At 42.6% G+C, this 51,045-nt stretch carries 36 protein-coding genes and 8 pseudogenes (1 of these 44 cut by a window edge); 19 read left to right on the top strand and 25 right to left on the bottom strand.

Features of this window, described 5'->3' with window-relative positions; genetic code table 11:
- Nucleotides 1-48, top strand: a pseudogene (locus AB4503_RS14220) (type II secretion system protein) (its annotated part extends 153 nt beyond the left edge of the window); the annotation flags it as partial.
- Between the two features lie 11 nt (nt 49-59).
- Here the strand turns inward: AB4503_RS14220 and AB4503_RS14225 are convergent.
- Entirely contained in the window at nt 60-515 is a 456-nt protein-coding gene (locus tag AB4503_RS14225) for an Lrp/AsnC family transcriptional regulator (RefSeq protein ID WP_050634531.1), read from the bottom strand.
- Nucleotides 516-657: 142 nt separating this feature from the next.
- Between AB4503_RS14225 and AB4503_RS14230 the strand changes: the two genes are divergently transcribed.
- Nucleotides 658-2,469 carry a PLP-dependent transferase gene (locus AB4503_RS14230; protein WP_372115174.1) on the top strand — a complete coding sequence of 604 codons (1,812 nt, stop codon included), beginning with the start codon at nt 658-660 and terminating at the stop codon, nt 2,467-2,469.
- Between the two features lie 300 nt (nt 2,470-2,769).
- On the opposite strand, the gene AB4503_RS14235 is transcribed toward AB4503_RS14230, so the two are convergent.
- The 7 genes and pseudogenes from AB4503_RS14235 to AB4503_RS14265 form a co-directional block, all read right to left on the bottom strand.
- Nucleotides 2,770-3,333: a LysR substrate-binding domain-containing protein gene (locus AB4503_RS14235; protein WP_372115176.1), complete on the bottom strand. Its 564-nt coding sequence runs from the start codon at nt 3,331-3,333 to the stop codon at nt 2,770-2,772.
- A 98-nt stretch (nt 3,334-3,431) separates the two neighbouring features.
- Nucleotides 3,432-6,559 (bottom strand): annotated as a pseudogene (locus tag AB4503_RS14240) (HD domain-containing phosphohydrolase).
- 755 nt (nt 6,560-7,314) lie between these two features.
- Nucleotides 7,315-7,809: a YcxB family protein gene (locus AB4503_RS14245; protein WP_372115178.1), complete on the bottom strand. Its 495-nt coding sequence runs from the start codon at nt 7,807-7,809 to the stop codon at nt 7,315-7,317.
- Nucleotides 7,810-8,264: 455 nt separating this feature from the next.
- Nucleotides 8,265-10,259: a choice-of-anchor X domain-containing protein gene (locus AB4503_RS14250; RefSeq protein WP_050645342.1), complete on the bottom strand. Its 1,995-nt coding sequence runs from the start codon at nt 10,257-10,259 to the stop codon at nt 8,265-8,267.
- A 12-nt stretch (nt 10,260-10,271) separates the two neighbouring features.
- On the bottom strand, nt 10,272-11,789 hold the full coding sequence (locus tag AB4503_RS14255) for an esterase/lipase family protein (RefSeq protein ID WP_372115180.1): 1,518 nt from the start codon (nt 11,787-11,789) through the stop codon (nt 10,272-10,274).
- A gap of 489 nt (nt 11,790-12,278) precedes the next feature.
- A complete protein-coding gene (locus AB4503_RS14260) occupies nt 12,279-13,376 on the bottom strand; it encodes a nickel/cobalt transporter (RefSeq protein ID WP_017059100.1) in 1,098 nt (365 codons plus the stop codon).
- Between the two features lie 94 nt (nt 13,377-13,470).
- Entirely contained in the window at nt 13,471-14,193 is a 723-nt protein-coding gene (locus tag AB4503_RS14265) for a DUF1007 family protein (protein WP_029235926.1), read from the bottom strand.
- Nucleotides 14,194-14,668: 475 nt separating this feature from the next.
- Here AB4503_RS14265 and AB4503_RS14270 point away from each other — a divergent pair, with 475 nt between their 5' ends.
- On the top strand, nt 14,669-15,115 hold the full coding sequence (locus AB4503_RS14270; protein ID WP_017059102.1) for a NifB/NifX family molybdenum-iron cluster-binding protein: 447 nt from the start codon (nt 14,669-14,671) through the stop codon (nt 15,113-15,115).
- Complete coding sequence (gene nqrM / locus AB4503_RS14275; RefSeq protein ID WP_017059103.1) at nt 15,112-15,309, top strand: (Na+)-NQR maturation NqrM; 198 nt, start codon at nt 15,112-15,114, stop codon at nt 15,307-15,309. The genes AB4503_RS14270 and nqrM overlap by 4 nt, the downstream gene beginning before the upstream one ends.
- A gap of 63 nt (nt 15,310-15,372) precedes the next feature.
- On the opposite strand, the gene AB4503_RS14280 is transcribed toward nqrM, so the two are convergent.
- The gene (locus AB4503_RS14280) at nt 15,373-15,651 is read right to left on the bottom strand and encodes a DUF134 domain-containing protein (RefSeq protein ID WP_029235478.1); all 279 of its coding nucleotides are present in this window, start codon (nt 15,649-15,651) and stop codon (nt 15,373-15,375) included.
- A gap of 34 nt (nt 15,652-15,685) precedes the next feature.
- On the opposite strand from AB4503_RS14280, the gene AB4503_RS14285 reads away from it, so the two are divergent.
- On the top strand, nt 15,686-16,123 hold the full coding sequence (locus AB4503_RS14285; RefSeq protein WP_372115182.1) for a PaaI family thioesterase: 438 nt from the start codon (nt 15,686-15,688) through the stop codon (nt 16,121-16,123).
- Between the two features lie 221 nt (nt 16,124-16,344).
- A pseudogene (locus AB4503_RS14290) lies at nt 16,345-17,435 on the top strand (transporter substrate-binding domain-containing protein).
- Nucleotides 17,436-17,477: 42 nt separating this feature from the next.
- On the opposite strand, the gene AB4503_RS14295 reads toward AB4503_RS14290, so the two are convergent.
- Nucleotides 17,478-17,681: a hypothetical protein gene (locus AB4503_RS14295; protein WP_017065471.1), complete on the bottom strand. Its 204-nt coding sequence runs from the start codon at nt 17,679-17,681 to the stop codon at nt 17,478-17,480.
- A 1,247-nt stretch (nt 17,682-18,928) separates the two neighbouring features.
- On the opposite strand from AB4503_RS14295, the gene AB4503_RS14300 reads away from it, so the two are divergent.
- The 4 genes from AB4503_RS14300 (at nt 18,929) to AB4503_RS14315 (ending at nt 23,032) form a co-directional block, all read left to right on the top strand.
- Nucleotides 18,929-20,479, top strand: coding sequence for a PAS domain-containing methyl-accepting chemotaxis protein (locus AB4503_RS14300; RefSeq protein WP_372115184.1), 1,551 nt, complete (start codon nt 18,929-18,931; stop codon nt 20,477-20,479).
- 275 nt (nt 20,480-20,754) lie between these two features.
- A complete protein-coding gene (gene pnuC / locus AB4503_RS14305) occupies nt 20,755-21,489 on the top strand; it encodes a nicotinamide riboside transporter PnuC (RefSeq protein WP_017065475.1) in 735 nt (244 codons plus the stop codon).
- Nucleotides 21,490-21,497: 8 nt separating this feature from the next.
- On the top strand, nt 21,498-22,226 hold the full coding sequence (locus AB4503_RS14310; protein WP_372115186.1) for a nucleoside phosphorylase: 729 nt from the start codon (nt 21,498-21,500) through the stop codon (nt 22,224-22,226).
- A gap of 125 nt (nt 22,227-22,351) precedes the next feature.
- Nucleotides 22,352-23,032 (top strand): Crp/Fnr family transcriptional regulator, encoded by a 681-nt coding sequence (locus tag AB4503_RS14315; protein WP_372115188.1) that lies wholly within the window; start codon nt 22,352-22,354, stop codon nt 23,030-23,032.
- Between the two features lie 152 nt (nt 23,033-23,184).
- Here the strand turns inward: AB4503_RS14315 and AB4503_RS14320 are convergent, their stop codons facing one another.
- The 4 genes from AB4503_RS14320 to AB4503_RS14335 all read right to left on the bottom strand — a co-directional run bounded on the left by AB4503_RS14320 (nt 23,185) and on the right by AB4503_RS14335 (nt 30,085).
- Nucleotides 23,185-24,888, bottom strand: coding sequence for an FAD-dependent oxidoreductase (locus tag AB4503_RS14320; RefSeq protein ID WP_371722122.1), 1,704 nt, complete (start codon nt 24,886-24,888; stop codon nt 23,185-23,187).
- A gap of 268 nt (nt 24,889-25,156) precedes the next feature.
- Nucleotides 25,157-26,059, bottom strand: coding sequence for a VirK/YbjX family protein (locus AB4503_RS14325; RefSeq protein WP_229647246.1), 903 nt, complete (start codon nt 26,057-26,059; stop codon nt 25,157-25,159).
- A 1,294-nt stretch (nt 26,060-27,353) separates the two neighbouring features.
- A complete protein-coding gene (locus AB4503_RS14330) occupies nt 27,354-28,322 on the bottom strand; it encodes a glycosyltransferase family 2 protein (protein WP_017065481.1) in 969 nt (322 codons plus the stop codon).
- A gap of 29 nt (nt 28,323-28,351) precedes the next feature.
- Nucleotides 28,352-30,085 (bottom strand): ArnT family glycosyltransferase, encoded by a 1,734-nt coding sequence (locus AB4503_RS14335; RefSeq protein WP_372115191.1) that lies wholly within the window; start codon nt 30,083-30,085, stop codon nt 28,352-28,354.
- 193 nt (nt 30,086-30,278) lie between these two features.
- On the opposite strand from AB4503_RS14335, the gene AB4503_RS14340 reads away from it, so the two are divergent.
- Complete coding sequence (locus AB4503_RS14340) at nt 30,279-31,373, top strand: UDP-N-acetylglucosamine 2-epimerase (RefSeq protein ID WP_017065483.1); 1,095 nt, start codon at nt 30,279-30,281, stop codon at nt 31,371-31,373.
- 203 nt (nt 31,374-31,576) lie between these two features.
- Here the strand turns inward: AB4503_RS14340 and AB4503_RS14345 are convergent, their stop codons facing one another.
- The 4 genes from AB4503_RS14345 to AB4503_RS14360 form a co-directional block, all read right to left on the bottom strand.
- Complete coding sequence (locus AB4503_RS14345; protein ID WP_017059112.1) at nt 31,577-31,720, bottom strand: hypothetical protein; 144 nt, start codon at nt 31,718-31,720, stop codon at nt 31,577-31,579.
- A 25-nt stretch (nt 31,721-31,745) separates the two neighbouring features.
- A complete protein-coding gene (locus AB4503_RS14350; protein ID WP_017059113.1) occupies nt 31,746-32,021 on the bottom strand; it encodes an HU family DNA-binding protein in 276 nt (91 codons plus the stop codon).
- Nucleotides 32,022-32,377: 356 nt separating this feature from the next.
- On the bottom strand, nt 32,378-33,073 hold the full coding sequence (locus AB4503_RS14355) for a VC0807 family protein (RefSeq protein WP_372115193.1): 696 nt from the start codon (nt 33,071-33,073) through the stop codon (nt 32,378-32,380).
- A gap of 321 nt (nt 33,074-33,394) precedes the next feature.
- Complete coding sequence (locus AB4503_RS14360) at nt 33,395-33,967, bottom strand: YceI family protein (protein ID WP_372115195.1); 573 nt, start codon at nt 33,965-33,967, stop codon at nt 33,395-33,397.
- Between the two features lie 276 nt (nt 33,968-34,243).
- Between AB4503_RS14360 and AB4503_RS14365 the strand changes: the two genes are divergently transcribed.
- Both AB4503_RS14365 and AB4503_RS14370 read left to right on the top strand, forming a co-directional pair.
- The gene (locus AB4503_RS14365) at nt 34,244-34,960 is read left to right on the top strand and encodes a DUF1826 domain-containing protein (protein ID WP_017070813.1); all 717 of its coding nucleotides are present in this window, start codon (nt 34,244-34,246) and stop codon (nt 34,958-34,960) included.
- A gap of 344 nt (nt 34,961-35,304) precedes the next feature.
- A complete protein-coding gene (locus tag AB4503_RS14370; protein ID WP_372115197.1) occupies nt 35,305-37,191 on the top strand; it encodes a methyl-accepting chemotaxis protein in 1,887 nt (628 codons plus the stop codon).
- 106 nt (nt 37,192-37,297) lie between these two features.
- Here AB4503_RS14370 and AB4503_RS14375 read toward each other — a convergent pair.
- Together AB4503_RS14375 and AB4503_RS14380 are read right to left on the bottom strand one after the other, a co-directional pair.
- Nucleotides 37,298-37,700, bottom strand: a pseudogene (locus tag AB4503_RS14375) (ACT domain-containing protein).
- Nucleotides 37,701-37,845: 145 nt separating this feature from the next.
- Nucleotides 37,846-38,739: a LysR family transcriptional regulator gene (locus AB4503_RS14380; RefSeq protein WP_017066262.1), complete on the bottom strand. Its 894-nt coding sequence runs from the start codon at nt 38,737-38,739 to the stop codon at nt 37,846-37,848.
- A gap of 160 nt (nt 38,740-38,899) precedes the next feature.
- On the opposite strand from AB4503_RS14380, the gene AB4503_RS14385 reads away from it, so the two are divergent.
- From AB4503_RS14385 to AB4503_RS14395, 3 genes are all read left to right on the top strand, one after another.
- Entirely contained in the window at nt 38,900-39,799 is a 900-nt protein-coding gene (locus AB4503_RS14385) for a Vmh family MBL fold metallo-hydrolase (protein ID WP_017066263.1), read from the top strand.
- 310 nt (nt 39,800-40,109) lie between these two features.
- Complete coding sequence (locus AB4503_RS14390; RefSeq protein ID WP_017059123.1) at nt 40,110-40,925, top strand: TauD/TfdA family dioxygenase; 816 nt, start codon at nt 40,110-40,112, stop codon at nt 40,923-40,925.
- A gap of 256 nt (nt 40,926-41,181) precedes the next feature.
- Nucleotides 41,182-43,230, top strand: coding sequence for a response regulator (locus AB4503_RS14395; RefSeq protein ID WP_372115200.1), 2,049 nt, complete (start codon nt 41,182-41,184; stop codon nt 43,228-43,230).
- Nucleotides 43,231-43,380: 150 nt separating this feature from the next.
- Here the strand turns inward: AB4503_RS14395 and cqsA are convergent, their stop codons facing one another.
- Together cqsA and AB4503_RS14405 are read right to left on the bottom strand one after the other, a co-directional pair.
- The gene (cqsA, locus tag AB4503_RS14400; protein WP_371714807.1) at nt 43,381-44,562 is read right to left on the bottom strand and encodes an alpha-hydroxyketone-type quorum-sensing autoinducer synthase; all 1,182 of its coding nucleotides are present in this window, start codon (nt 44,560-44,562) and stop codon (nt 43,381-43,383) included.
- Between the two features lie 289 nt (nt 44,563-44,851).
- A pseudogene (locus tag AB4503_RS14405) lies at nt 44,852-46,138 on the bottom strand (PLP-dependent aminotransferase family protein); the annotation flags it as partial.
- On the opposite strand from AB4503_RS14405, the pseudogene AB4503_RS14410 reads away from it, so the two are divergent.
- Nucleotides 46,129-46,851 (top strand): annotated as a pseudogene (locus tag AB4503_RS14410) (DMT family transporter); the annotation flags it as partial. The pseudogenes AB4503_RS14405 and AB4503_RS14410 overlap by 10 nt on opposite strands.
- A gap of 117 nt (nt 46,852-46,968) precedes the next feature.
- Here the strand turns inward: AB4503_RS14410 and AB4503_RS14415 are convergent.
- Nucleotides 46,969-47,106: pseudogene (locus AB4503_RS14415) on the bottom strand (GTP-binding protein); the annotation flags it as partial.
- A gap of 449 nt (nt 47,107-47,555) precedes the next feature.
- Between AB4503_RS14415 and ihfA the strand changes: the two are divergent.
- On the top strand, nt 47,556-47,852 hold the full coding sequence (ihfA, locus tag AB4503_RS14420) for an integration host factor subunit alpha (protein ID WP_004734853.1): 297 nt from the start codon (nt 47,556-47,558) through the stop codon (nt 47,850-47,852).
- Between the two features lie 172 nt (nt 47,853-48,024).
- On the opposite strand, the pseudogene AB4503_RS14425 reads toward ihfA, so the two are convergent.
- Both AB4503_RS14425 and AB4503_RS14430 read right to left on the bottom strand, forming a co-directional pair.
- Nucleotides 48,025-49,019, bottom strand: a pseudogene (locus AB4503_RS14425) (ABC transporter substrate-binding protein).
- A 193-nt stretch (nt 49,020-49,212) separates the two neighbouring features.
- Nucleotides 49,213-49,989 carry a RelA/SpoT domain-containing protein gene (locus AB4503_RS14430; protein WP_017059130.1) on the bottom strand — a complete coding sequence of 259 codons (777 nt, stop codon included), beginning with the start codon at nt 49,987-49,989 and terminating at the stop codon, nt 49,213-49,215.
- A 324-nt stretch (nt 49,990-50,313) separates the two neighbouring features.
- On the opposite strand from AB4503_RS14430, the gene AB4503_RS14435 reads away from it, so the two are divergent.
- The gene (locus tag AB4503_RS14435) at nt 50,314-50,967 is read left to right on the top strand and encodes a thiopurine S-methyltransferase (RefSeq protein ID WP_372115202.1); all 654 of its coding nucleotides are present in this window, start codon (nt 50,314-50,316) and stop codon (nt 50,965-50,967) included.
- Nucleotides 50,968-51,045 lie beyond the last annotated feature (78 nt).

Raw genomic sequence — 51,045 nt, forward strand, 5'->3', positions numbered from 1 at the left:
TGTATGATTGGAGATGACTATCCAATGCCTTCTGCACAGTTCAACTAAGTCGTTTCTAATTATCTCACTGGCAACTTGGTCTTAGTTTTTACTTGACCAAAGGCGAAGCTCGATTCTATAGAAGCGATATTGGGTAGGCGAGTTAATTGCTTACGGATGAACTGCTCGTAGCTTTTGAGTGATTCACTGACTACATGCAATAGGTAGTCGTGATTGCCCGTCATTAGAAAGCACTCTAACACCTCGTCAATCACTTCGATGTGCTGCTCAAAGTCTCGCATATTCTCTTCAGTTGGCTTTTCAAGTTTCACCAACACAAACACATTCACAGGCAAGCCGCATGCTTCTTGGTCGACACTGGCGTGATAGCCGCGAATAATCCCTTGTTTCTCTAGTGCTCGAACTCGGCGTAAGCAAGGAGAGGGCGACAGTGCCACTCGATCGGCCAACTCTTGATTAGTCAGTCGTGCGTTGTTTTGCAGTTCAGCCAGTATTTTCTTGTCGATCTCATCCATTAGCATATTCCATCAATATTGAGTTTAGTTTGGCAATATTATTGCTCAAAGTGTATGTCTTACTTCGCAAATAGCAATTTTTAACATCTGCCCAAAACTAAAATTAAAGGAGGAACAACAAGCATGGAATGACTTAGGAATTATGAATACTTCAACTCAACTTAGCCCGCTGCGTAAAACCACCAAACACGAACAAGCAGAAGCCCTTGCGATTGAGCAAGCAAAACATTTTGGTATCGAACCAAACAGTGATTACGGCGTCACGCTTATCGAACTGGCGACGACGCTGTACAAAGCCAATACCAAGACACACGACCTTTGGGCACTGACGGTTGATGGACTTTCAGAACTCGACAAGAGTGACCGAATCGCTTGGTTTAACGCCAAACGCTTCTTGTCATTCCAGATAGCTAAGATCCTCGACAATCTGCAAAACCCAATGCGCGCCACTTACCAGTCTATTGCCACCAATAATGGTAATTTTGCATCCAAAGGTGCGTATCCTATCTTCGATAATGTGGCTGCTATTTTCTCTGCCAGCTCTGTCATTACACGCACCGCGACCTATTTGTTTGCGTGTACAGAATGGATTGAAGATGCGTTTAACGGTAAAGAGCCGCTGCACGATATTTACTCTCGACTGCTTAACCCAACCTCGATTTCACTGGCTAACCATATGGTTGATATTGAGGCAGGCTCTAGAGCCAACGAGTACCTTGCGTGGAACTTTAATTCGGGGATGGCGGCTATTGATGGGTTGTTGAGCCATTTGCTCGGGCATGAAGATATAGTCTTAGCTTCACGCAATATCTACGGCGGTTCTTACCAGTTGTTGGAAGATTGGTTTGGGAAACCGTCTAACCTAAATGTCGCGGTGGAGTGGGTGGATGGTTACTCAGGTGATGAGTTTGCGACTCGCCTAGATGAGGTTGCCGATAAATACGCAGATCGCATCGCTGCGGGTAAGAAAATCTACGTTTACCTAGAGTCACCGTGTAACCCGCATGGATACGTGTTGGATGTTGCTAGTATCAGCAAAGCTGGTCACGTTCGTGGTTGGGATGTGATTGTTGACTCCACAGTAGGCACGCCATTGCTGCATCCAGTACTAAAACGTGATGATGTGATGGAAAGACCAGATTATGTAATTCACTCCTACACCAAAGAACTGGCGGGTTCTGGCACCACAACCGCTGGGGTTGTGATTGGTCGTAATGAGACTATGTTTGTGCCAAAAGGAGATGAGGTGATTTTCACCAAACCCAATGGCGATGAGGTCACCATTCCATGGAACGAAACGCTGTTTTGGAATGTGTACTACATTAAGGGCGCATTCCTAGACGCAGACAAAGCGTTTGAAGTGCTTAATGGTATGAAAACGTATGAGATGCGAGTGGTGCAAAAAACGATTAATACACTGACTCTCGCGAAGATCTTTGATGCTCACCCTGACATCAATGTATCGTGTCCTGCTTTGCCAGACAGTGACAACTATGAACACTGCCAGAACAACATGTACTTGGGTTTGCCAGCGGCGCTTTTCACAATCGATATGGAAGGTAACGGCGATCGTGCGCCAATCAATCGAGATGGATTCAAACAGTTCTTCGACATGCTTGAGCCAGCAATCGGCATGCAAGTGAGCTTAGGGCAAACCAACACCGTGGCGCTGTGCCCAGCCCTGACTACGCATTCAGAACTCAGTGATGAAGCGCTTAATGAAACAGGCATCAAACCGACCACAATGCGTATCTCTATTGGCTTGGAAGATCCGAGAATGTTCATCGCTCATATTGTCGAGGCCGCTAAATTGTCTATCGACCGCAACCACGTAGATTTCTCATCCAGCTTCCCGAGTAGTGACAATATCGATGAAATCTATATGCAAACTTATATGGATGTACACCAGAGGTTTGTGAAAAGCTTGCCGAAGTTCAGTGAGCTGAGTCAGTAACTTAGGTCAGTAAGGAAAGCTAACAAGAGAAGTCAGCGAAGTAGGTTAGCTGTAAACGTTAAATGAAAAACGTAAGGCCTCGCATGTACGAGGCCTTTTGGTTTTCGAGTAATAACATAAACCAATCTAGAATAAATCTTAGAAAAATGCATCGATGAATCACCTAATAGCCTTTAACTCGTAGAATATGGGTAATTCATTTCTTATAACATAAGGCAAATATGAGTGGAAAAAGTAGTTTTTTGGACAACACTGATGTTGAGCACTTTTTCCACTCAATGAAGCTGCAATTAACGTTGGCTAGGGTCCTTTAATTAAAGACGCTATCGCCCCAAAACTCAGCGCACTAGACACGATTTTTCTCTTCACTCCTCGTTTTTTAAGTACTGTGTCTATCTCGGTTTGGTGAGAATGCTCAAAAGACATGATGGCGTGAGGTTTGGAGCAATATTGCTCTATCGTTGTTGGCGGTGTTTGCTTTTGAGGATTGTAAAAACAGACCTCTTGGTCAGAAAACAACTTAGTTTGAATTAAATCCGACTCGTTACTCATTAGTTCAGGTGACAAAACAAAATCTACATCGCCAGACCGAAGTAATGAAGCCCACTGAAGTTGAGTTCTGGCTGGAGCTATGTGCAGCGAACTCATCGGTGCTGCTTTCTGGAAATCATGAAACATAGGTTTTATAACGGTTTCTATTTCATAGTCGTTAGCCGCGATGGAAAAAACTTTATCATCTATTAGTGGGTTGTATTGTTGTGAGCTTGCGAAGGCTTGCATCGCTATTACGATTTCTCTGGCTTTTTCAATAAGTTCTCCCGCCTTTGGCGTAGGCGCGATGCCTCTTCCTGAAGTGACAAACAATTCATTTTTTATGGATCAGGTCGCTGCTTTAAGTATTGCGCTGATTATACATTGAATTGGGTAGCTAAATTTACTATGCCACTAGACACCTTTTCGGTTTAGTCAGATCGATATTTTTGAATGTCGACCTCGTCAACATGTGCTTCCGGCATAAATTTCTTCGCGTAGTCGAGGTACACTCCGCTCTCCAAGAACAGTAAGAATAAGTCCATATCCAAATGCTCATCCACTGCCATTTGATACATTATATCGATAGCGATACTCACAGGCTTCGCTTTCTTGTATGGCCGGTCTCCTGCGGTTAACGCTTCAAATATGTCTGCAATCACCAATATACGTTCTGGTATCGATAAATCCTCGGCATTCAATTTCCGTGGATAACCGTTACCTTTGAGTGTTTCATGGTGCGTGGAAGCATAGCGCGGTACATTGCTCAGTTCAGGTGGAAATGGCAAAGCTTCAAGCATTCTTATCCCACTAATCATATGCTCATTGATTTTGAAACGATCCTCAGGTGTCAAAGTCCCACGTGAAATCGTTAGATTGTATACCTCACCCATGTTGTATTGATGCTCAGGAACTTGCATTTGGATGCCATGCTCAGGTTCGAATTCGACGGGTCGCACACGTCTAATGATGTGCTCAGGTTTATCTTCTAGCAGTTTTTCCATGACTGGTAGAGACGAATCCTGTTCGGGTTTGTTCATTTCTTCAAATGGCGACAAACCCAAGCGATCGTCAAAGTAACGTAACCATGTTTTCTCAGCAATTTGCTTAATTCGAGCAACTTTATCTTCACTCATGAATTCACCACCGATGTTAGCCTTGGCAAGGAACTCAAAGTCATCGTTCAACTGGCGTACTTTTTCTTTAAACTCGGCATTTGCTTTATCCTTACTTACCTCACTGTGCAATAACACGTTTAAGTAATCGATTTCTGCATCTCTCCGTAGGACTTCAAACCGAGTTCGAATTTCATTGATTCGGTTGTAGTTCGCTTCAAGTTTAGTGCCCTTATCAACAATATGTTCTGGCGTCGTAATTTTTCCGCAGTCATGCAACCAGGCAGCAATACGAAACTCTCTTCGTTCGGCATCATTTTGGAAAGCAAAGTCTTTGAACTTACCGCTTTGGCATTTCTCAGCTGCACTTGCCAGCATCATGCCAATTTCTGGAACGCGATTACAGTGTCCTGCTGTGTACGGTGACTTATCATCGATCGCTTGAGCAATAAGGCGAATAAACGCTTCGATGAATTCTTCTTGTTGTTTTTCGTGCAATTGAATCTCAGCCATCATTTCCATCATGGCTTCGGAAAGTTCATCAATTTCTTTGACTCTGGTTGTCATTGGCCAAACTTGATCAAAGTTGCGTGCACGAATCTTCTTAGTTCTTGCTTTAAGTGCATAGATTGATCGAGTCATCGGTTTACCCAGTCGCCACGCGAGAGGAAAAAGACCTAACATCAACAATGTACTAATGAATAAAGAGTTGAACAAACGTTTGTTGACGGCACTGGTTATGATTTTTTCTGGGATAATGACGGAAAAGTAATCGTCACTACCGACTGAGCTCGATATAGGTGTTATGTAAGCAAAATAGTTTTTCCCTTCAATACTTTGTCTCACAATAGTATTGTAGTTGGACGTATCTTTCACCAGCTGAAGCACTTCTGGGTAGGGTAGGAATGTGCCACGCCAGTGATTAGGTTCTAGCCATTTTTGTTCTAAAGCATCTCGTTGAACAGGCGTAATAGACTCTATGGCAAGATTGAGTACATCTAATAATCCAGCATATTTTTGGTTTATGTACATGTGATAAGAAGCCGGGGGAGCATCCAACTTTCTTACCGTTATTGCTGATGTGTTGTCTAAACTATTAAGCTCATCTAGCGTTAGGAATGAATCGACCAAGTATGGCACTTCGCCTTTCTCTAACGCATCTTTTGCGTCGCTTAAGCTTTTGAATTCAACAATGTTCAAGCCTGAATAATTAGCTTGCAACCACTCTTTCATACCAAACCCGAAAACTACTCCCACTTTGGCTGTAACGTTTTCCAGTGAAACAGGCATGGAACGGTGTTTTTACCTGCAATCGCTAATTTCGTTGAGTACATTGGTGCACTTCGCTCGCCATATAGCGGCACTTCACCAGACACCGAGTGCAAAACATCGATAGTGCCTCTTAAGTATCTTTCGGACAGCGAGTTCGATTCAAAACCATTAATAAAATCGAATTTTAAACCAGTTTTTTGCGACAAAATTTCAATTAAATCAATAGCAAAACCTTGCGGTTCACCAGCTTGAGAAAAATCGTAAGGTCCCCAGTCATTTTGGTTAGAAACCAATAAGGCTGGAGTGTTCATTACTAGCGCACGTTGTGGTTCGGTAAGAGTTAACGGTGCAGATTCAGGAATTTCAATATCGCGCTCTAGGTAAATATTTGACGCAACCACTTCACCTTTATGATTGAAAATAAACGATTCAACACCACTCTCTAAACTCATTCCTAATGCGGTTGCTGCGATTTTCTCATTGAGTGTCGAAAGCTCAACATCAATTCCGATAACATCCTCGCCGCTACGAATCGAATAACTTTGGCCTGTCACCTTCATATTCTTGAACAGGTAAGGTTCCGTTTTATTAACGTGGGTTTCAACTGCTTCGACAAACCATGGTCTTCGAGTAGGGTAAAAGGACGTTTTGCTTACTACCGTTCGATTAACCTTAAAGTCGCTATCAACATAGGAAACGAGCATCTGTCGATCAGTGCCGGTGCCTTTCGCTTCTGCGATAGCCCAACGGTCATTGCTATCCGCACTCATTTTGTTTCGGATGGTGACTGAATTTTTGAGGTTAATGATCTGAAAGAAGTCTTCGTTCTCACTGCCTACATACAAGCTTTGGATAAAAGGGTTTTCACTCAAAACCTGCGCAAACAACTGTAGAATTTCTTTCTCTGAAAAGTCATGATCAGACATAGAAAGGAAGCTCTTCAGCATTTTTGTACTACTGATCGCATTGCTGTCGACTTGGTGAATATATTCACTCACATCTGCTGTTGCTACGCTTAACCTTGAGATGACGTGCTCCTGGGACATTTTCTGCCCAAAATAATGCATCATAATCATGGCAAAAATCGCTGTAAGCGCAGTTACTAACATGAACATGCTGCTCACTATAAACTTGATTGAATATGTGCTTTTTAGCGAAGCGCTACGTTTCATTTTTATGCCCCAGCGTGGTCATCTACTATCAAATTGTATATTACCATCTTCTAAATAAGGCGGCTTTATGTGCCCCCTAAAAGGGGACGTTGGTTCAGTCTCGCACTAGTTGTTACTGCTTTACGCATTGTTACTTGTATTTATGGTGGACATAACGTCGCATGATGTCTTCGTTTAGTCATACGAGATCAACAAAATTACTTCGCTGCCAAAAAGCGGTTGTTAGATGGGCGACTCTCGTTACCAAGTGACGCCTCCCAGGGAGCTGATCTTCAAACTTTCAATTCACTAGGATCAAGTTTAGACAAAGGTATCGTTCAATACCCAGCAACTTATAAAGCAGCTTGAGTAGTTTCGTTCCCTGAGTTACTAGCTAGCCTTTTGGTTTCCCTTGGCCAAATATTCTTGGTTTGAGAATTAGATAGTGTGCATTTCAGGTTTTCACGCTAGACATCATTTATGCGTGGAGTGACCTCAAATTCTTTGATGTATTATTCATCAATAAACCTTCAGCAACTCCCTCTTAATATAGTGCTCTAGTTTATATTAGTCTCAACAGGGGGGATGCACATGAACAAGGGTTTTCATGAATAGGGGCAATCGATGGAAGGGGCAATTTCGAGAAGGAAATTGCCCCTAGTTAAAGTGTAACCTGCATGCATATCGGCAAATATGCGCTCACATACGCTATATAACAATATTCCGTATTTAGCTTTCTCGATTATGCCTGCTAAATCAGCAGGTATTTATTGGTGTTATTTCGCTTTTGATGCGGCGTGGTGTTCAATCATGAAGGCAATAGCTTCATCGTTTAAACAAGATTTACTCACATATTGGCGCTGTTTACCGATATGCAGGATAAAACCAAGATCGGTCTGCTCAAGTTGGTCGATGTCACTCCACGCGATGGTGTTGGTCGCTTTGTGGTTTTTGTAACTTACTCCGTTAGCGTCACCTTGAAAGACGATTTTGCTGCCTGCGCCTGAGCTGATTTTTTGTCGCCATAACCACCAGGTTCTTTTGCAGTACACACTGAATGCTTCAATCACACTCAAAACAATAAAGAACCAGCCAACATAGCCGTTAGGTAATAGTTCAAATTCCAGTAGAACCACACCAAAAATAAGAAACAGTATTCCTTTTAAGTAGGCTTTTGGAAATTGAGTCGTAAGGCTAGTTTGATCATAACACTCCGCGAAAAACGTCTTGTCGAGTTTGTATTCTGTAGTGAAACCGGGTTCTTTAGACATGTGAGGCTACTTTATGGTTCTCTGTGAATGGGCTGTCAGTGGGCAGGTGTCCCACGCTGCAATTTTGCAACTTGATTATTGTATCGCTTCTCACTGTTTTTATTTAGATATTTTGGCTCTGTTTTGTAAATCGATGATACTTAACGGGTCTATTCTAACTTTAGCTATCAGACTAGTGTAGGGGCATCTTTAAAGTCACCTAAAAAATTGGTGATGGGATGGATAGATCTGTGGAGTCACCCGGTTGTTGGGACTACTGGCATTTTTGGATAAAACTTCGATCTCATTTTGTTGGTTGATGGAGTCTATAGTGATTAGTGTGCTTTATCACTGCTGTTGAGGGTGCTCTAACAGAATAAATATATGAAGCTTGCAAAGTTCATCACCGTTCACTCTGAGAGGCCATACCCAAAGCGATACCTTGGGCATGGCCTTATTCTATTTCAGTTTTAGGATCAGTACTCGATGAATAATGACACCTGCTTAACGTTAATGAAGAAACTTCTTTCATAGGGAGAAGAGGTAAGAGCAATATCTAGTTTGTTCAACCCAGACACTCTCTTCTCATTTAATGCTTCTAATAGTTTAGAGTTGGTAAACCTAAGCGTTTGACCTGCTTCTACGTTGTTGAATGTAGTAAGTGGATTACTCCATGCTGCACATATTGTAAAAGACTCACAGAACGTGTCGTAATCCAGTGTGTTTGGAGACCAAGTTTGATTAACGATATGCGCAGTTACATTGTTGAATGGAAATTGAAGAGTTGAATCTCCGAAGTCAACAATAAGCGTAGCCTGTTTGATTTTCCCTCGAACCTCACTTAAGTCAAAACTCGCTAGTGTTTCGTAGTCGTATGGGATTGAAGCCCCCGCTCTCAAGTAACCACCGACACGATGTTGCGTGACTTGTGTTGCCGGGGTTGCTTGCCAGTTTTCTCTTTCCAAACCGAATAGGTTAGAGGGGAGGGTCACATTCACTGGCGGACTGAAATCAGAGGCTTGGTATGGTGGAGTTTGACCGAGAACTCCTTGTCGATAGGAGTCAACGCCACTGTAGATTAGCAGTGCGTTCAGTTCATAAGGACCATCGGCTTGCTTAAACGTGTCACCAGGAACGGTAAACTTGATGGTGTTTTCGCCAGCCTCAAGCGGTTCTTGGAAACTCACTAGCTCTAAATACTCTCCGGCTGCACCAACGATATTTACCGAACCTGTGTAAGTTCCACTGCGCGTAACATGGATAGGAAACTCAAAACTCAGCGAATCAATGTAGGTTCCATCTTGCGACATAGTCGGTGTGGTGACTAAACTCCCCGTGACTTCAATCGGTTCGCGGCAACGCTCAAAAGATGCTAAATCAATAAATTCTTCAAACTGAATTCGAGGGGCTGAAATTCGTATGTCATCTTGAGTGATTGCGTAGATGATCGTCGGGTTGGAGGTCAAAGTAGACGCTGAATCAAACGCGCCAAAAATATCTTCAGTTGAGTACTGTAGAGTGACGATTTGCTTCGCAGGTTTGAGTTGCAGACGTTTGCTTGTGTTCAGCTCGTCAATTCCATCGGTGAGGTAACCATGAATGGCAAAATCCCCCGCGGATTTAACATCAAGTTCCAAGCGCTGCTCTAAGGCAATAACACAGCCTTCAGAGGAAAACAGTGGAGCGAGTGAGAGGCTGACAAATTCAATGTCAGAGGGTAGTACGTGGATTTTTTTACTTGTCTGGCGAGTGATAGTTGTTCCATATTCTTCAAAAGACGTTATGCCTTCAATTAGATAATCCCCTTCAGCGGGTGGAACGAAAATATTGCTGTAGACACCATCTTTAGCAATAGCATCGAAATTGACACCCTCATCTTTAAGCGTCAGGCGTGTTTTTATTCCAGCTTCATCAATGATCACTGCGCTGGTTTGGGCACCTGTGATTGGATTCCCTTTGTTTGTCAGTAATGCAGAAACGGGAACTGGTTCACCGACCACAAATTGGTTTGCAGCTATCGCCATGCCAAACGCAATAGGGGATTGGATCGCAACCTGAGCAATAATTACTGTGTTGTAACTTGGGTTTGGAAAATCAACGACGATCTTCCATTCGCCAGGTTCAGGGTTAGTTACTTCAGGCAAAAATAAATAGCTGCCCGGTAGCGGCGGACTTTGTGTGTCACCTGAAAGTATGTTCGCTTGCACATCATTGGATGATGTTGCGACTTGCCCGTTAGGCTTGACTAAATATACGGTTGCATCATCCAACGGCACGATGATTTCTGCTTTTAGGGCTTCCGCTTTGTCGATGGTAAATAGCATTGTGACTTCGTTATCGTTACTAGTCACTGGTTGAGATAGTGTCGTGCTTGTACTCATCCCAACGGGTATTGCATTACTGGCGATAGCCGGTGTGATGAAGGTACAGAAAAGACTGAACACCATCACTAATTGCTTGATGAATTTCATTGTGGCCACTCCTTAGCGCATTGAAATAATTTGTTGTAGAAAACGTTCAACGTTTTGTCCCGTTTTCATTGTTGAGTGGTTAGCCAATACGTTACCCAATGCATTGGTATAACTTGGGTTAGCGCTTGCCAAGGTCACAACAACATCATTTTCTTGCGGTACTGTTTGAATGGCTTGGTAACTGACTATGGTGATTGGATGAGCTTGTGGTCCATGCACACTTGGCATTGTGACCGGTTGAGTTTGAGTATCGAGGTAGGCCGCAGAACTAAAGCTTCTTAGCGCCTGCCAAGCGGTAACGCCTGCCCAACGCGATCCCCATGGGAATAGGCCAACGATATCAGGATCTTTCTCAATAACACCGTCTTGGTTGAGATCGGCATTTGCCCCAATAGAAAATGTATTTGCAATATTGCCGCGAGTACGCATTTGGATCGCGTTTGATGCTGTATCCGTTGTTAGATCACGGATACCAGGCATTTTAGGACCCGCAAACGGAATATTTGGGAGTTGCATGTACTTGCCAGCGTAATTATTTGGATCGGTACTGACGTTACTGTAGATATCGGCGTAGTGGTCCATTTTTATCACCGACAAATCTGCTGCGACGCTACCAAGGTGAGGTGTGGAGAAAGTAGAAAGGGAGGTTATCTCAAAGGAAGGGCTAAGTGCTTTGAGGTTTTGGGTATCTAGCCCGCCTTTACTGTGTGCAATGACGTGAACTTTGTCGGATTTCAACTCATCGAGAAAACCCTGAATTTTGTTGTTCAAGATATTAGCGTTAGTCGCTGTGGTTCCATTTTTGTCAGCAGAGAAACGAGTATAACGAATGCCATAGTCATCAAGTGTAGAAAGCACGCCTGGAGCCGTATCATCATCCCAAGTGTCTGATTGTGCAGCAATGCCATGAGCAAGAATCACAGGAATGGCAACATCAAACTCGATTGAGACCCAATCGACAGACATACACCAGTTGTCTCCCGTATTGCCAGTATCAATATCGACGCGAATCTCATTGTTTTGGCCGAACTTGACATCACTGATATCGACTTGAAGGTTAGTATCCGTCCAACGGTTATCAGCGCCTTGCAGCGTACCTAAAGACTTTCCGTTAAAAGATACGATATCTATTTCTGGAGCAATATTACTGACGTTGGCATTGGAGTCTATGTCGAAGACCGGCATGCTGATCCTTGCGTTAGAACCGATAACGCCTTTTTGCTGCATATCGCCCAGTTTACTCGGAGCAATTCTCCCGTCACTTTGTAAAACGTTGGGGCTGACGACCATAGGAACAGGTAAAGAGATAAGTAGAGGTCCGCCAGAAGCATAGGTACAACCGGTATCCAGACCAGGACCAGAATTGACAACATAAACGCCGAGTACTTCTTGCGGTGGGGCTATCCCAGAGCTTTGTGAACGCATCGAGAAATTACGCAATTCGTGTGAATCAGGTATATCTTCGGCACTCGCGAAACTCGGAGAAAGTAACAAAACACTGAGCGTGGCGCTCGGAATGTATAGTTTCATTTGTTTACCTTTGAGTATAGGTTATCCAAGAATTTGGTTGAAGAAAGCTCTATCTGTAGTTGTAAGGTAAAGGCTTGGAGTTTGATGTGAAATTTATTGGGTATAATTTCGGCTTATTACTCAATTGATAAAACTGCTGCTCTATTTTTTTTCAAAATAGGAAGAGTGCGATCGCAGTTTCTGGATTGCGGAAGTTATGTCCTTATTTTCAAAAGGAGGGGGATAGTGCTCTAATATTGTTAGAACAATCTAAGTTAGTTTATGAAAGAGTAGCTAAGAATAGGAAAATCAAAGTTGGATGTAGGTTTGTTACAGAACTACATAGAGCGCGCTGTTCTGAATGGCTGACTACTAACCTAACTGGCTGTGCAAAGTTAGGTTAGTAGAAATTATGTGGCTGTTAATTCAGATTTGAGAGATAAGGGCTAGTGTTTTTTAGTAAAAATGGTAAAGGTCGCAATAAACTGAGGTTTGTTATTACATCGTTCGCTACATAGTGAAAACAGGCGACATACCGCTGTCTTGTCCACTCATTAGCAACAAGCCAATTAAGACAAGTAAAACACCACCGAATAGCTGTAAATAATGACCTGCGGCTTTTAGTGAAGCACTGTTATTCTTGTTACCTGCTGCCAAATAGCGTTTTACCAAGTTCTTGCCTGTTAGTGTCATTATAGCAATCGTCGAGGTTGTGAAAGCAGTACCAATCGCCATGGAAAAAGCACTGACAACACCCATCCAATATAGGCCAACCATGTTTGCGAAAAGCAGTACCATGATGGCTCCGGTGCACGGTCTTACGCCAATCGTCACTATAATTCCAGCATATTCTCGGAGCGTTGAGGCTTTGTTGATTGCGTCTGCATCGGCTACATGCTGGTGGCCGCACCCACAGTCGGCATGAGAATGATCTGCATGAGTGTTAGCTGCGGCTTGCATTGTGCTAGTAGCGTCGATTATCGGAGAAGGGGCTGATATTGATGAACGAAGTGCCATTGGCGAACGCGCTGAAATTGTCGCAGCTGTGTCTGTTGCGAGTGTAGTGATGGCTTTCACTTTCAGCTTAGGCTTACGCATAGCGGTGTAGATGTTTTTCAAAGCCTTCCAACATATAAGTGCGCCGACGACCGCGACTAAGGCAAAGCTTAATGAAACAAACATATTCGCTTTGTCATTCACTACTCGCATGGAAGCACTAAAGCCCCACAGCAACACGCTTACTAGTAAGATTGCGACCAATGCTTGTAAAAAAGCGGAGACGACCGTAAGCACTAAACTCGCCTTGGCTTTGGTTGGGTGAGTCGCTAAGTAAGTCGACACGATAACTTTGCCGTGCCCAGGCCCCAAAGAATGAAGCATGCCATAGATAAAGCTGAACCCGATAAGGTAACTGCCTGCGCCCCAAGGGTTGGATTTAGCTTCATAGAGCAGGTCTGCAAGTTCTGAATTGACTTCTCTTTGCCATTGAATGCTAGAGATAACTAACGATGGCCACATGGACCACAGTTGATACGCACCAATAGCAATAAGCACGAACGCGCCAGCACCAATGAGGTAGTGATTGATTTTGGATTGATTTTTCTTCATTTAACAAGAACCTATATCTGAAATCTTTCTGTTAATTAGTTGCCATGCTTAATCAGCTAGACGCTGACTTAAAGGCTGAAACGAATCACTGCGACTAAGAAGCGGGAACCGCCGCACAATGAAGCTCAACCGATTGTGTAAACAGTTGGCCTAGCGTGTTATCTGGATCTGCATCGACAGGTAAAGACATTGCATAACTCATTTGCTCTGGCGTCGGGTTAGGCTCGATTAATTCTAAATGGCATTGTCTTGCTAGTTCAGGTGACAATGTCACGTCGCTGTTGGATAGCCACGACATGTCGACAAAGTAACTAGGGTCAAAAATCAATACGCGAAGCGAGTTTCGTGTCACAGGCTTAGGTTTAGAAAGTGGTAGGTCAAATGTTAGAACCATCTTGGCTTTATCACGCTCAAACTTTGCGTTCTCAACCACCTGATATTTGATGGGCTCTTCACCATCATAAAAGTACGTGAAGTAGTGCTCGTACATCATGTTTTCGATTACAGACGCAGCGAGCTTTTTGAATGTTTCAGTTTCTGTATCGGCAGAGACGTCTTCTCCATCCAACATGTACATCGAGGTCATTGCATCAAAAGACCACTCCATAGAGAGACCGGTGATCATGCCATTCTCTCCCTCAATATGAGTTTTCATCTCTATCCAAGAGTGAGGGTGGGCATATAGATTTGGCGCAAAACACAATAATGCTAGGCCAACAGTCAAGCCCTTGAGAGAGCGAAAGCATGTCGAGAAACGGCTTACATAGCGTGTGGAGAGGCGATTGATGACATCGATTAGAATAAATGGCTGTTTCATGAGAAATGATGGTAATTTAGTGTGATGTTATATTATAACAACCCGATGCGTTGTTCACTTCAAATTATAAGCTTGTTTACATTGAAGCCGACTGCAATTCTTGATTTTCAATCCAACCTATTTTTCCTATAAACATCTTTGATTGGTCCCTAATTCGACATTATTCAGACTAGTGTGTGACGTTGAATAGTCGATTAAGCTCTCGGTTGTGCGAGGCCTTTTTGTAATGGGTTTGAGCTTGGCTCTTGATAACAGGCATTAACAACGCAAAAAATACCCCCAGTAAAAATACTACCCCCTAGCATATATGGTTATTTGAAAGGTAACTGAGATAGGCTGAAGATGACGGTAAGTTTGGGTGCTTGTGATCTTAGTTATCGATCCAGTAAATCTTATTTTTCACATGATAGTTATTGGCATATGCCAGTAATGGGGCGTATGCTGAACTCCTGATCATCAATAACAGGAAGTTACTATGTTATACGCAGTACCTTGTCGCGACCTTCATGTTGGCAACCACTTTGCTCGTTCCCCACAGATCGCGATTGTCGATGAACAACGACAGATAAAACAGATTGTTCCTTTGATTGACTCCGACACCTCTTGCAATAAAAAGAAGCAATGGATTTCGGTTCTCCGTTCTTACGATGTGAAATCTGTGGTGGTTCGTTATATTGGTAAGAAGATGCTGGCGCACTTGTTCAATAACGATATTCGAGTCTTGGCATCGACAGGTAAGGCAGAAATCGGGGCTTTGGATTTCGACAATCTACGGGAAGTGACCGATCTCGATTATGGTCGCGAGCCGAGAAATAGTGGGTGTGGCAATAAAACGTGCGGCGAAAACGGGCACAAAAAACAAGCTTCGATTCTAATGGTACAGCCTAATCAGCTAGGTGCTATTCGAGGGTTCCGACAATGACCTTTTTGTTGACGCTATTGGGGTTTGTCGGAGTCGTTACATTGATGGCGATAGGCGTGATTTTTTCGCGCAAGCCAATCAAAGGCAGCTGTGGAGGATTGGCGCAGTTAGATATTGAGCGTGAATGCAATTGCAAGGATGTGTGTGAAGGGCAAAGCAAAAAGCTGTATCAGATTACTGAGCCATCAAGCTAAGTATCGAAGTAAGCATCAGAGTTCTCGCTCACTGAGTTAAATAACTTCTGGCTAACACGTTAATTAACTACTTTGAATCACCAACGCGTGACCATTGACGATGCACTTGGCGACTTTAGCTCGTGCACGCTTGATAATGTTGCCGAACGTTTGGCGAGACACCTGCATTTGTTCAGCGGCTTCAAGCTGGCTCAGGCCTTCTTGATCAGCCAAGCGCAAGGCTTCGAGCTCTTCCAATAGCAATTCTTCTTTATGAAGCTCGTCCATAGGAACACCATTGGGCTTAAAACAAGAGTAAGCCGTACGGGTACACAACTGGCGATGTTTTTTTGGTCGAGCCATATCAATCTCTAGCAATCTATGGGTAAAGGTAAGTATGAAGGTTTTCATTCCACACAATCATCGGCGTTGCCAAGTGTGCAGCCAAGGTTTTTTCAACGACAGCGCCATTTGTTTTGAAGCTATTGGCGAGCATGACTCTTTAACTAAGCATGAGGCAGTAGCTAAATATAAAACCAGAGCCAAGATTGTACCAACAGATAAAGCTGAGGGCTACGATGGCATGATGCAGGGCGGCATTGTCACCACACTGCATGACAGCGCGATGCTACATTGTCTATTTCAGAATGATATCAAGGCGATGACGGTGAGTTTAACCTCTCGTTTTCACCATCCGATTTTGATTGGTCAAGAACTGGAAGTTCGTGCCCAGTGGGTGAAAAGTAGACGTAATATCTACTTCCTAGAAAGCCAAATTACTCAGTGCGGAAAGTTATGTTCGTCGGCACAAAGCCAGTTCATGTCATCACGCTAGTTATCGAGCGACAGCTTGGATGGTGCTCGTTTGTTGATTCCGTTCTTTTGCACAATAAATAGAGGTTTTCTATAGTTAACGTAATAACGAATAAAACTAGTAGGGCAGTATTGAATTCATTATCCACCTTTTAGCTCCTGAGCACGCTTGAATCCGTTCATTAGAGCGAGTTTCCCCGCACTCTATTCAATTCATCACTGCCTTTTCTCGGAGGGCTGCTGATGCCAAAATTCTTCAAATCGACATTTCAATATTGTGCTCTATCAATCGTCTTACTTTTTCCATTCTTCAGTAGTTATGCTTCTTCCGACCCACTTAAAGTCGGTGTTTATCCATGTCCTCCTTTGTCATCAGCTCTATGGAAGGTGAGTGGAGTGGTCTGAGTGTCGAGCTCTGGGAGCAGATCGCCAAAGAGATGAGCGTTGAGTACACTCTAGAGACCCACCGCTTAGATGACTTACTCAATTCGATTGAAACCGAGCAAATTGATGTCGGTGTATCTTGTATTTCAATCACCCCAGAGCGAGAGTTATTTGCCGACTTTTCTCATTCTTTTTACGAAACTCATCTCGCTATTGCCGTTAAAAAGCAGGGCTACCTCCAAACCTTGCATGCCATTTTCTTCAATCCCGCGCTGTGGTTGATCATTGGTGCCGTCGTCTTTGTCTCTGGTGTAATTGGCGCGTTTTTCTACTTATTGGAGCATGGAGAGAATGAAAAGCTCTACTCGATGAAAAGCCGAACGGGACGTTTGTTGGAAAGCTTTATCATGGGCTTACTTTTTATCACGCGAGGCCCTTTCAATTACTTTGAATTTAAGAGCTTAACTGGACGAATTGCCACGGTGTTCATTGGTGTGTTTAGTATGCTTTTCATCGCCAGTATTACCGCTGTTTTAGCCAGCAAGTTGACTCTCAGCCAAGGCTCTTCCCATATTGAAGGTGTGAATGATCTTGCGAATGTGGAGGTAGGAGCAAAGGTTGCCACTACGTCTTCTTTGATGCTCACAAGCTTCGGAATTCGACACAAGAGTTATGTCGATATGCCAAGGCTTCTAGCGGCTTTAGAGGACGGTGAAGTCGAAGCGATTGTCGCTGATGATGTGGTGCTCAAATATATGATTGGTAATGGCAGAATAAGCGGGCAGTTTGAAGATCTGGAAGTGTTGCCGTATCAGTTAGAAAAGCAGAATTATGGCTTTATCATCACTGAAAATAACGTGTACGAAGAAGAGATTAACCGAGCACTGTTGAAGATTCGCGAGTCACGAAGGTGGCGTAAAATCTTGGTCGATTATTTCGCAGATCAGTAATCGAAATTAGAAGCATATTCAAAAGCTTTTGGACTGTCGCCGTTACAGTTGATCTGAACCGGAAGCCTTGGTCTTTTTGAAGTATTTGAATGCACTCCAAACCGCGTAAGCCGCAACACCCACAATCAATGCCGAGCGAAGGAGAATGGGCGCATCATGCTCAAGCTGACCAACATGCGGCACAATACTGGCGAACAAGCGACTGGTAAAAAGCAGCCCCATTACTAACATAATAATCTTATTCATGTGACCTGCCATTCAATTGAGTACGTTGCACAGAACGAGTTATGGGGCGATTACACGGCTAACACGCTAGACAACTATTCTGCTCGAAATAAAATCATGCGCTTCTCAAACGTAACCGTCAACGTGATATCGGAGTTAAGCTAGTAAGCTAAAATTTCGTTTTTGGAAGGGGGTTGTTCTGTCAGGTGTAGCTAGAACTCGGAACAGGTAAGGGCGTTAAGGAATCTAAAATATTTACGTCAATGTATTGGTTTATGAATAACGTATCCAAAGCGGTACGTTGAATATCGGTAAAGTTATTATCTTTGAAATTTACAACTCATTTAGAATTATCAACTTCAAAGATAATATTGCTTAACGAGATCAGATTGTTGGGGTCTTATCTTGTCGAATATATCTTTTCGACCACAGATAAGTCCATGCAAAAGTTAAGGTTATGTTCAAGGCAGGTATACTTAATACCAACTTCTCCCGTGTTGAAATCAACGGATTTTGCGACATCTTCTTGAAAGTTATCAATGACTAACTGTAATAAGCAATCCTTGTCTAATACATTCATAAGTTTTCCTAAATATAATATGGTTGCAGATGCATATTAAAGGACAGGTTCCGATCATTATCAAGGAAAGCGAAAGAATATTTTCTCGTATAAATTACGTATCTTTATAACCCTTAATCATAATCAAACCTGAGAACATACCATATTGTAATTTATATTTTATCTATCTTAGAAACCTTCAATTACTAGCAAAATACGAACCAATTATTGTGAAGGTATGAAGAACTTTTTTCTCTGAATCTGAAAGGCGATTGGTTAGAGAATGTGATAATTGAGAGCTTACTTACAAAGGAATATTTTTATTTTAACAAAATATTAGGACTTAATTATATATGTATATTAGTTTTTGGTTATAAACTTTGATTGTGAAGGTGTTCTTGGATAAATGCGCTATAACCCTGTTTATTGTAATGACTACTGCTCCCATTTTACTTTTCATAAGCTAGTCTTACTAAATGTTGATATGAAATTTGCTGCATTTATGTTTTTGGCGTGATCTTGGATTTGTTTAGTCAACCACATGGTAGATCTGATGTACATTTTACTTAAGTGAAAATCTCTTTGAATCAATGGCTAACGTTTGATTTTGGAATGAGATAAGGATCAAGTGTCTTCGTTTTCATCATGGTGTGGCATGGATGATCCACACAACAAGTTGATTGTTATTTAGTTTAAATAGGGAAATATTATGGCAGAGCAAGAGTATGATTATCCGGAATCGTACAATCTAATTTCAGTTACAGACCCTTCCAGTAAAATCAAGTATGCAAGCCCCCATTTTAATGAAGTAGCAGGCTATCAAGAAGGAGAACTAGTAGGTGAGTATCACAATGTAGTTCGTCACAGGGATATGCCTAAAGCCGCGTTTAAGGACCTATGGGGCCATATTCAGTCAGGTAGTAACTGGATGGGTATGGTGAAAAACCAACGGAAAGGTGGTGGCTATTACTGGGTTGATGCTTTTGCTTCTCCGTTAAAAGAAGATAATGAGATTGTTGAGTACCAATCTGTAAGGTTTAAGCCTAAAAGAGAATATGTTGAACGTGCAGAAAAAGCGTATGGAACTTTAAATAACGGAAAAACACCATTCAAGCTCATGTTACCGAAAACGAGACTTTGGCAACGTCAGACACTCATTTCAATATTGCTAATCGGGTTAGCCTACGCGCTTCACCTTAATCAATTCGTAACGGCACCGCAAATGTTCTTATTACTCTTTATGGGTAGTTCGGTATCGATTTATATTTTGACTCGTCGCTTGGAGAATATTTGTAAAATAGCAAAAGAAGAGTTCAACAACCCTTTAATGGAACATATTTACTTTGGCAAGGTGGACGATCTCTCCGAAATTGCGCTGGGAATGAAGGTTCGGAAACAGTATGCAAAAGCATTATTAGGCAGAATTCGAATTTCGGTGAGTGATTCATGTGAAATGACCCTGAAACAGGCGAATAAAACTGCTGAATCGAACGCCACGGTGTCTGAAAACCTTGAAAATCAGAAAACAGAAATTGATATGGCTGCGACTGCCATCAACGAGATGCAAGCGGCTTCAAGTGAAATTTCTCAAAATGCGCAAGGAACCCTCGATTCTACCTTTAGCACCCAGCAAGAGCTCTTATCTTGTCAAAACGAGCTAAACCAAGTCGAAGAAAACTTTGTCGAGCTCACCAATGAATTAGATAACATATCGACAATATCGCTGTCTGTAGAGAGGGAGACGCAACAAATAAGCTCCGTCATCGAGATGATCAACGCGATTGCTGACCAAACTAACCTATTAGCACTGAATGCTGCGATAGAAGCCGCACGAGCTGGTGATTCAGGAAGAGGGTTCTCGGTCGTGGCAGATGAAGTAAGGGTGCTTGCTCAGAAAACACAAGAAGCAACAACAGAGATTCAAGCGGTTATTGAAAAGCTATGCACAGGCAGTGGTCAGTCAGTAACGGCTGTTAACAACGGGACGGAAAAAGCGAAACGCACTCAAACGACGATTCAATCGACTCTAGAAAGCCTCACATTATTGAGTGAAAAGGTTCAAGGAGTGGTTGATAGGAATAACCAAATCGCGGTCGCTATTGAAGAACAAGTTAATGTCTCTGAAGAGATTAACCAGAATATTCTTTCTATACACAGTAAAGCTGAAGCTTCTCACGATCTCATGGAAGACAGTAAAAAACAGTATGAACAAAGTGTACTCAGCTTGAATGAGCTAAGAAAAGGAGTGGCTCGATTTTAAATCGCAATAGAGCAAGTAGTTAGCGGGTTCTGACTCGGCATTCTCAAGCCTAGAGTTTGTAGTTAGAGTTGCTTTTTGAAGATGGTCATTTAAATGAATAACTACAGAAATAGACAGCTAAAGGGGGCGATCTAGATGATTAGAGATTTATTTTTCTTCGTTTAATATTCTGATTTATGATCGCATGCAATCTAAGGGGGACAAATGTCCTCCTTTTTATTTGGAGAGGCGCAATAAAATAGGTGCCACTAAAACAAATAATAAAGGACACATCTATGGACCTATTCGCCCTACTTGATATCAATAATACCTTAGTCAATATCCCAATAGGGGATGGCTACGCGATGAGCTGGATTGAAGCATTCGGCACCGTATTTGGGTTGCTGTGTATTTGGTTTGCAAGCCAAGAAAAAACCATTAATTACCTGTTCGGGTTACTGAATGTCACCTTATTTGCGGTTATCTTTTTCCAAATTCAGTTATACGGACTGTTACTGCTTCAACTCTTTTTCTTCTGCGCCAACATTTACGGCTGGTACGCATGGACACGCCCTAATGAGCAAGGTGAAACGCTAGAAGTTCGCTGGTTGAGCCAAAATAAGCTGGTGGCAACGGCTGCAGCCTGTGCGATTTCGATTGCACTGCTCACAATGTATATCGACCCATTCTTCTTTGCGTTGGCAAACATCGCGGTAGATAGCCTGAATCTATTTGGTGCGGATTTAGCGGAGCCAGTGCTTGAACCGGATGCGTTCCCATTCTGGGATGCAACGATGACCATTCTATCTATTGTTGCTCAAGTTCTTATGACACGTAAGTATGTTGAAAACTGGATACTGTGGATTGTGATTAACATTATCAGCGTTGGTATTTATGCGACGCAGGGTGTGTACGCAATGTCTGTTCAATACGCAATCTTAATGTTTATTGCGGCAAACGGTACTCGTGAGTGGGCACGCACAGCTAAACGAAACAGTGATAAATCGTTAACTCAAGCAACGGCTTCTTAGGAGTGAAGATGGCAAAGCAACCTCATATCTGCGTTGATGAAACGCAAATTGCTCCGTTAGTTATTGTTTGTGGTGAGCCAGATAGAGCGAATCGAATCGCGAGCTTGCTTGAAGATGCCGAGATGGTTTCTGAGAACCGAGAGTATCGAATCTTCACTGGTCAATATCAAGGTAAAGCGATATCGGTTTGCAGCACGGGCATTGGTGCACCTTCAATGATCATTGCGGTAGAAGAGCTTAAGTTTTGTGGTGTGACTCATATCGTCAGAGTAGGGTCTGCAGGTGCGATGCAGTCACATATCGGGCTTGGTGAGCTAATTATTGCAGAGGGCGCGGTTCGCGATGAGGGTGGTTCTACCGCTTACGTTAAGCAGTCGTATCCCGCCTATGCAAGCTTCTCTCTGCTTAAAGAGCTAGACAAGTTCTTGCAGCAGCAAACAACACCTTACTATTTGGGCACGGTACGCTCACACGACAGTTTTTATACCGATGACGAGCAGGCGCTTTGTCAGTACTGGAATGGCAAAGGCATTTTAGGTGCAGACATGGAAACATCCGCGCTGTTTACCGTGGGACGCTTGAGAGGGCTTAATGTAGCTTCTATCTTGAACAATGTTGTCTTGTACGAACAAGATGTAAAGGAGGGCGTTGGGCAATATGTCGATGAGGCAGAGGCAATGATGCAAGGAGAGCGGCTAGCATCATTAGCGGCACTGGAAGCATTAATTACTCAATAAGAGCCTGAATAAATGCAAGACGAAAGCGATGGGAGACCGTCGCTTTTTTATTGGGTTCTCTCCTGTGGTTTAAGTGGTTACAATCGTTTGAATATAAACAGCAGTAATGCAATGAGAGAGTAAGTATGAAGATTGCACCATACTCAAGCGGACGCTTTAAAAATTACTTAGAACAAAAAAGCTCTGAATTTAGAGATCTCATCTACCAACACCAAGTTAACTCTCGTTACTTCAATCAAAACGATGAAATCCTACGTCAAGGTGAGCAGCTTCAGTATCTTTATGTAGTGCCCGCAGGGAGAGTCTCTATGAGTATTTCGGCGGCTAATGGGCGACGCTTTCAATTGGGCGAAGTGAATTGTGATTATCATATCTTCGGTGAGATGGAGTTTTTCACGCAGACCCCTTGTCAGTGGAACGTAGTGGCTGATGAACACATGCAAGTTGATGTTATTTGTATCCAGAAACTATCAGAAGCGCTACATGAAAATCCGGAGATGATGTTCTTTTTCGCCTCTGCATTAGCGGAAGATTATCAAGACTCTATGGGCATTTACACTAATCGTCTTTTACACTCAATTACCTACAACATTGCGTATGATTTATTGGTTCAAAGCGAGACTAACACTGTGTTAGGCGGTTTCGATAAAGTGAATCAAGAAGCGGAACGTTTTGGCACATCGAGCAGAGTGTATCGAAGAGCGGTTAAAGACCTATTAGACAAAGGTTTCATCAGAAAAGGAGATCAAGGGTTAGAAATTGTCGATCAGCGAGCACTGCAAGCTTTTATTGACTCCTACGAATAATAAAAGAGCTTGGCACTTACTTAAATGCCAAGCTCGGTTTTTCAATGTTTACTATTAACTACTCGCATCTATTTATGAGCGACTTTCTCTCAGCAACTAGCAACTAGCCCGTAAGTGTCCGCGCACCATTACCGGCGACTAAGTATTAATCCTTAAGCTTTTGCATACATGAGTGTTCTATAACCACCGATTAAGTTGCGTGCTTTAAAGCCGTTGTTGACGAGTTGGCGATAAGCCACGTTACCACGTAACCCGACTTGGCAGTAGATTACAATCTCTTTGTCTGCTGGGAGCTCACTCATTCGATCACGCAGTTGGTCGACAGGAATGTTGATTGCGCCTTCAATAAAGCCACCATTTTCTAGTTCGCCAGGGTTACGAACATCGAGTAGGAGTTGGTTGTCGCTTAATGTTGCAATCTCATCGAAATGAATAGGTGTCGCGTCACCTTTAATAATATTGTTGGCAACAAATGCGGCTTGGTTAATCACGTCTTTGGCACTCCCGTAAGGTGGTGCATAGGTTAATTCAAGGTGTTGAAGCTGATCAACGGTCATACCTGCACGTTGAGCTACTGCCATAACATCAATGCGTTTATCAACGCCATCTTTACCGACGGCTTGCGCACCTAGTATTTTCCCTGTCTTAGGGGCGAATAACATCTTGAACGAGACAATCTCAGCGCCAGGATAGTAGCTAGCGTGGCTTGCGGTATGCACATAGACTTTTTCATAGTCGACGCCTTCACGCTTCAACTGTTTTTCGTTTTTCCCTGTTGAGGCAACGGCTAGGTCAAAAATCTTACAGATAGCTGTGCCCTGTGTACCTTGATAGATTTCATTGCGTCCGAGCATGTTGTCGGCAGCCATACGACCTTGACGGTTAGCAGGGCCAGCAAGCGGAACTAGAGTTTGTGCACCTGTGACAAAGTCTTTTTCTTCGACCACATCACCCACAGCGTAGATGCTAGGATCGCTAGTCTGCATCATTTCATTGGTGTAGATACCACCTAGTTCGCCAATTTGAAGTCCTGCTTCTTTTGCTAACTTAGTCTCAGGACGCACACCGATAGCCATGATTAAGATATCAGTAGTTAATGACTCGCCATTATTAAGTGTTAATTCTAATTCACCCTCTATGTGTTGGTGCTTCTCGCTCTCGCCTGAATCAAAACTTGCGATGTGTTCGTTAGGTATATATTTCACAGACTCAAGCGCGACGCCGAGTTTTAGGTCGATGCCTTTGTCACGAATCTCCGCATGGGCAAAGCCGGCCATTTCCCGGTCTACTGGCGTCATTACTTGGTCAGCCATCTCAATCAACGAAGTCTTGATCCCAAGCTGATGAAACGCTTCCATCATTTCCAAGCCGATAAAGCCACCGCCAACAACTGTCGCGTGCTCAGGTTTATTCATTTGGATTGTTTCGATGATGCGATCCATATCTGGAATATTGCGTAGTGAATGGGTGAGGGGGTTATCGATTCCTGAGATGGGAGGAACGACGGCACCGGCTCCAGGGCTGAGTAATAAGAAGTCGTAACTCTCGCTGTAGTGATTACCATCAACAAGATTTTTGACTGTAACGGTTTTATTGGTGCGATCAATAGAGGTAACTTCGTTCATCACTCGTGCGTCAACGTTGAAGCGAGCTAAGAAGCTTTCAGGTGTTTGTAACAGAAGCTTGCTTCTATCCTCGATATCGCCACCTATGTGGTATGGCAATCCACAGTTGGCAAAAGAGACGAATGGTCCTCGTTCAAACATTATGATTTCGGCTTCTTCACTAAGACGACGAGCGCGTGCAGCAGCTGAAGCACCTCCAGCTACGCCACCGATGATTACAATTTTAGTCATACGTTTACCTATTACTGTCTCTAAGTTTAACTATACAAATTGCCGAGCATAGAGCTTGTATCTTCTTAATGATCAGTACTGGCTGGTCGCCGGCGATTGAGTAGTTTTCGAAATACCTAGATACTATAAAGATGTAAATTAGCATTGTCTAATATTTATTTTAAAGCTATCACCTCGGGATTGAGCGTTTGGTCCAAGGGCTGTGATTAGACTAAAGCACGCTAGTAAAGGTAATACGCGTTAGCGAGTCGAGTACAGGTTAGCCAAATTAACTGTCATGAGCATAATGAACAGGATCATGGATGTGCTGACTGATTACGTTCTTCAGATCTTGTTCATACAGATCTAGCCAGGCATAACGCTCGCGATACAACTTACGCTTTTGACGTTTTAGAGCTTCAAGATCTTTCCTGTTCGGGTTTGTCGGGAGACGATAGAAATAGTTATCATGCACCTGTCCATCGTGCTCTTCCCACAGACTGTCGTATTTAAGGCTGATGTCTTTGTTTTTCTTACCGTAGCGTAATGAGTTCGAGACATGACCAGACTCTTTTACCGCATAGATATTGTCGATACCCAAGTTAATAGCGAGCAGTCGTAGTGTTTCTACCATGAAGGATTTAGGTCTTAAACCGTAAAAAGCTTTGGTGAATGTGCGGCTAAATCCATTGTCATTGGCGCCACCCTGTATACCGCCGATGTAGATGTTGTTGTCGAAAACAGTAAACGAAATGGTATACATTTTTTCGAGTTGAGAGTTGGTCAATGAAATTGTCAGTTCACCTTCTTTTCTCGCGTTTCTTTCGAAGCTGAGATTAACCAGATAAACGTTGTCATCTATCTCAAGTTTTAAAAGATTGAGCCTTTCGTTATAGATTTGGTGTCTAGCTTCTGTTGCGAAGGTGTTTTCAAACCAGTCGTAGTGTTTGGATAAGATATCGATCTTTTCTTTATTGCTAAAGCCAGTACATAAGTAGGGAGTCACAAATTTAGAAAGGAAGTTGGGTTGCTTGATAAATAATAACTTTCTCTCTTCAGAGTTGAAACTATTACTCATTTTTCGAGTAGCTGAATAATAAAACAGGGCTCGAATAGTAAACTTAACTATCGCTTTGTACTTACCCTTATTTTTATGGGTATTTGCTTCAATCCCCATGCGAACGACATTCATAATCACCTCAAAGAAGAAGGATTGCTCGAACATAGTCGTGTCGTGAACCCTTCCAATAATCTCACCAATAACAAGAAAATGATGATAGTGAAAAAGGTGATTTGGGTAAGTATGGATATGTATAGCTATGTAACCTAATCAGTTACTTAGTGAGTGGTTCTTGTTCGATTATGCCTTGTTATGTGGAAGGGAACTGGATTGATGACTATAAAAGAGTCGTTTATAGGAACAATGTTGCACCTTTTACGGGTTACGTGCTTTTAGAGTTGCAAGCCGAAAAGTATTTGGTCTATCGAATCTGGTGGAGGTTAGCTTCGGTTTTAGGGTTCTGTATAAGACTTTGACCACATAAAAGCACCGATAACCCAGGCTGTAACATCTCCGCTTATAGTGGTTAGACGCAATATCATGGTTATCGCTAAAGAAACCTCTGAACCGTAAATTGGGTTAAGTAGGCTAACCAGAACAAGTTCTCTAACTCCGATCCCAGCAGGGGACCCGGGGGTGAAGAATCCAACAATCCAGGCGACCGCGAAAATGCTCCCTAGTGTCAATATATCGAGTTCCCAAAGGTCAAACAGTGCTCCTCCAACTAAAGATATTACCGCGCCCAATAGTAAATAGTTAAATAAATATGTTACTAAACTCACCATCACAATTGGTAACGTAGGGAGTTTAAGTTCGTCTATTTGTGCCACGTCTTGTTTTGATAGAAACCAAGCATACAGGCGAACAAACGAATGCCGAAAGATCTTCGGTCCAAAGACAATAGTGGTAATAGTCAAACTAAGTATAAGTACGTGTGTTTGTATGGATGATTCGTGAATGAAGTCATTCCCTTGATGGATCCCATGATATAGGGTCAAGATAACCACAACTCCAACTACCCAAATGGTTTCGATAAGCATACTCAAGAGAATTTTACTTCGCTTCATTCTTAACTTTTCAGATAACACAACGCGCCCTATATGGTGTGCTATGTTTCCGGGTAAGTACTTTGCCAATTGAGCTACAAGGTTTATTGAAACGACCTGAGTTATGTTACCTCTACTTTCTCCTACGGATTTTAGTAGGTAGTAGCTAACTAAACCACCGTTTATTAACGTCCAGCTATAAAGAGCAATACTTCCGACTAGGACTAATATTAGATCGTAGCTCCAATTAATCGTGTACCAAATTGATAATTGAATTGATGACTGATAACAAAACCATATAATTAGCGATATAGATATAAGCCAACCTAGTTTCTCTACCTGTATTCGTATATTAGACACCAAGCGAAACCCTTAGACGGTTACTTTGATATTTTTGATTTTTCATTCGCTAACCTATCCTCTAGTTTCTCGATTCGGTACAGCAGTTTTTCCATTAACTTGCGATTGAAGCTTACTAGGTCTGCGACAAATCCTACAATCATAGTGAGAAACCCAAGTATTAATAATGTGCTGCCGAGTAATAAGGACTGAATATGGCCATCGCCACCCCCATCCATGAAAAAGTATAGGAAACGAATGATGGGTAATACACCAACGGCAACCATTATGGCACCTAAAATAAAGAACACACGCAAGGGTTTGTACATTGTGTAGATACGAATTAATGTGGAAATAGACATCCTTAAAAAGTGAGGAATACTTGAAAATAGCCTAGACTCTCTAGTCTTCTCGTTAGTGTGGATTGGAACGGAGATTACACCGAGCTTTTTCGCACTAGCTTGAATAAGCATCTCAATCGTGTAACTGAACTCTGATACTATATTTATTTGTTGTGCTGCTGATCTTGATATTGCTCTGAAACCACTGACTGAGTCTTTTATGTCTAAGCCGGTCGCTTTGGACACGATATAACTACCTAACACTTGAAGGGTTCGCTTGAAAAATGAGAAATGTTTATTGTTATAACCACCTCGGTTTCCGACGACAATATCAGCTCTCTTATTCAGTATGGGTTCGACTAACTTAGAGATTTCAGAGCCATTGTATTGGTTGTCACCATCAGTATTAACAATGATATCAGCTTTCTTATCTATGCAGGTTTCTAACCCTAGGTGAAACGCGTGGGCTAAACCCTTATTTCTCGTGCTCTCTACTATGTAGTCCACGCCTAACTGTTGCGCTATAGCAACCGTATCATCTGTAGAACCATCGTCTATAACAAGTATCTCGATTTTATCTATACCTTTGATCTCTTCCGGTATACCTCGGATTACTGATTTGAGGTTACTTCCTTCGTTATAGCAAGGGATTTGAACAATTAGTTTCAATTTTGCCACCTCTATTTATTCTGGTTTGTTTAAAATCCGCTAAACATACGAGATTCTCGATTGCTCTCTTTAGGCCTATATAAATTCTCCCCCCAACGAAGTGTATATGTACCTGTATCTTCGAAAATTTTAATAGTATTTTTTCCTTTTGATAAAGCGACGATTTCTTGTGGGTGGATAACTTTGTTATTTATGATTACTTTTGAATCTGATTCCAAAGTGTAATTACCAGAGATATTTAAGGTAAACGTCACGGCGTTATCCTCTTGAGTTAACAGCAACTCTTTACCTGCAACATAGAGTTCATTCCAGTGACTTATATAATTGTTTTTAATAGCTTTCCTATCTTCTTCTAAAAGAGCCAAATAGATTGATCCCACACTGCTCTCGCTGTGAATGAACTCAAGGTATTCTGAATTCACGATCAAAAATTTAGGTTCGTGATCTTCAATAGCAAGCTTAAGTATAGGCTGTCCTGCTATTAAGTAGTTATCCATCCCCCAAGAGCTCATGAAAAAGCCTTTCTGAGGGTATGATGAGATCATAGAGCACCTATCTATGTAGGCGACAGGTTCAGGAAATATCTTCTGAACAACATTAATAAAATGATACTGATAATCTAAGTTCCGGGAATATTTCAAATAAATACTTTGAAATATTAGGTTAAAAACAAACAAAAAAACAACCCCACGGCTTATTCTCATGTATCGCTTACGAGTTTTTCTTTGATTCCATACCTCCCAAGCTAGGCCGAAATAAATTGCTGAAGGAGCTAATATAAATGAATAAAAGTAGGGGAATGCGTTACGATAAATAAGAATAGATAATAAAGGAAGTATCAAAGTCATGAGCTTTAAGTAATCTAATTTTATTTCAATATTATTATTTTTAATTGTTGAAGATAGGCAGAAGTAAACGCCACAAACTAAAGTAAACCAAAAGCCTAAGTCTGTTCCTAATGTATATATAAAGTAATTAGCTCGAGGGAAAAATAAATTATGGTTTAGTGTTTTGTTTGCCCCACTTAGCATTGATATAGCATCGTTCTCGGTTGTTGATGTAATGCTTTGTGAGTGCCAAAAGTATAGAGATAAAAACAGTAACGTGACTAAAATAAAATATCGCGAAAGGATAATGCTAGTTCTACGTTTTTGGGAAGATTGTACAATGGATAAAAGTGAAATTAGGATAATAGTAGGAAGATAAAATACAGACTTTAGTGTTATAAGGAATGCTATGGCAGTAAGCAATGCAGTAATCAATGTTCGTTTGAAAGAATACTCTAGTTTTAGCAGATAATCTAAACTAGCCATTAAGCAAAAAGTTGCAATAGGGTCTGTCCGAAAACTAGCTCCCATCCTAATTACAAATGAAAATGAAAAGTAAGCTAAAACCGCAAATAGAGAAGCGGATCTACCAAGGTGTCTACGACAAATTCTAAATATAAAAAATCCTGTAGCAATTTGAAGACACAGCATAACATTACGAGCAACAATGATTTGGTTAACCTCATTATCGGATACCCAGCTTAACCAAGTGAAAACATGCACATGGAATGTTTGAAAGCTACTTATCGATTCTCCAGCTAAAAACTGATGAACAAAAGACAGATAGTAGAATTCATCCCAATTAACCTCATAATTGAACGCGGTGTATACTCGAAGAACTATAGCTAGAAATACCAAGGTAAGCATAATGGAACTTCTGCTTACCTTGATATCTCTATTTAATATATTAGGCTTACTATTTGTTTTTTCAAACATTTTCCTTCTACCCTAAACTTCCAAAGACTTTGTTATTTCATCTAAAAGCTCAGTTGCTTTTTCTAACTATAGTACCTTTGGATTTTCTTGTTTTTAGTGAGTTAGAACTTGATTACTTAGACGATTAGCTAACGGTTTGTCGTCTGTTGGGCTAAGATAAAAGTATGAAATAAGCTGTTTTATGGAACTATTTATGATACATATTTTGATTGGTACTCGCGCTCAGCTCATAAAAATGATTCCCATTATGAAAAATCTTCAAGATAGAAATGTTGAATACAATTTTATATTTATGGCACAGCATAGAGAAACTATATTAGAAATATTATTTGAATTTGGAATCAAAGAGCCAGATTATGTTTTATGTGACGATAATAGAGATATCGTTAGCAGTATACAGATGGTTGCATGGTCTATTAAGGTTTTACTTGTCGGTATTTATAATAAACGGGAGTTATTCAGAGGAGATAAGGACGGGATCGTAATGATTCATGGTGATGCCCCCCCATTGTTATTAGGTGCTATTTTGGCTAAAAGCCAGAAATTAAGGGTCGCCTCGGTCGAAGCTGGCTTACGTTCTTTTAATTTACTCAAGCCTTTTCCTGAGGAAATAACTCGTGTTGTTACAGCTAAATTGGGATTAATTGATGTTTTTTATTGTCAGGATCAACTCTCTGCAGAGAACGTAAGTAAATATAATAAACAAGTTGTCAACACTAATGGGAATACTATTGTTGATACTATACAACTTGCTAGCTCTATAAATAAATTATCGACCAATTCTATCTCTGATAAACAAGAACGCTACGCTACTGTCTCACTCCATAGATTCGAAACGATATCAAATATAAGTGGTTTGAAGAAAATAGTGGAACTAATAGAAAAACTCACTAATGTTATTCAAGTTAAGTTTATATTACACCCTCCAACAAGAGAAGCACTTAAGAAGAATGGGCTTTATAGAACTTTGGAAAACAACATCAATCTAGACTTAATTCCTCGTATGACATTTTTGAACTTTAATAAACTCATATCGAAATCTGAGTTTATGGTTACTGATGGCGGTAGTAATCAGGAAGAATGCGCATTTCTCGGAATTCCATGTTTAGTTATTAGAAATGAAACAGAGAGAAAAGATGGACTTGGTGATAATGCAGTTCTTTCATATTTTGACTATAACGTGATTGATAGTTTCATTGAAAACTATTCTGAATATCGTCGCCCGAGTAAAGTTCTCAAGAGAAGCCCCAGTGAAATCATTATCGACAACGTAACTAAGTCATTGTGATAAAACCAGTTTTGATCATCTACTTGGGTGGGTGTTAAGAGTTAGCGATACGTAACCATAACGAACAAACTCATTGTAGTTGCTGACGTCATAGATCACTAAGACAAGCCTATAACCAAAAATGCCACTACAAATCTGCAGTGGCATTAGAACGATAAAAAACTATCACCTTGCTTAAACCTAAACTTTAGTTCTTATATAAACTAAAGTTCTAACAGTTTAGCCAGTTCACGCTCTTCGAGAAGCTCTTCAATGCGTTGACGAGTCTTAGGCGTTTCGGCTTGCGCTTTAGTCGACTTGCCTGCTTTTTTGCTTCGGCTCGTTTTCGCTTTTTCCTTAGTCGTCATCGTAATCTTCCTTGTGTTTTTTGTGTTACAGGTTGCACGTCTCTTTTAGTGCCTTGCCCGCTTTAAATGCTGGCGTCTTTGATGCGGCAATCTGAATCTCTTCTCCGGTTCGCGGGTTACGACCAGTGCGAGCAGCTCGAGAGTTAACTTTAAAGCTACCAAATCCAAGGATCGATACGTCATCACCGTTCGCAAGCGAAGTAGAGATACCTTCAACTAGCGCATTTAGTGCTGTGCCTGCTTGGTCTTTTGAGATGTCTGCAGAAGTCGCGATATGTTCAACTAATTGAGATTTGTTCATAATCTATATTCCTTATTGAGTACGGCTGGCGTCTACCTTTAGCACCTAGCTTATGCGATCTTATCAACAGCAATTGGAATAATGTCAGTGAGCGGGTAGAGCTTTGTAAAGTAACCAACAGAATTGACTATAAAAGCATCTGTCGGTTCAATCAATGCAATTCATTGATTATTATTGGTTTATAGACATGTTGCCCAAATTTACTTGAGAAAAGAGCATTAGGGTTGCCCGTTCGATTCATAATCCAAATCGAAGCTGTCATCTATCACGTTGATAACGAAAGAGTAAAAACAAAGAAGCCCAGCTTAATTGCTGGGCTTCATGTTGTGCTGTCAGAGCGATTTGTTAATTCAGAACTATTTAGTAATAAAAATTTGTTCTGTTTCTAGTGATGTCATCGTGCGAACTTGACGCCAAATGTAGTAGAAAATACCTAACATCATCAGCATGCTTGGGATGGCGATTGCTGGGTAGCTGTAAAGTGTCAGCTTGCCAAGTTCTTCATTAAAGGCAGCGGTGCCAGCAGGGCTAGTCACAATCCAAGTCGCTAGGAAGTAGTTCATAGCTGAAGAAAATGCGAAAGTACTCGCGAATAGGTAGTTGGATGTCATTAGACAACGATCAAACTTTGCTTGGTTACCGAACTGTCTTAAACGCTCTTCAATAAGAGAGATGTTTAACAGAGCTGGTGTAAAGATAACTTTTTGGATAAACGGGTAGCGAGTGAAGGTCGATCCAAGAACCGCTAAACCAATTAGGCCGGGGATTAATGCTTCTTTTAGCGCTAACCAACGAGTGTCTAGTTCGAAGAAACCAATACCGCCCGTTAATAGCACGCTGACGAAGCCAAGCGCCGCGATGAAGTTGAACTTCTTGTTGCGGATTAACTCCATGCCACCATAAGCAATAGGGAAGGCAAGGGCAACAAGCAAAGCTAAGCCTGTTCCGAGATGCTCATCTCCACTGAACTTCATTAAAATGAATGAAGGAAGAAAGACGTTAAACACGACTTCGAAAAGAGGACTCGATTTTTTGTTTTCTGTGTTACTCATAATTTCTAAATACATTATGTTATGGATTTATTCTCAGGGATTGTTGTTTACCTCGCCCAAGATGTAAAGCCTTAAGGCGTCATGCTGTGTAACGACATGTGACATCAACGACATCTCTGAGCCTATATAACGCTCAATTTAATACTTTGTGAGGGATGTTTATCTGGCCGACTTGGGGAAATCGAGTGGAAATTTTGGTTTAGTTTATTCAAACCTAATTCAGTTTATTGCGTTGTCGCGTACTCTCACTCACATTCACCGTTCTTAAACGATTGATGAATGTGAAATGAGGCAGAACAGAAAGGAAGAGTTATAAGCCCATTATTCGTCGAAAAGTAGGTTAAAGCTCAAAGGGATTTGGTCGGAAATCGCTAATCTACCCACGGTCGCTGAAAGTTTGTTTAGATTCTCTGTAGATATCCCAAAATCAGCGCCATTGACGATGATTGTCGAAGCTGAGCTAACCATGACAAACCCTGAGGATGGAACCACCACAACTGGGAAGTCGATCGTTTTGGTTACGCCGTGTAAAGTAACTTCCGCTGCTACTGTTGTTCTTTTTGGATCACCAGATAGCATCGACGGTTCAACCTTCCCAGAGATCTTCACTTCAGGAAAAGTCATCGATTCAAAGTAGAGTTCATTCAGTCTCTGGTCACGAATAGCGACTCCGGTGCTCACGCTTTTCAAGTCCAATACTATTGAAAACTGGCCCTCTTCGGTAAGTCCTCCAGACATAGGTTTGATGGATGCGGGCTCGACAACAAACTGCTTTTTAATGGTCGCGAATGTGATGTTCGATAACTTCGGATCTAATGTGTAGCCCGACTCCGCGAAAGATTGAGCGGAGATAACGGTGCATAGGAGGCCGAATGTAGAGATTAGTTTTTTCATAAGTTGTCACCAGATTGATGAATTCACAGGTTTACGTTCTTGAGTCGTACGTTTTTAAAATGACTTTTTGGAAAGAGTGATTGAGAGAAGCTTAGTTCAGCATTCGAAAAATTACCGCAGGAAAAGAAGAGCGTCGCTATATTACTGGAATCATGATCGACGAAGTGACTTGTTTATTTTTAGTTATGTTATAACATAGCTAAAATCACTCTTGCCAAGAATAATTATTCTGTTGGTAAAAGGGAAGCGATGAGCATGTATCAAGGAGACGACGTAATGAATGCCGTGTTAACCAAGCCTTTGGCTACCAATAGCAGCCAGCCACTCAACATTAGTTCAGCTGTGAGTATTCAGGATAAGGCAAATCACAAGCCAAGCTCGAGTGCTTCTGAGCAGCCAACGGTATTAGCGGATATCTACCAAAGTGATATTAATATAGCGGTATGGCAGCGACAGTTTGATGAAGGCTTAACGACGGCAATTAGTGAATTTATCGCCTTGAATCCAAACTTTAGTAAGTCTGTTAGCGTGTCACCTGAAAATGCTTTCGATAAGTTGGAATTTGCCACCGATGGCACCGCCTCTAAAGCGCTGTTAGAAAACATGGCAGAGCTGGTGGATATGTTCTGTTGTTTGTTTGAGCTTGAAGAAGTCGGGTTACGTTTAGCCGTTCTGAATAAAGCGATGTGCCCACGTTTCCATTTTGATCAAGTGCCTTGCCGCTTGGTGACAACTTATCATGGTGTTGCGACTCAATGGTTGCCAAACGACTTAGTCGACCGTTCTAAGCTAGGGCTAGGGGCTAACGGAAAGCCTGATTCTGTTTCAGGCCTGTACAACGACGAATCTGACATCCAGAAAATGGCCAGTGGTGATGTTGCGTTATTAAAAGGGGAGCGTTGGAGTGGCAATGAGAATAGAGGCCTTGTTCACCGTTCACCAGTCACTTCATCTGACGAAACACGATTGCTGTTAACGTTGGACTTTGGTTGATCAACTTTTGACTACTTTGTCCGCAACCTGTTTCTATTCAGACGTTCAACACGTTTAAATACCTTCCTAATGATCTAACGGTATAGCGCGATCTGTGCCGTTATTACTCTCAAACAGAGACACTCATCAGCTGACCATGTTTAACTCATTAATTCAAAATTTATAGTTTACCATTCTCTAAATCAATGGGTTACGATGCGTGCTCTTACTCACACATATGAATAATTCAACCGGTTAGCTGGTTTCTTAATTTATTTTAAAGCGTAAAATATATCCCGCTTGCAAACCGCTTTGGCAATCAATTTGTTCGCCACGGTTTATTACTTCCAAATTATAGGTTTCCTATGTTCAAGAAACTCTCGCTTAAAAATAAACTGGCGATTTCAGCCAGTATGGCCATTATCCTGGGGGGGATCTTGGTCGAGGCATTGTCTTTTCGTGCTTCATTGCAAAGGTTGGATACAGAAGTTGAACAGCGTTTAGAAGGCGCATCGGCTTCTTACAATCAATATGTATCGGATTGGATCTTATCCAAAGAGCGTGCGCTTACTTCTCTTTCGAAAGAGTCCAAACAAGAAAGCTTGGTGACTCATCTAAAACAGGTTCGTGACTCAGCCTCTTTTGATAATGTCTTCTTGGCATTTCCTGATGGTTCGCAAAAGAACGCGAACGGTGTTGTGTTGCCACCGGGCAATGATGATCCACGCGTATGGGGTTGGTACACCAATGCGGTTGCGAACCCAAGCAAGGTGTTCATGGATAACCCAACGGTTGCTGCAGCAACTGGGGCGAACGTTGTTTCATTAGGAACAGCAATGCAACTGCATGGGCAACAGGTTGTGTTGGGTGCTGATGTAGAAATTACAGACATCTTAAACAGTCTAGAGCAGGTGATTCTTCCAGGTGAAGGTTACATGTTCATCGCGACCAATAAGGGCACGGTTTATACGCACCCTGACACTAAGTTACTGAACAAAAACATCAGCTCACTTGGGTTAGATTTTGCGGACGTACAAAAGGCGCTGACTAGCGGTAAAGACACTTCTATCGAGTTGAATGGCAGCGACTATGTTCTGTACGCACGTGCGATTGATGGAACGAGCCTGATTACTGTGAGCGTTGTTAACCATGACTCTCTGGTTGCGCCACTATTTGATGCAGTGATTGGTCAAGTGTTGGTGACGCTACTTGTGGTGATCGTATGTACCATACTGTTTAACCTGTTGTGTACGATTCTATTCCGCCCGTTGAACCACGTTTCTCAAGCACTGGCGCAAATCGCGAATGGTAGTGGTGATTTAACTCAACGCATTCATGTTGAAAACCAAGATGAAGTGGGCGAGTTGGCTCATAACTTCAATACCTTTGTTGGAAGCTTACAGCAGTTGATTGGCCATATCCGTGGGCAGTCAGAACAGCTAAACAGCCAGTCAGAGCAAAGTGCTCAGCGTGCGAACCGTTCGGTGGATGAGCTTAATCATCAGCAGCAAGAAATCACTATGGTCGCGACGGCCGTAACTGAAATGGCGAGCGCCACGCAAGAGATAGCATCGCATGCCGAGCAAACAGCAAAAGCGGCGCAAGATTCAGCGACAAGCACTAACAGTGGTCACGCTCTGGTTGTGGATACCAAAGGTTCAATCAATAACCTAGCCAATGAAGTCAACGAAGCGGGTAACGTGATCAGCGAACTTAACAAGCACGCTCAAGAGATCTCGACAGTACTCGCCACGATTCAAGGTATTGCTGAGCAAACCAACTTGCTTGCTTTGAATGCGGCGATTGAAGCGGCTCGTGCTGGTGAACAAGGTCGTGGATTTGCTGTGGTAGCGGATGAAGTACGTGTGCTTTCGCAGCGTACCCACTCTTCAACGGAAGAGATCAAATCAACAATTGATATCCTGCAGCGTACAACGGCGCAAGCGGTTGAGCTGATGGAGAGCAGTTCTAAGTTGGCAATACATTCAGTAGAAGATGCCGATCGAGCTTCGCATGCGCTTGAAGAGATCAATACTGCAGTTGCTTTGATCAGCGATATGGCGACTCAAATCGCGACGGCTGCTGAAGAGCAAACACACGTGACGGGTGAAATTACCCAAAATATTACGACCATTAAAGATGTTACTGACCACCTAGTTGTGGGCGCACAGGACAGCTTAACTGAGTCAAACGAACTTAAAAGCCAAGCCGCGGGTTTAAGCGACAAAGTGGCCACTTTTAAGCTTGCTTAACTGTTTCACTCGCTGATGCCTGATCAGTGAGTGCGCGGTAAGCAATAAGTCAAAGCGACGTAGATTACGTCGCTTTTTTTGTATTTGTGAGTCATCGAAGTCTTAATTAATCAGTTTCTGAAAACTCTTTTAGCGCGCTCATTGCAGCTTCTGCTTTGTCTTTTTGAACGAAGATATGGTCGTGATAGTAGCCCGCAACAACGTTAGCGCTAATGCCGTAAGAGCCAAGCTTTGTCGCAAACGCCGCCGTTAATCCAACCGCTTCAAGGCTCGAATGTACCGATAAAGTGATCAGGCTAAACACAGCGTCGAAGTCTAGCTGAGCTTTGGTCGCAACGTCTTCTTCCAGAACCAGCGTTAAACCTTCTTTTTCACGAAAAGTCGAGATTGGATTGAGCTGAACATAGTCTGCTAGCGCTCCGTCGACAGTGCAAAAAAACATAGTTACCGTCGATTAATTCTGGTGACATGGATTTCAGTAGGAGGTCTAGGTCGGTAATGGCAGTCATAGTCAGTTTCCCTGCGTTAATAAGCTAATTGATGATGTATGCAGTCACGATAGAAGCAACTGACAGTTAAGTAAAATTAATGATTTTAATTCTGCATCAGTTTTACTAATGGCAAGTTTTCCTCCTTAGTGATGGCATCGTACTTCTACCAACTTGTCGATTGTTCCATCTCGTCAGATAAATGGTCGATAAAGGCTCTTAACAGCGGTGTGACTTGTTTACGCGTTCCATAAATAGCATGAACACCGAGCGTTTTAGGTTGCCATTCAGAAAGCAGTGGCACTAATAGACCATCACGCATCAAGGTTTCCACTGAAGGGAAGGGCAGTAAACAGATACCGTTGCCTTTGAGTGTGGCAGAAAGCAGAACCTCTGAGGTGTTTGCACTGATATTCCCTTTAATCGGAACCGATTCGAGCCCATTGGGGCCATTGAACGTCCAAGCGGTTTTGCCAAAGTAACTGAACGATAAACAGTTGTGGTGCGCTAGATCTTGGGCTTCTGTGGGTGTGCCTTTCTCTTTTAGATATTGAGGCGATGCGCAAATCACGGAGCGGCATTCACCGATCTGCTTCGCGACAATATTGGGCGTCAGTTCGTTGGTTATGCGAATGGCCAAATCGATGCGTGACTCAACCAGGTTGACGGTCTGATCAGTCGAGATAATGTCGATAGAAACCTCTGGCCATTTGGCGATGAAGCGACTAATTGATTCCATCAAGAGGCTATCGACAATCGAGTAGCTCGCAGTAATACGCAGCTGACCTTTTAAATGCTCTCGGTTTTGGTTTCTGATCCCAGCTAGGGATGTTTCCAGTGCCAAAAGTTCTCTGGCGACCTCAAGTGTTTCTTTACCTGCGCTAGTTAAACTCAAGCTTCGTGTTGTTCTGTGAAGCAAGCGTGTGTCCATCCATGCTTCTAACTCACCCAAATAACGAGTGACCTTGGTTCGTGAGAGATCAAGGTGCTCTGCCGCAGCGCTTAAACTGCCACGTTCCACTATGGTGACAAAGACATTCATTGCCTCGAGTTTATCCATTGTTTTATTGCCTAGAGAATTAAACCGACCTCAGTATATGTCCGAAAACTGCAACAGTTAAAGTTAATTTGATGTCTATTTCATCTAAAAACAATCAAATAAGGTATTTGGACATTCAGCGAGTTGGCAGGTGTTCAACTCCAAATATCGGAATAAAGCCATGAATACGTTATCGAAAACCCTGTTATCAAAAAGCATGCTTTTAGGAACCATAAGCCTAGGAACCGTGCTGGCATCAAGTGTTGCGCTAGCGACAGAACTGAACATTACTCACTATAACCCCGGCGAGAACGCGATATTCCCGGCAAGCTCGGTATTGGTCTCGGGTGAGAAAGAAGTGATTCTGTTTGATGCGCAATTTAGTGTGGCTGATGGACAAAATTTGGTGGAGCAAATCAAAGCGACTGGCAAAAAATTATCGATGATTTACATCAGTAGCGGCGACCCAGATTACTACTTTGGTTTGGAACCGATAGTTTCGGCATTTCCTAACGTTAAAGTCGTTGCCAGTGAAGCCGTTGTCGCGCATATCAAACGCACCAAAGATGCAAAGCTTGAATACTGGGGGCCTATATTAGAAGGCAACGCGCCCTCTAAGGTGATTGTTCCAATGGTGATGAACGACACAACATTAAGCATCGAAGGTGAAACCATCGAAGTGAAAGAGATAAATACACACCAAGCTTACCTATGGGTTCCGTCTGAAAAAACGGTGTTTGGTGGCGTGTCGGTGTATAGCGGTGTGCATGTATGGATGGCAGATACTGCATCGAAAGAGATTCGTAGCCAGTGGTCACAATCGTTGGAGCGTATGAAAGCACTAGAGCCAGAGGTTGTAATTCCGGGTCACTATTTAGGTGAAATGCCAACAGGAATAAATGCAGTTCACTTCACGAAGGATTATGTGGCTGATATTGAAAAAGCGTTGGCGAGCAAAAGTAATCCAACATCGGTCGAGATCAGTGATTACATGAAGAAAGCCTACCCGAAATTTGAGGCTACGGAAGGCGATTTAGAACTTGGCGCGAAAGTGCTAAGCGGCGAAATGGCTTGGCACTAGAGTTGATTATCTCGGTTGTGTCCCAGAACAGTCTGAAGATTGTATGCTAGATTTATTGGTGATACACAACTGGAGATATCGATGATCTGGCTTTCAGTGAAAGTACTACAGATTGGACTTGTCTATGGATACAGGAAGTATCAAAAAACGAAAAGAGCTCCAGCTTAGGAGCTCTTTTTTTGTTTCGGAGAGACGACTTTCTATTTCAAGTGAGAAAGAAAATCAACATTTACCCGGTTTACAGTTAGTAGTCAGATTAGCCTAGTAGCCAGATCCGCCCTGCAACTCAATATCACCAATAAGCGAAAGTATGTTGAAAATAGAACCCATTACTCCTCACATCGGCGCTCGTATTCACGAACTAGAGCTTTCTACATGCAGTGCTGATGAACTCGATAAGGTGTATCAGGCACTTATTGCCCATCAAGTGATCTTTCTCGACGGGCAGACTTTGTCTCCAGAACAACACTTGATGATTGCACAGCGCTTTGGAACGTTAGAACCTGCACATCCTTTCTTCCCTCGCGTGGAAAGTGCGCCACAGGTGAGTGTGATTGAAACAACCCGTGGCAATGCGCCAAAGGAAAGTTATTGGCATACCGACTTAACGTGGCGCAGCTTGCCGTCGAAAGCTTCCCTGTTGCATGCTCAACACATTCCAAGCATTGGTGGTGACACTATCTGGTGTTCTATGACTGCGGTTTTTGAATCTCTACATGAAGATATGAAAGCTAAGTTGAGAGGGTTGTCGGCGACTCATTCGCTTGTGGCCTTTGAAGGTATAGAATCAGAAGACATTGATCTCGATTGGCACAAATCCTTGATTAAAACAGCACAGGAGAATCCGCCAGTGGTTCACTCTGTTGTTCAAGTTCATCCTGAAACGGATAAAGAAACGCTCTGTATCAATGAACAGTTTACTCGTTATATCAACGAACTCGACCGCAAAGAGAGTGATGTTTTACTCAGCCAACTGTTTGAAATTGCGAGACGCCCTGAGTTTCAAGTTCGTTTCAAATGGGACAACGGCTCAATGGCGATCTGGGATAACAGGGTAACGCAACATTACGCAGTGATAGATTACGGGGATACTCCAAGAAAAATGCATCGAGTAACAGTGACATAGCGGTAAGCTGAACACAGTTATCAAAAGAACACCGCGCATGCCCATCCCTGAACCAAGCACTCGTACTTAAATTTAAGCGTCAGCAGGGTGCATCATTCATCTACGCTTAATAATAAAAACAAATGCGTTGGTACATATTTGATTGAAACCTCACTGCTCGGACGTGATGTGTAATATAATCGGCGCCAAAATATAAGTATAAAAACCAAATCATAGAATTAATAAACGTCAGGGCTTAGAGAGCAAAGTATTTCGTATGAACGCGATTCGTAAAGTTTACCAGTACGCAGAACCGAATTTAACCCTCGTGGGTTGGATGGGCTTTGTCGGCTTCCCAATTTACTACATTGTGTGGGAGTTTTTGTTCCCGCAACCCTACGAAAACTTAGCGCTTCGCCTGTTTTGCTCGGTATTGTTCTTTGGCATTATATTTCGCAATCGCGTCCCATTTGAATGGCGAAAATACCTTCCGGCTTATTATCAAGTTGCCGTAACTATCTGTTTGCCAGGTTTCTTCTTCTACATGCTGCTAATGAATAATTGGTCCAACGTTTGGGTTATGTCATTCATGTCGGCTATTTTCCTCCATATTTTATTGGTGCACGTGACGAGAGTGATGTTTGCACAAACCTTTGCCGGTATTGGGATTGCTACCTTGTGCGCTTGGATTGCACAAGGCTTCTACCTCGAACTCACAATGGATTGGACGCATGTGCCAATCTTTTTGTTTATCTACTTATTCGGCAACTTGTTCTACTTCCGCAATCAGGTGGAACATGAAAACAAGGTGTCATTGGCGAAGTCTTTTGGTGCGGGTATTGCCCATGAGATGCGAAACCCTCTAAGCGGATTACTTACCTCTATTGATGTCATGCAGTCCATATTGCCGAACCCTAAAAGTGGCGATCAAAAAGGGCAATATGCGTTAAGCAATGAAGAAGTGATTCAGTTGCGTGAAGTGGGCGATGAAGCGATGGAGATCATTCATTCCGGTAACGAAACGATAGATCTGTTACTGACTTCAATTGATGAAAACCGAGTCTCTCGATCTACGTTTAAGAAGCATTCAGCGCAAGCGGTGGTTGAGGATGCGATAGACAGTTTCAATTACAAGCGCTCTGCTGATAAATCAGCAATCTCTTTAGACGTACAGAGTAACTTTGATTTCTTGGGTAGCGACACTTTGTTGAAGTACGTGATGTATAACTTGTTCAAGAACGCATTCCACCATCGCAGCCCTGAAGATTTTCATATTCATGTCACCATGTGTAGTGATGAAGTGGCCAATCAAATAATGGTTACCGATAACGGATCAGGCATCTCAAATGATGTGATTCGACGCATTTTTCAGGACTTTTATACTACTGGCCAATCGGGTAATTACGGCTTAGGTTTGCCATTTTGTCAGAAGGTAATGCGCTCGTTTGGTGGTGAAATTAAATGTCAGTCTGAAGTGGATCAATGGACACAGTTCACGATGACTTTTCCGTCTTTGTCTTCCCATTCGGTGAAAGAAATCAAGAATGAACTGACTAAACTTAAGACTGTGCTAATGGTGAGTGACCAGAAAGTTCTCACCAATAAAATGACTGAGGTAGCCCGTTTTATGGGGTTTGACCTAGAGATTTTGGATGTGGCATCAGCGCTTCAGAATAAGGAATATCAATTTGAGTTCGACTTGATTTTCGTTGATATGGAGAGCTTGGATTTAAGAGCTAGTTGCCTCGATAAGATTGAATCGTTACTTTCGTTCACTGAGGCGCGAATCATTTACTTGTATGAGCGTCATCCTATCAAGCGTGTACGTAACATTTCTTTCGAGCCTATTTGGGTGGAAACACAAGTCTGGCTACTAAATACTAAAGCGACCATTGACCGTTTACTGTTTGACTCCAACTACGTGATGCCATCGGTTGCTGTAAAACCGCTAGAGGCCACCACTAGACGTACGATTATGGTGGTCGATGACAATGAATCTCTACGCCGATTTACGGCAATGTTATTGGAAAAACAGGGCTTTGATGTTGTGCAAAAAGAAGACGGACAACAAGCCTTAGATGCGCTTGATACCGACGAAATCGACTTGATCCTAATGGATATTGAAATGCCAATCATGGACGGTGTTGAAGCTTCTCGCCGAATTCGCAGTGCCGACAAAGAATACTCTTCGGTGCCGATTATTGCTCACACGGGTGACAGTTCTCCCGTTACCTTGGAAAAGATGGAATCATCAGGCATGTCGGACTTTATTGTTAAACCTGCCGATAAAAACCGACTGTTTGATAAAATTGCTCACTGGATTTAGCGGGTGTAATAGTCTGAAGTTCACGACCATTGGGTAGACATAGATTCAAGAAAGAGCTCAGCGAATTGCTGGGCTCTTTTTGTATCGCGACATGATAGCGTCCATTCAGTCCTGCCGTTGGTGTTGGTTATAAATATGGTTCGAAAAAGGTTACACGAACTCTAACTCGGGGTGATGGTACGCTTCGTGACAAACCGTGAGCACATGGTCAATGTCTCTTGGCGTCATATCGGCATTCACTGAAAAACGGATGATGTTTTTGTTCTTGCCCGTCGCAGGGCGGCAGAATACCGCACCGAACACATCACGTTCTTCTAAGAAGTCTCGCACACGCTCCGTGTTTCTTTCATTGCCGCACTCTAGCGCTACAATTTGAGACTCACTGCGGATATTAAAGCCAATTCGCTTTAGCCCCGTAGTCAGCGACTTAGCCCGATTGAATAAGGCTTCTCGTTTGTCTTCCGCACCTTTGATCACCTCCAACGTTTTCTCTAAACGAACCACTTCTTGTGGTAACACTGTTGAGCTAAAAATCGCAGGGTACGCCACAAACGGCAAGGTTTTAGACAGTTGTTTAGGGCCAAGGATTGCCCCAGCGCGATAAGCAAAGGTTTTTGCCAAGCTAACGGTGATGAAGTCGACTTGGTTGGTGAGCCCCAATGCTTGCACTAAGCCTGCACCATTCTCTCCATGTGTACCCAGTGAATGGGATTCATCAACGACGACCGCACAATCAAACTCTTGCGCCATTTCGTAGATGTCGCGCAGTGGGGCAATGGTGCCTATTGTGCTGTAAACCGAGTCGACAACAATGACACCTGAGCCGTGGCGCTCTAACTGTTTGCGTAGGTGATTCATATTGTTATGCATAAACGGATGGGCAACTGCGCCGGCAGCCCGAATCCCTTCCCATAGCGACATGTGTGCAAGGAAATCAATATACACAGGTGTGCCCGGTGGGCAGATGGTTTGCAATAGCCCAATATTGGCCGCCCAGCCCGATTGAGAAAGCAAACAGCTCTCCATTCCAACATAGTTCGCAAGCTTAGTTTCAAACGCAGGTTTAGACTGATCATCTTGTAAGAAAATGGCAGACATCACCACGTTGTCATCGTGCTCGCAGATCGCCGCTTGATGGGCTTGTTGGATCTGTTTGTTGTGTGACAGCGCTAAGTAATCATTGCTCTGCATCACAACGGAATTACGCTGGGGGCGTTTACCCAATACTAAATGCTTCTGGCTTTGGTTCTGGGTAATCAGGTCTTGAATATAGAAGTTCAAGCGTTCTTCGATAAAGGAAGGTAGTGGTTTGTTTTTTGTTTTATCACTCATAATAGTTCTCTTCAAATACAGGAAAACGCCAGCGCTGACGGCTGTATATTGACGATTAAAAGTGAGGTGTCATTAGCCAAGTTGCATAATTTTGTGGGTGCTTGCAAACTCAGCATTTAAGGGTTTTGAGGCGAGTGGGTTTCCTTACGGTTCGGGGCTTTACCCGAATTAAGATAGGAATAATAGCCTTCTTTTTTATGACAAAAGGCTATTAGAATTCGGCATTCGAAGGCATTTAAAAAAGCGGATTTTGAAAGGCTACGTGCTACGTGCTACGTGCTACGTGCTGTTAGCTGTGAATATGGATAAGCTCGATTAAGGCATCCAATTGCTGCTTGGCTCCACCCTCTAACGAATACCCAATATTGATGCGTAAGCAATTGCTGTAAAGGTCGAGAGTGCTGAACAGGTGTCCAAGCCTAATATCAATGTTCTTCTCGGTAATGCCCTGAGCAAAGGCTGACTGGTTCAAGCTTGGGATTTGCAGCCAAAGCAGCATGCCACCTAGTGGATTACTTATCTTCACATCTTGAGGAAGGTGCTGAGCCAAATAACTTAGGTATTGTTGGCGCAAAGACAAGATCTGAGTGCATCTTTTCCTCACGTGCTTAGCGTATTGGCCAGATCCAATAAAGTCAGCAACCGCAAGCTGAGTGGGCAGGGCAACGCTGTAGCTCGCAGCTGAGAACTGAGCCTTGTATTCGTTGATAAACCTGCCCGGCAAGCACCATCCCAAACGGTAACTCGGTGACAAACTTTTCGATACTGATCCACACCATAAGACAAAACCGCCTTTGTCGTAGTATTTCGCGGGGAGCGGCGTGTGTGAGGAGTAGGACAGTTCCAGATACACATCATCTTCAATGATCGGCACTCGATAGTGATTCGCTAATTCAGCCAGTTTCTGCTTTTGAGTGGCTGACATATTGATCCCTTGAGGGTTCATATGAGAGGTACAAAAGATCGCGGCATCGACTTGTTTATTTTTCAAATGCGCTTCTAGCTGTTGCAAGTCGACACCATCATCGAGCGATGGGATCTCGATGATTTTTCGCGACATTTGTCCGAGCAATTCCAGAATACCGTTAAAACATGGCGAGCTAATAGCGATGGTGTCGCCTTCTTTAGTGCAAGATTCAAGTGCGGCCTTAATCGCAGACATACAGCCAGCCGTAATCACCATCTCTTCAGGTGAAAAGTGCACATCGAGCTTGGCAAAATGAGTGGATAATGCCTGTCGTAAAATCGGCTCACCTTGTGTATCTGGGTAATGGTTAAGCCTGTTGCTCATACGCCTAATAGCGCGACGAAAACTTCGTTCCAGTTCAACGATCGACTGCTCATCATTGGTGGTGCTCGAAACCCCTAAAGGTCCGTTGATTGAGTTGTGAGTCGATGACGTTTGCCTAACGCTGGACACCTTACTCTCAAACTGTGCCCACTCTGGGGTTGAGTGAGCAGGTTTATGAGGAGAAACAAAATATCCCGCTTGCGGTCGAGAATGAATCCAACCTTGTGATTCCAGTTTTTGGTAGCAGCTCACCACGGTCGACATGCTGATCGCCTGTTGCTTGGCGCTACTTAGTCAGTTATGGCTTTGTGTTCGGTGTGGGTATCTGGGGTATGGCTTCATGGTCGATCACTGCTGGTTTATCGTCTGGGCTTTCATCGGTCTTGCTTTCAACCAACGTATTAATCGGCATGGCGGTAGGCGTGTGGTTGTTCAAGGAGAGTGCTTCTATTCGTAAATTATTGGGTGCGATGCTAGCTATGTGTGCATTGGCGGTATTGGTATCTGCAGCTACGGGTAATGTCACCGTTAATGGCGTGATCTTGATTATGATTGCGGCGTGCAGTTGGACCTTGATGGGCGTGATTGTTAAGGCATCGAAAACCACTCAAGCTTTTGCGTTCAATGTCTGGGGGATGCTGTTTGCTCCAGTGCCATTTGCCGTGATGTTACACGGTGACCAAATAATCTGGCAGGGCATCGAACAATGGGATTGGAACACGACGATTGCGGTGCTGTTTCAAGCTTACCCAACCACGCTATTTGGTTATTGGGTATGGAATAAGCTGCTAATCCAATACCCTTTAAGCACGACCGCGTCGTTAACCTTGTTAGTGCCTATCTTCGCATTGATTAGCGGTTACTTTATGTATGATGAGGTGCTGTCTGTGGCTCAGGTTGTTGCATCAATACTGTTTCTTGTCGGGATTGGTTTGATTGTGAAACCTGCGAATACAACGAATACCAAAGCGACACAAACACTTGCTGAACAAAAATGATTGAAGAAAGCTGATATTGCATGAGCAGCTTTGAATGACAAATAAGACCTCGCACTTGTGAGGTCTTATTCTATGTCGAAGAAGTGAAGTTATTTAAATAACCAACTTACTAAGCAATCAACTAACCATACACGCAAGTAACTGGCTCTCAAGATCATCGTCTATTTCTAGACCGATCATTTCTATTCTGATTTCGATACACTCATCGAGTTCTGATTCCGTCAAGCCACCCTCTGTTAAGTTGTAACCGAAAACCTCAAAAGAACATAGGCCTTTATAAGTGAATTCGAATTAAATTCTGAAATGATACAAATCTTATATTTAATAACGCTTATTTAGTAACCTTTGTTGAGTCCCATATCAAATCAAGTGGCTGATTTTATTGGGTATCGGAGAAAAGTCTCAAAAATTATTATTTGGTTCGCTAAAGTTTTAAATTCTATTAATGGTTGTTTGTATGGAATATAACTCCATTTCGTTACTGTTGAGTAGATGGTTTTTAGCTATATATGTGAAATTTGAAGCGAGTTATCTTTCTGATTTGAAAGAATAATTAAATAGTTAAGATAAAAAAGTTGGCGAAAATCAGAAGCTTGGCATACACTTTCCTTGTAAATGACCTTATCTCATTGATTGAATAGGGTAAATGCTTTGGCGCTACTGGCGATGGTAGCAATGTTTAACATAGCTTTGAGGAAAGTTTTATGGCACTCACGAAGGCCGATTTGGCTGAGAACCTGTTTGAGACACTCGGATACAGCAAGCGGGATGCCAAGGAAACGGTTGAAGTGTTTTTCGAAGAAGTTCGTAAAGCACTCGAAAATGGCGAACAGGTAAAACTGTCTGGTTTTGGTAATTTTGATCTTCGCGAGAAAAACGAGCGACCTGGTCGTAACCCGAAAACTGGTGAAGACATTCCAATTTCTGCTCGACGTGTTGTTACTTTCAGACCGGGACAAAAACTAAAGGCCCGCGTTGAAAATATTAAAATCGAGAAGTAGCCAAGCAATAGACCACGCCTAGCGTGGTCTTTTTGTATCTGCATAGAGTTTAAGCTAAACGCATTTCTTTAATTTTTAGTAACCTTTCTCAAACTCCATCTATTTACTGTCCGGTAAGAACTTGCTTTAGATGCGAAAACAGAGGCTAGGCCTCTGACTTTGAATCTTCACTCTAAAGGGCTTGTTGAACCTTACTTGCGATGTCTTCAGACACCCAAGGTTTCCATACCTGTGGTGAGCTTTCTAGAAAGTAATACATGGCTTCTTCGGCGTCGGCTTGGTTGTCTTCCATCCAGGCCAGCAACTCACTCATTTGTTTATTGGTAAAACCACGCTTTTCAAAGTATTGGTAGGCAAGAGGTTCGTTATTGGCAAAGGCTTCTGTGGTGATTGTGTGAACCGGTGCTGGTGGATACATGGTCACTTTAGGAGATTCACAATCAGGTTGTGTCGTACAGTTACGGAATTCCTCAATGTCAGTACCACTTCCGAAATCAACCTTCACCATTTCATACTTACCTAGCACAGGCGTAGGCGACCAGTAATATCCAAACCATGCTTTTTTGCGTTCGTAAGCTTTCGCTATCGTACCTGCTAAAGCGGCGCCTGAGCCGGGATCAACCATTTCAAAATTGTGATCTTCTAACTTAAGCGCATCGAACAGGTGACCGGAGGTAATCTGACAAGTCCAACCCGCAGGGCAGCTATAAAACGCAAACTTCTCATCATCTTCTGGGTGTTCAAACAGCTTTGCGTTTTTAATCACACCTTCAATGGTTGTAAGCTCTGGGTACTGTTCAACAAGGTAGTTTGGTACCCAGAAACCTTCTTCACCGCCGTTGACCAAAGACTTGCCCGCGTAACGTAGACGCTTATCCGCAACACCCTTATCCAACGCTTCTTTGATGCCATTAGTCCAAAGCTCTGGCGCAACATCAGGTTGATCTTTTTCAATCATTGACGTGCCCGTAGGGACGCTATCACCGGGGATTAAGTCCGCTTCACAGCCGTAGCCGTTATTCAAAATGAATTGGTCGACATGAGCAATAGGCTCGCCGAGTTCCAGTTCATGTCTGCAATGGTGATCTTTCCGCATTCGTCAGCACTAGCGTGTACAGAAAACGCAGCAAGTAGCGCGATGGAAAGCATGGATTTGTTATTCTGCATTGACGTAATTCCTTTTCTTGTCAGAAGCTTATTCGCTATAGAAACAGAAATGTTCGACGGAGAAAAGAGACTGAGATCTAAATTTAAACGATCTGATTATTTGGGATAGGAAGTGGAGAGGCTACTCAACAAGTACTAAAAAGGGCTGCGAGTGCAGCCCTTGTGATGTTTATTGGAATAGCCTATCTATGTGTTAAGCCGCTTTAATGTGCGTTGTAATGTACGGTTGCCATGCTTGTTGGTAAAGCTCTAAAGATTGGCGTCGTAGGCTATTGATTTGTGCCGCTTCGATATCGTTGATTGGGCGATGTTCCGCAATTGCGTGACGCTCAATGCCTTGGATAATTTCGTACAGCTCGTGCTCAGGACCACTTTTCACATCAGCAATCGCTTTTAAGTGAAGTTGAACCTCTGCAATGATGTTGGTTTTAGGCAAACGAACCAACAAGTTAAGGTCACGGTAACCAGAGTCAGCTGGTGATTTAAACTTGTTTTTCAGCTTTACAACGTCTGCTTCACGGCTTAGCGCTTCGTAAACTTCAACCAAGCTCTCTACATCGTTCGCGATGATAGTTGCACGGGCTAAGTCGGTAATTTTTGTCACATCACCATCAAGCTCAAGGGCGATTTTTTCTTCTGCACGAGCTTGAGATTTAACGCCAGCAAATAGCGCTTCAGAATTGGTTAGTAGGGCAGTACTTTTACAGATAGTCTCTAGTTCAGCTTGGCCTTGATGCGCTTTGCTGTACAGAATATCGAAGTCGGTGTAAGGCTGAGTCGGGCGTGAGTCGAAGGCTTTGATGCCGTAAAGGCCGCTCAAACTATGACGGAATACGTTTGAAGATACTTGGTTTTGCGCAGGAGTGCGCGTTTGATCTGTTGAACTTGTTGAAACAGGTGCTGCTGCGAATGCAGGCGCTCGGCTCAATACCAAAAGCATTAGGGCCGTCGTACGGAGAAATACACTCATTCAAACTCCAAAATACAAGGTTACAAAAAACGGGTAGTCAAAAGGGGTAACCAGTAACGCACAAGAGTAAAAACAGCTTAACTAAACTCACTACATAATAAATGGGGCTAGCTAAGACAGAAACCAACTCTAACGTTTAATATTGCTTTAAAATGTGAAGATATAGACAAATAATCCAACCGTTAGTTCCGCAATTATCAGAACTTTGAACTTAGCCAGTTTCTGATTTTATCGAAATCAATTTAGTACTTTAAACCAAGCTAAGGTTGCTCTTACCTCTCTATACTGTACCCTTGCATTATGACTGTTTAACATGAACGAAAGATGAATAATCCTGAATTTTGGCACAATAAATGGGCAGCCAACCAAATTGGTTTCCACCTCGAAGATGTAAACCCACTTCTGATTAAATTTTGGGAAAATACTGAGCCTAGCTACGAGAAGAGTGTGTTTGTTCCACTTTGTGGCAAAAGTGAAGATCTGATTTGGCTAGCTTCAAAGCATGAAGATGTTCAAGGTGTCGAGTTAAGCCAGATTGCGGTTCGCGCATTTTTTTCAGAGCACCTTTATACCCCGACTGTGACTCAAATTAGCGGTCAGCACGAGCTCTACCAATTCGATGAACTGAACATCTACACGGGCGATTACTTTTCAGCGCCAATCCAACCTGTCGATACCATTTATGATCGCGCGTCTTTAGTCGCATTGCCTGAAGAGATGCGAGTGCAGTACGTAGAGCGCTTAAAACAACTGCTGAAACCGGGCGGTAAGATCCTTCTGGTGACTCTGGATTATGATCAAAGCGAGATGGCGGGGCCTCCGTTTAGCGTACCTAAGTTAGAGATTGCTCAATTGTTTGCAGGATACAAAATTACATTGTTGAATCAAGATATAGCGAACGATGAACATCCGAAGATTGCTAAGAAAGGGTTGTCTCGCTTCTGTGAAGAAGTGTATTTGATTGAGTCAGACGCTTAAGTTCAGTCTGCTTAGTTAAGCGAACAGATAACACCAACAAAAAGACGGGCTCGATAGCCTAATGCCGTTCACTTAAGA

It is taken from the genome of Vibrio sp. 10N.222.55.B11 (assembly GCF_041473705.1).
Taxonomy (GTDB): Bacteria; Pseudomonadota; Gammaproteobacteria; order Enterobacterales; family Vibrionaceae; genus Vibrio; species Vibrio crassostreae_C.

Excerpts from the sequence above, each read along its gene's own strand:
- AB4503_RS14285 (WP_372115182.1), top strand. The coding sequence starts at position 15,686 with ATGAAGGTTTTCATTCCACACAATCATCGGCGTTGCCAAGTGTGCAGC.
- AB4503_RS14255 (WP_372115180.1), bottom strand. The coding sequence starts at position 11,789 with ATGAAACTATACATTCCGAGCGCCACGCTCAGTGTTTTGTTACTTTCT.
- AB4503_RS14355 (WP_372115193.1), bottom strand. The coding sequence starts at position 33,073 with ATGAGTAACACAGAAAACAAAAAATCGAGTCCTCTTTTCGAAGTCGTG.
- AB4503_RS14260 (WP_017059100.1), bottom strand. The coding sequence starts at position 13,376 with ATGAAGAAAAATCAATCCAAAATCAATCACTACCTCATTGGTGCTGGC.
- AB4503_RS14350 (WP_017059113.1), bottom strand. The coding sequence starts at position 32,021 with ATGAACAAATCTCAATTAGTTGAACATATCGCGACTTCTGCAGACATC.
- AB4503_RS14280 (WP_029235478.1), bottom strand. The coding sequence starts at position 15,651 with ATGGCTCGACCAAAAAAACATCGCCAGTTGTGTACCCGTACGGCTTAC.
- AB4503_RS14230 (WP_372115174.1), top strand. The coding sequence starts at position 658 with ATGAATACTTCAACTCAACTTAGCCCGCTGCGTAAAACCACCAAACAC.
- AB4503_RS14300 (WP_372115184.1), top strand. The coding sequence starts at position 18,929 with ATGGCAGAGCAAGAGTATGATTATCCGGAATCGTACAATCTAATTTCA.
- AB4503_RS14320 (WP_371722122.1), bottom strand. The coding sequence starts at position 24,888 with ATGACTAAAATTGTAATCATCGGTGGCGTAGCTGGAGGTGCTTCAGCT.
- AB4503_RS14325 (WP_229647246.1), bottom strand. The coding sequence starts at position 26,059 with ATGAATGTCGTTCGCATGGGGATTGAAGCAAATACCCATAAAAATAAG.
- AB4503_RS14335 (WP_372115191.1), bottom strand. The coding sequence starts at position 30,085 with ATGTTTGAAAAAACAAATAGTAAGCCTAATATATTAAATAGAGATATC.
- ihfA (WP_004734853.1), top strand. The coding sequence starts at position 47,556 with ATGGCACTCACGAAGGCCGATTTGGCTGAGAACCTGTTTGAGACACTC.
- AB4503_RS14245 (WP_372115178.1), bottom strand. The coding sequence starts at position 7,809 with ATGTCTAAAGAACCCGGTTTCACTACAGAATACAAACTCGACAAGACG.
- AB4503_RS14435 (WP_372115202.1), top strand. The coding sequence starts at position 50,314 with ATGAATAATCCTGAATTTTGGCACAATAAATGGGCAGCCAACCAAATT.
- AB4503_RS14345 (WP_017059112.1), bottom strand. The coding sequence starts at position 31,720 with ATGACGACTAAGGAAAAAGCGAAAACGAGCCGAAGCAAAAAAGCAGGC.
- AB4503_RS14270 (WP_017059102.1), top strand. The coding sequence starts at position 14,669 with ATGTTATACGCAGTACCTTGTCGCGACCTTCATGTTGGCAACCACTTT.
- AB4503_RS14265 (WP_029235926.1), bottom strand. The coding sequence starts at position 14,193 with ATGAAACAGCCATTTATTCTAATCGATGTCATCAATCGCCTCTCCACA.
- AB4503_RS14385 (WP_017066263.1), top strand. The coding sequence starts at position 38,900 with ATGAATACGTTATCGAAAACCCTGTTATCAAAAAGCATGCTTTTAGGA.
- AB4503_RS14360 (WP_372115195.1), bottom strand. The coding sequence starts at position 33,967 with ATGAAAAAACTAATCTCTACATTCGGCCTCCTATGCACCGTTATCTCC.
- AB4503_RS14380 (WP_017066262.1), bottom strand. The coding sequence starts at position 38,739 with ATGGATAAACTCGAGGCAATGAATGTCTTTGTCACCATAGTGGAACGT.
- pnuC (WP_017065475.1), top strand. The coding sequence starts at position 20,755 with ATGGACCTATTCGCCCTACTTGATATCAATAATACCTTAGTCAATATC.
- AB4503_RS14430 (WP_017059130.1), bottom strand. The coding sequence starts at position 49,989 with ATGAGTGTATTTCTCCGTACGACGGCCCTAATGCTTTTGGTATTGAGC.
- AB4503_RS14365 (WP_017070813.1), top strand. The coding sequence starts at position 34,244 with ATGAATGCCGTGTTAACCAAGCCTTTGGCTACCAATAGCAGCCAGCCA.
- AB4503_RS14370 (WP_372115197.1), top strand. The coding sequence starts at position 35,305 with ATGTTCAAGAAACTCTCGCTTAAAAATAAACTGGCGATTTCAGCCAGT.
- AB4503_RS14395 (WP_372115200.1), top strand. The coding sequence starts at position 41,182 with ATGAACGCGATTCGTAAAGTTTACCAGTACGCAGAACCGAATTTAACC.
- AB4503_RS14295 (WP_017065471.1), bottom strand. The coding sequence starts at position 17,681 with ATGAATAAGATTATTATGTTAGTAATGGGGCTGCTTTTTACCAGTCGC.
- AB4503_RS14315 (WP_372115188.1), top strand. The coding sequence starts at position 22,352 with ATGAAGATTGCACCATACTCAAGCGGACGCTTTAAAAATTACTTAGAA.
- AB4503_RS14225 (WP_050634531.1), bottom strand. The coding sequence starts at position 515 with ATGGATGAGATCGACAAGAAAATACTGGCTGAACTGCAAAACAACGCA.
- AB4503_RS14310 (WP_372115186.1), top strand. The coding sequence starts at position 21,498 with ATGGCAAAGCAACCTCATATCTGCGTTGATGAAACGCAAATTGCTCCG.
- nqrM (WP_017059103.1), top strand. The coding sequence starts at position 15,112 with ATGACCTTTTTGTTGACGCTATTGGGGTTTGTCGGAGTCGTTACATTG.
- AB4503_RS14390 (WP_017059123.1), top strand. The coding sequence starts at position 40,110 with ATGTTGAAAATAGAACCCATTACTCCTCACATCGGCGCTCGTATTCAC.
- AB4503_RS14250 (WP_050645342.1), bottom strand. The coding sequence starts at position 10,259 with ATGAAATTCATCAAGCAATTAGTGATGGTGTTCAGTCTTTTCTGTACC.
- cqsA (WP_371714807.1), bottom strand. The coding sequence starts at position 44,562 with ATGAGTGATAAAACAAAAAACAAACCACTACCTTCCTTTATCGAAGAA.
- AB4503_RS14340 (WP_017065483.1), top strand. The coding sequence starts at position 30,279 with ATGATACATATTTTGATTGGTACTCGCGCTCAGCTCATAAAAATGATT.